Genomic DNA, 40,795 nt, shown 5'->3' on the forward strand with positions numbered 1-40,795 from the left:
AACTCCCGCCGCTCCGGCGTCGTCAGCTCGATCGCCACCGCCGCCTTGCCCATCGCCAGCCCCCACGACCCTGCATCAGAATCGTAGGAACTTCGAGATCAGGACACTAGCGCAGATCCCGATCTGGTGGACTCACCTGGTCGGGCAAGGATGCTCGCAAAAACAAGCGGCCGGAGCGGTTGCCTTGAGCCAAGGCGCACGGAGACCGCTCTGGGGCCGGCCAGGAAGGGAAAGGCACCCCCTCCCCAAGCCCCACACTTCCGCTTTGCGGGTCAGGTGCCGTCGCGCAGCGGAACCGACGTCCAGGACGGGGGCAGTGAGGATGCGTCCTCCCTGGCCTCAAGGTTTTGCAGGCGCGATGTCAGCCGCGTCGCAGGCCGCCGGGATCACCGCCTCGGCGGTCGCGCCGCCGGCCTGGTAGCGTTCCAGCAGGGCGCGGAAATCCCGGTAGCCGTCGCTCGACTGCTGCGCGTGGCAGGTCGTGGACATCCCCACCAGCTCGCGCGGCATGCCGCTGTTGTCCTCGATCAGCCGCTGCATCCGCTCCCGCACCCGCTGGAATTCGGCGCGGGTCTGCTGCTGGTAGTGGCTGCGCGCTTCCTTCGAGAAGGGACACTGCGCGAAGCGTTCCGCCAGCGCCCGGCGGAACATCCGTCCGGCCAGCGCATCGCCGCAGGCATCGAACTGGTAGAGCGAGACGGCGAATCCGCGCTCGAAGGCCGTGGGATCGTCGAGCTGGGGTGCCTGCGCCGCCACGGGGCTAGCAAGCAGCAGCGCGCCGCCGAGACATGCCGCACGGATCATTCGGGCCGCTCCAGATAGACCGCGAGCGCGGTGATGTCGTCGTCGGTGAGGCCGCCCGCCGCCTCGTTCATCGCGGCGACGCCGACGCTCGGGCGGGCATTGGCGCGGTAGTCGCGCAGCGCCTTTGCCGTATAGGCGCGGGTCTGGTGGGCGATGGCCGGCGCCGCTTGGCTGCCGCCGTAATTGTCCTGGTGGCAGGAGGCGCAGCGATGCCGCGCCGCGGCCTGCTTCCCCGCCTCGTGCAGCGCCGGGTCCGGCGCGCCGGACGGTGGGTTGGCGCGGGGGAGGGAGGCGAAATAGGCGCCGAGGTTGCGCAGTTCCTCGTCCGTCAGGTCGGCCGCCAGCGGACCCATGATCGGGTTGGCGCGGCGGCCGCTGCGGAAGAAGACCAGCTGCCATTGCAGGTAGCGTTCCCGCTGCCCCGCGAGCGACGGGATCGACGGATCGGCGGTGATGCCGTCCGCGCCGTGGCAGGTAACGCAGGTCTCGGCGCGCTGCCGGCCGGCTTCGATATCCGCGGCGGCAAGCGGGGTGGCGGAAAGGCACAGGGCCGCGAGGGCGGCCAGCACAGGGCGCATGCAGGTGTCCATGAGAAGCGGAACGCGGCCGCCCACCCGGCCGTTGCGGGCGGGCGGCCTTGTCCGGGTCAGCGGGAGTAGCTGATCCGGTAGATGGCGCCGGCCCAGTCATCCGCCACCAGGATCGAGCCGTCCTTCGCCACCAGGATGTCGTTCGGCCGGCCCGAATATTCCTGGTTACCGGTGATCCAGCCCTCGGCGAAGACCTCCTGCTTGGCGTTCTTGCCGTCCGGATCGACCGTCACCCGCATGATCCGGCCGCCCTGGTACTTGTGGCGGTTCCAGGAGCCATGCTCGGCGATCAGGATGTTGTTCTGGTACTCGGCCGGGAATTGGTTGCCGGTGTAGAACTTCATCCCGAGCGGGGCGACATGCGGGCCGAGGTTCAGCGCCGGCGGGGTGAACTCGTCGCACTTGTGGCCCATGGCGAATTTCGGATCCGGCATGTCGCCCTGGTGGCAATAGGGATAGCCGAAATGCTGGCCGAGCCGCGTCACGTGGTTCAGCTTGTCGCTCGGCAGGTCGTCGCTGATCCAGTCGCGCGCGTTCTCGGTAAACCAGTACTGGCCGGTGCGCGGGTCGATGTCGCCGCCGACGCTGTTGCGCACGCCGAGCGCGATGATCTCCGCCTGGCCGTTCGGGTGCACCCGGCGGATCTGCGAGACGCTGGTCGGCGGGATGCCGATGTTGAAGGGCGGGCCGAAGGGCAGGTACATCGCGCCCTCCTTGTCCGTGACGATGTACTTCCAGCCATGCGCGACATAGGGCGGCATATCGTCATAGACGACGACCGGCTTCGGCATCTCGTCCAGCTTCGACTCCGCGCCGTCGTAGCGCAGCAGCTTGTCGATCGCGATGACATAGAGCGCGCCGTCCCGGAAGGCCACGCCGGTCGGCATGTTGAGGCCCTTCAGGATGGTCTTGACCTCGCGCTTGCCGCCCTTGTCGGTCACCGCATAAACGTTGGTCGCGCCGAAGGAGCCGACGAAGAGCGTGCCGTTGTCGCCCCAGGCCATCTGCCGCGCCTCGGGGATGCCGGAGGCATAGACCTCGATCTTGAAGCCGGGCGGCAGCTTGATCTTCTTGAGGTTGTCGTTCAGCTCGGCCAGCGGGGTCGGGGTGGCCGGGCCGACCGGCGGGGCAAGGCCCTTCTGCGCCTCCGTCTCATCGCCCAGGAACCAGTCGGGCGGCGGGTTCTGCCAGAAACTGGGTTTGCTGCTGTCGTAGCTTTTCAACTGAGCATTGGCGGCGCCGCCACCCAGCATGAGTCCCGCTGCAAGGATTGCCGGCCCGACGACGCGCTTGCGGCGGGCGGAGGATGTTCTGGTCATGGACGACCCCCAAGGTCTTCTTCTCACGGCGCCGTTCGGATGCCGCTGCCGCCAGCGAACCACGCGCCGCGCGGCGATTGCAAGCATCTCTAAGGGGGAACGCTACGCCACCTCGCGCTTCGCCGCGCGGAGGTCGGTGACGAAGCGCTCGTACTCGCGCGCCTTGCTCTCGGGGTCGGGCAACCGCAGCAGGTAGGAGGGATGCACGGTTGGGAAGACGCGCAGGCCGTCCGGTGTCTCGATCAGCTCGCCGCGTACCTTGGTGATCGCCAGTGGCTTGCCGGTCAGCGCCCGCAGCGCCGTGGCGCCGAGCGAAACGACCAGCTGCGGCCCGACAAGCTCGATCTCCCGCTTCAGGAAGGGCCGGTAGTAGGTGATGTCGCCGGCATCGGGCGACTGGTGCAGGCGGCGGCGGCCGGTCGGCTTGAACTTGAAATGCTTCACCGCATTGGTGACGTAGGCGGCGGGGCGGTCGATGCCGGCTTCCTCCGCGGCGCGGTTGAACAGCCGCCCGGCCGGCCCGACGAAGGGGCGGCCAGCCAGGTCCTCCTCGTCGCCCGGCTGCTCGCCGACGAAGAGCAGCGGCGCGCCGGGCGGGCCCTCGCCGAAAACCAGCTGCGTCGCCGCGGCGGTCCAGGGCGGCAGGTCGTTGCGCCGTTCCAGCTCGGCGCGCAGGGCGGCCAGGGCGGCGGCGGGATCCTCGGTGCGGGAGAAGAGGTCAGCGGGCATGGGCAGGGCAACCTCCGGCGCGGCTTGTGGTTGCAGGCTGCGCTGGCGACGGGACGCGGCGGGGGTCGCGCCGCGCGCCACCATCTCGGCGACGCGCTGCGGCGCTTCCGCCATCAGGCCGCGGATGTCGCGGGCTTCCGGCAGGTTCTTCCAGTATTTCACCGGCATCTCGGCCCGCATCGCGTCCGGCTTCATCCGGGCGGGGTTGAAGATGCTGCGGTAATAGGCGCGCCAGAGTTCCTCGTGCGCATCCTCGGGCGGCGCCTCGGCCCGGGTGCCGCCGGCGCCCATGCGCAGCGTCTCGCCGTCCCAATGCGCGCTCGCCTCCGGCGTCAGGATGGACCAGCGCAGCGCGGCGAAGCGGCGGACGAAGAAGCCCGCCTCGGCTTCCAGGATGTGGTGGTCGGGCTCGAACCAGGCGACGTAGCGCTCGCCCTGCTCGGTTTCGATCCCGCGGAAGCGGAGAAAGGCGTGCAGCTTGTGGGCGTCCCGCCGCACCGCCTTGGCCATGGCCTGCACCCGGATGAAGTCGGCGTCGGTCGCCACCTGCATCAGCCCGTGCTCGCCCCGCACGATCCGCCACAGGATGCGGTAGAGCAGCGCGAAGCGTTCCGGGTCGCGGTGGCGGATCGCAACCTCCACCTGCTCGAGGAAGGCGCGCGGCACGCTGGCAGTGACCGGGGCGGCTTCGGCCGGCATGGGCGCACCGCCGAAGAGGCCGGGCGGGTCGCCGAGGACGCGCCATTCCACCCGCTCCGGCGGAACGCCGGCCGCCAGCAGCCGGCGCGCCTGCTGCCGCCATGCCGCGAAATCGGCCTGGCCCGGCAGCAGGATGCCGACGCCGTCGCTCATAGCAGCGCCAGTTGCACCGGCCGGGCCTGCGCGGCGAAGCCGGTGCGCGGGGCGACGATGCGGCGCAGGTCGGCGCGGTCGAGCAGGCCGCCACGCGGCCGGTGGTCGGCGGTGACCAGGAAGGGCAGCAGCTTCGCCAGCGGCAGCCGCAGCCGGCCCAGGTCGTCGCTGCGGATGCTGCGGTGCCGCCGAGCCGAAAGCAGCCGGTCCACCGTCTTCGCCCCAAGCCCCGGCACCCGCAGCAGCATCTCCCGCGGCGCGCGGTTGACGTCGACCGGGAAACGCTCGCGGTGCTTCAACGCCCAGGCCAGCTTCGGATCGATGCCGAGGTCGAGATGGCCACCCTCGCCGCCCGCCATGATCTCGTCGAGCTCAAAGCCGTAGAAGCGCAGCAGCCAATCGGCCTGGTACAGCCGGTGTTCCCGCACCAGCGGCGGCGCCGCCGGCGGCAGCAGCGCGCTGGCATCGGGGATCGGCGAGTAGGCGGAGTAGTAGACCCGCCTGAGCCCGTAGCTGGCATAAAGGTTGGCCGTCGTCCCCAGCACCGTGCGATCATCGGCCGCATCGGCGCCGACGATCATCTGCGTGCTCTGCCCGGCCGGGGCGAAGCGCGGCGCGGCGGCGCGGCCTTCGGTGCGCTTCGCCTCCTTCGCCTCGTCGATCCGCAGCCGCATCCGGCCCATGGCGCGACGGATGCCGGGGGCGTCCTTCTCCGGCGCCAGGGCGCGCAGGCTCTCGGCCATCGGCAGCTCGATGTTGATCGAGAGCCGGTCGGCATAGAGCCCGGCCTTCGCCAGCAGGTCCGGCGCAGCATCGGGGATGGTTTTCAGGTGGATGTAGCCGCGGAAGCCGTGCACCTCCCGCAGCTGCCGGGCGACCTCGGTGATCTGCTCCATGGTGTAGTCGGGGGAGCGGATGATGCCGGAGGAGAGGAACAGCCCCTCGATGTAGTTGCGCCGGTAGAAGTGCAGCGTCAGGTCCACCAGCTCCCGCACCGTGAAGCGGGCGCGCTGCACGTTGGAACCGGCACGGTTGATGCAGTAGGCGCAGTCGAAGACGCAGGCATTGGTCAGCAGCACCTTCAGCAGCGAGACGCAGCGGCCGTCCGGCGTATAGGCGTGGCATATGCCCATGCCTTCCGTGCTGCCGAGGCCGCCCTTCCGGCTGTCCCGCTTGTCGGTGCCGGACGATGCGCAGGAGGCATCGTATTTCGCGGCATCCGCCAGGATCTCGAGCTTGCGGCGCAGTTCCATGGGGGACCTTCCAACGAGTTCACTATATGTTCTGTAACGATCGCGGCGCAACCCCCTTGCCATCGCCGCGCCCCGGCGCAGACTGACCGCAACGCAATTCGGGGGAAATTCCATGGGAAACCGCATCGCCATCATCGGCGCCGGCGCGGTCGGCGGCTATGCCGGCGCGCATATGGCCCGGGCGGGGGAGGACGTGACCTTCGTCGACATGTGGCCGGAGCATGTCGAGGCGATGCGCGCCAAGGGCCTGCGGATCTCCCACATCAAGGACGTGCCGGAATTCACCGTGCCGGTGAAGGCGATCCACCTGACCGAGCTGCAGCACGTGTCGAAGGAGAAGCCCTTCGACATCGCCTTCATCTGCACCAAGTCCTACGACACCGCCTGGGCCACCATGATGGTGCGGCAATACCTGGCGCCGGGCGGCTATTGCGTCTCCCTGCAGAACTGCATGAACGAGGAGACGATCGCCGAGGTGGTCGGCTGGGGCCGGACGCTCGGCGCCATCGCCTCATCCATCACCGTCGAGCTCTGCGAGCCCGGCCATGTCCGCCGCGCCTCCGGCAAGGGCGGCGCGGCGCATACCGTCTTCCGGGTGGGGGAGGTGCATGGCCGCATCACCGAGCGCGCCAACGAGATCGGCCGGCTCTGCGCGCTGTCGGACAGCTGCACCGTCACCTCCAACCTCTGGGGCGAGCGCTGGTCGAAGCTGGTGACCAACGTGATGGGCAACGGCATGTCGGCCTCCACCGGGCTGATCAGCCGCGACATCCTGCTGGACGACACGCTGCGGGCCTTCACCGCGCGGCTGGGGTCGGAGGCGATCCGGGTCGGCCAGGCGCTCGGCTACACGCTCGAGGAGATCCACCACATCGACCCGGAAGTGATCGCCCGTGCCGGGGAGGGCGACGCCGCCGCCCGGCAGGAATACGACGAGCACCGCCTGGCCGAGGCGCGCAAGCCCGGCGGCGGCGCGCACCGCCCCTCGATGGGCCAGGACATGGTGAAGGGGCGGCGGACCGAGATCGAGTTCCTCAACGGCTTCGTCTGCGACAAGGCCAAGGATGTCGGCATCGCCACGCCGGCGAATGCGGCGCTGACCGATATCGTCAAGCGGGTGGAGCGGGGCGAGATCCCGGCCGACCCGAAGCATATCCGTGACCTGCGGCTGAACTGAGGGAAAGGCCGGGGAGACTGTATTCTCCCCGGACCCCTCATCTATTTTTGTGAGTCCGGCATTCGCCGCGTGACGGGTGCCAAGCCCAGAAAAAGGAATGGAGGGGTTTGGGGAGGAAATGCTTTTTCCTCGCCAACCTTGCTTCCACCTCCGGGAGGACAACGACGATGCGCCCAACGCGCCGCCACCTGCTCGCCGCCCCGCTGCTGCTCGCCGCGCCTGCGCTGCGGGCCCAGGAAGCCTTCCCCAGCCGCCCGATCACCCTGATCGCCGCCGGGGCCGCGGGCGGCCCGACCGATACCATCACCCGCATCGTCGCCGAGAGCATGGGCCGGCAGCTCGACCAGCCCGTGGTGGTCGAGAGCATCGGCGGATCCGTCGTCGGGCCGCAGCGCATGGTGCAGGCCAAGCCCGACGGCTACACGCTGCTGATCAACAACATCGGCATGGCGGCCAGCGCCACGCTGTTCCGCAAGCTGCCCTACGACGTCCCCGGCAGCTTCGCCCCGCTCGGCCTGGTCTCCGACGCCGCCATGACCATCGTGACCCGCCCTGGCTTCCCCGCGGAGAACCTGGCCGGCGTCATGGCCGACCTGAAGACCCGCGGCGACGCGCTGAACATGGCGACCGCGGGGCTGGGCTCGGCGGCCAATCTCTGCGCCCTGCTGGTGCAGCAGGCCGCCGGCAACCGCGCCACCATCGTGGTGTTCCGCGGCACCGCGCCGGCGATCGCCGAGCTGATGGCCGGGCGCATCGACCTGCTCTGCGACCAAGCGACCAACACCATCCCCTATATCCGCGACAACCGGGTGCAGGCCTGGGGCGTCAGCAGCCCGCAGCGGCTGGCCGGGTTGCCCAAGGTTCCCACCACCGCGGAGGCTGGCTTCGGCGGCGTGGCGATGAGCACCTGGCACGGCCTCTACGCCCCCGCCGGCACGCCGGAGCCGATCCAGGAGAAGCTCTCGGCCGCCCTGCAGGCGGCGCTGCGGGACGAGAAGCTGCGCCAGCGCTATGCCGAGCTGCTGACCGACGTGCCGTCCCCGGAACGCCAGACCATCGCCTTCCACCGCCGCTTCCTGGCCGAGGAGGTGGCGCGCTGGCGGCCGATCATCCAGGCGGCCGGTGCCTATGCCGACTGAACCATCGGGGACGGATCCGGTTACTCCGGCATTATCAGTACGGGGGTCCCTTCGGGGGCGAGCCCTGCCGGAGCCCTTGCCATGCCGATGCGCCGCCGCCTTGCCGCCGTGTTTCTCGCCCTTGTCCTGGCCGGCCCCGCCATGGCCCAGCAGGCCCAGCAGGAACGGGCCGACCCCGCCTGGCTGACCGCCGACCAGGTCCGCACCGTGCTGCGCGCCCGTGGCTATACCGAGATCGGCGGCCTGGCGCGGGAAGGCGACAGCTACAAGGTCACCGACGCCACCCGGTACGGCGAGAAGGTGCCCGAGATCCGGATCGACGCGCTGACCGGCCAGCCGCGCGAGATGCCCCCGCTGACCGAGCGCCAGGCCCGCAGCCTGCTGCAGGAACGCGGCTACAACAGTGTCGAGGAGATGGGCCGGGACGGCGAGTTGATCCGCCTGCGGGCCCGGCAGGGCGACACGCCGGTGGAACTGCGGGTCAATGCCCGCACCGGCGCCCTGGTCCGCTGAACCAGCCATGCCAAACCCCATGTAACGTGCTGCCTGGACGGGTATTCAACCGCGGCTGCGCCCAGCCCGCGCACGGGCCATAGCGGCACGGTCGCGTCTCGCCGCTTCCCGTCCCCGGCACGGTTGCTGCAAGCTGGCGCGCGAGAGAGCTCGGGCGCGGGAGGGCTCGCGATTGCGCGAATTTGTTTTGGCCAGGCCTGTTCCATGTCATCCGGCGTCGCCGTGAGCCTGCCGCGCGGGGTCCTGCCCCCGCGCCTGTCGCTCTTTGGCATCTCGAAGCGCTACGGCGCCATGCTGGCCAACGACGCGGTGGCGCTGAACGTCGCGCCGGGCGAGATCCACGCCCTGCTCGGCGAGAACGGTGCCGGCAAGTCCACTCTGATGAAGATCGTCTACGGCGTCATCGCGCCCGATGCCGGCGAGATCGCCTGGGAGGGCGAGACGGTGCAGGTCGCCGACCCAAATGCCGCCCGGGCGCTTGGCATCGGCATGGTATTCCAGCATTTCTCGCTGTTCGAGACGCTGACGGTCGCCGAGAACATCGCCCTCGGGCTCGGCAGCAGGCAAGGCCTCGCCGCGCTGACCGCCGAAATCCGCCGGACCGCCGCGCAATACGGCCTGGCGGTGGAGCCCGGCCGCCATGTCCACCACCTCAGCGTTGGCGAGCGGCAGCGGGTCGAGATCCTGCGCTGCCTGCTGCAACGGCCGAAGCTGCTGATCATGGACGAGCCGACCAGCGTGCTGATGCCGCAGGAGGCGGACGGGCTCTTTGTCATGCTGCGGCGGCTGGCCGCCGAGGGCTGCTCGGTCCTCTACATCAGCCACAAGCTCGAGGAGATCCGCGCGCTCTGCACCGCGGCGACGGTGCTGCGCGCCGGCCGGGTGGTGGCGCGCTGCGACCCGCGGGTCGAGACCGCCGAGTCGCTGGCCGAGATGATGATGGGCGGCGCCCTGGCCCGCACCCACCGCCCGCCCGCCCATGCCGCCGGCGCGCCCTGCCTGGTGGTGAACCGCCTGACCCTGCCCGCCGGCGAGCCCTTCGGCACCACGCTGCGCGGCATCGCGCTGGAACTCCGCGCCGGCGAGATCCTCGGCATCGCCGGGGTCGCCGGCAACGGGCAGAAGGAGCTGCTGGCGGCGCTCGCCGGTGAACGCCGCTCGGCCCCCGGCGCGGTGCTGCTGGAAGGCCGGCCGGTCGGCGCGCTGGGCCCGGCGGCGCGGCGCGCGCGGGGACTCGCCTTCATTCCGGAGGAGCGGCTCGGCCGCGGCGCAGTCGCGGAATACAGCCTGGCGGAGAATGCGCTGCTGACCCGGGTGGATGGCGTGACGGCGCCGCGCGGCCTGCTCGACATGCGGGCGGTGAATGCGCTCGCCGCCCGCCTGATCGCCCGCTTCGGCGTGCGGTGTTCGGGCATCGCCGCGCAGGGGCGCAGCCTCTCCGGCGGCAACATGCAGAAGTTCATCGTCGGGCGGGAGATCGATGCCGGCCCGCGCGTGCTGCTGGCGGCGCACCCGACCTGGGGCGTCGATATCGGCGCCGCGCTGGCGATCCGCCAGGACCTGATGGACCTGGCCGCCGCCGGCGCCGGGGTGCTGGTGGTGAGCGAGGACCTCGACGAGCTGCTGGAGATCGCCGACCGCATCGCGGTGCTGAGCGGCGGCCGGCTCTCGCCGCCCATGCCGGTGGCGGAGGCGACGGTCGAGCGGATCGGCCTGCTGATGGGCGGTGCGGAACGGATGGTCCATGCGCCTGCGGCTTGAGGCGCGGCCGGCGCCATCCCGCGCCATGCTCTGGCTCTCGCCGCTGCTGGCAGCGCTGCTGGCGGCGGTCGGCGGCGGCGTGGTCTTCGCCCTGCTGGGCCATGACCCGCTGGTGGCGCTCGGCACGCTGTTCCTCGCGCCGCTCTCGACGCTCGACGGGCTGACCGAGCTGGGGCTGAAGGCGACGCCGCTGCTGCTCTGCGCCATCGGCATCGCGGTCGGCGTCAGGGCCAATGTCTGGAACATCGGCGCCGAGGGGCAGCTGACCATGGGCGCCATCGCCGGCGGCGGCATCGCGCTGGCCTTCGGCGGGGAGGGGCGTTGGTGGGTGCTGCCGCTGATGCTGCTGGCGGGCGCGGCCGGTGGCGCCGCCTGGGCCGCCATGCCCGCGCTGCTGAAGACCCGCTTCAACGCGCACGAGATCCTGACCACGCTGATGCTGAGCTACGTCGCCATCCAGCTCCTCGGCTGGCTGGTGCACGGCCCCTGGATCGACCCGGAGGGCTTCAACTTCCCGCAGACGAGGATGTTCGACGACGACGCGCTGCTGCCGGTGCTGGTGGAGGGCTCAAGGCTCAATGCCGGCTTCCTGCTGGCGTTGCTGGCGGTGCCACTGGCCTGGCTGCTGCTGAGCCGCACCGTCACCGGATTCCGCCTGCGCACGGTGGGGCAGGCGCCGGAGGCGGCGCGCTACGCCGGCTTCTCCGCCACCGGCGCGGTCTGGTTCAGCCTGGTGCTGTCCGGCGCGCTGGCCGGGCTGGCCGGGGTGCTGGAAGCCGCCGGGCCGGTCGGCCAGCTGCAGCCGGTGATGTCGCCGGGCTATGGCTTCGCCGCCATCATCGTCGCCTTCATGGGCAGGCTGCATCCCTTCGGCATCCTCGGCGCATCCTTCCTGATGGCGCTGCTCTACCTCGGCGGGGAGCAGTTGCAGGTCTCCCTGCAACTGCCGATCGCCGTGATCGGGACCATCCAGGGCATGCTGCTGTTCTTCCTGCTGGGCGCCGACGTCTTCATCGACCAACGGCTGGTGGTGGTGCGGGATGCCCGGCATGCCTGATGCCTTCGCCCTGGTCGCTCTTTTGGTAGCGACGCTGCGCGCCGCGACGCCGCTGCTGCTGGCTGGGTTCGGGGAGCTGGTGGCGGAGCGGGCCGGTGTGCTCAACCTTGGCGTCGAGGGGATGATGCTGGTCGGCGCCGCGGCCGGCTTCATCGCCACTGCCTCCACCGGCAACCCGCTGCTGGGCCTGGCTGTCGCGGCGCTGGCGGGGGCGCTGATGGCGCTGCTCTTCGGTGTCCTGACATTGACGCTGCGGGCCAACCAGGTCGCCTGCGGCCTGGCGCTCACCATCTTCGGCGTCGGCCTCTCCGCGCTGATCGGCCTGCCCTGGCAGGGCACGCCGATCACCGGCCTGGCGACGGTGATCTGGCCGAATCTCGATGCCGCCGGCCCGCTGGCGCAGCAATTCATGCTGCTGGACCCCGTGGTCTGGCTGGCGCTGGCGACGCCCGCGTTGGTTGGCGCCTTCCTCTACAGGACGCGGCGCGGGCTAGTGGTGCGGGCGGTGGGCGAGAGCCACGACGTCGCACATGCGCTCGGCTATTCGGTGTTGCGGGTGCGCTATGCCGCGGTGGTCTTCGGCGGGGCGATGGCGGGCCTGGCCGGCGCCTACCTCAGCCTCGTCTATACGCCGATGTGGACCGAGAACATGGTGGCCGGGCGCGGCTGGATCGCCCTGGCGCTGGTGGTCTTCTCCGCCTGGAAGCCGGCCTGGCTGGCGCTCGGCGCCGTGCTCTTCGGCCTCGTCACCATCGCGCAATTCCACGCCGGTGCCTTCGGACTCGACGTCTCGCCCCACCTGTTGTCGATGCTGCCCTACCTCGCCACCGTCGTGGTGCTGGTGCTGATCTCCCGCGACGCGACGCGGCTTAAGCTCAATGCCCCCGCGGCGCTGGGCAAGCCCTTCGGCGCCGCCGGCTGACCCTTGAAACCTGCAACAGGACCGTTTGGATGAGCATACTTCGCCGTTCGCTGCTTGCCGCGCCGCTGGCGCTGCCGGCCTTCGCCATAGGCCGCCGCGCCGCCGCGGCCGACCCCTTCAAGGTCGGCTTCGTCTATGTCTCGCCCATCGGCGATGCCGGCTGGACCTTCCAGCACGAAATGGGCCGCCGCGCCGTCGACGCCGCGCTCGGCGCCGCGGTAAAGACCAGCTACGTCGAGAACGTGCCCGAGGGCGCCGATTCCGAGCGCGTCATCCGCCGCCTGGCGCAGGACGGCAACCAGCTGATCTTCACGACTTCCTTCGGCTACATGAACCCGACGGAGAAGGTTGCAAAAGCCTTCCCCAAGCTGAAATTCGAGCACGCGACCGGCTACAAGCGCGGCCCCAACCTGGCGACCTATTCCGGCCGCTACTACGAGCCGCGCTACCTCACCGGCATCATCGCCGGGCGCCTCTCGAAGTCCGGCATTATCGGCTATGTCGCCGCCTTCCCGATCCCCGAGGTGATTCAGGGCATCAATGCGGTGCTGCTTGGCGCCCGCAGCGTGAACCCGAAGGCGACGATCAAGGTGATCTTCACCAGCAGCTGGTTCGACCCGGGCAAGGAACGCGCGGCGGCCGACACGCTGGTGGCGCAGGGCGCCGACTATCTGACCCAGCACACCGACAGCACCGCGGTGGTGCAGGCCGCCGAGGAAAAGGGCGTGTGGTGCAGCGGATATGACAGCGACATGCTGAAATATGGCCCGAAGACCCACACCACCGCTGTCGAGATGCATTGGGACAACTACTACGTCGACCGGGTGAAGCAGGCGATCGCCGGCACCTGGGCCAGCGGCGATGTCTGGGGCGGCATGGCGAGCGGGATGGTGAAGCTGTCCCGCTTCAACCCGTCCCTGCCGGCGCCGTTGCTGGCCGAGGTCGCGGCGAAGACCGAGGAGATCAGGTCCGGCAAGCTGGTGGTGTTCAGCGGCCCGCTGAAGGATCAGGCCGGCGTGGTGAAGGTTCCGGCGGGCAAGGCCATGATGGATGCCGAGATCCTGTCCATGAACTGGTTCGTCGAGGGCGTGCAGGGGAAGGTCTGACCCGCGCGGCCCGCACGGGATGAAGCAAGGCCGGGGAGAAGGTATTCTCCCCGGACGCCTCATCTATTTTTCTGGGCTTGGCATTCGCCGCGCGACGAGTTCCAGACCCACAAAAAGCAAAGGTGGGGTTTGGGGAGGAAATGCCTTTTCCTCCCCAACCTTCCTTGCTATCCCCGTAGCACCTCCAGCGCCTGCGACGTATAGAAGCCGCGCGCCACGCGTTGCGTGCGCGCGGTACGCCAGCCCTGGAAGGCCGGGTCGGCCTCGATCCGCCGGCGCAGCCTGTGCTCGGCGACCGGAACGATGGCGGGCGACCGGTCGCCGCGCGGCACCAGACGGCCGACTGCGAGGAAGGCCTGCAGGAAGGCGCTGCTCGGGGCGAAGGTGAAGAGCATGGAATCCCCGGTGCGCGCGGCCATGCCCGCCAGCGCCCGCACCACATCGGCCAGCTTGTAGTGGATCAGGCTGTCCATCCCGACCACGTGGTCGAAATGGCCCCAGGCGGAATCGAACATGTCGCCGACGCGGAAGTCGATCCGCCCCTCGCCGTGGTCATGGCCAATGCGGTCCTGCGCCAGCGCCACCAGCTGCGGCGAGAGGTCGACGGCGACCACATGCGCGCCGCGCCGCGCCGCCTCGATCGCCAGCGCCCCGGTGCCGCAGCCGGCATCGAGGATCCGCCGCCCGGCCAGGTCGGCCGGCAGCCAGTCCAGCAGGATCGCGCGCATGGTGTCGCGCCCGGCCCGCACGGTGGCGCGGATGCCGCTGACCGGCGCGTCGGAGGTCAGCCGCTTCCAGGCCTCAACCGCGGTGCGGTCGAAATAGGTTTCCAGCTGCTGGCGGCGATCCGCATAGGTGGCGGTGGGCATCCTGCTTCTCCCGATCAGGCCGCGGCGACGCCTTCCAGCCTGTCTTCCAGTTCCTCCCCCGCGCGCCGCAGCCGGTCGAGCACCGAGGCATCGGGCGACCAGTAGTTGCGCTCCTGCGCCTCGAGCAGCCGGTTGGCGATCTTGGCGGAGGCGGTGGGGTTCAGCTTCGCCATCCGATCCCGCATCTCCGGGTCCAGCACGAAGGTCTCTGCCAGCTTCTCGTAGACCCAGGGGGCGACGTCGCCGGTGGTGGCCGACCAGCCCATGGTGTTGGTGACGTGGGCCTCGATCTCGCGCACGCCCTCGAAGCCATGCTTCAGCAGCGCCTCATACCATTTGGGGTTCAGCGCCCGCGTTCGCGTCTCGAGCGCCACCTGCTCGGAGATGGTGCGCACCACGCCGTCGCCGCGGGTCTGGTCGCCGATATAGACCGCGCTCGCGGTGCCGCCGCGGGCCCGCCGCACCGCGCGGCTGATGCCGCCCAGCGTGTCGAAGTAGTGGTCGACCGTCGTCACGCCGACCTCGATGCTGTCGAGGTTCTGGTAGGTCACCTCAACCGTCGCCAGGACCGCGTTCAGCACCGCGTCGGACCGCGCCGGCTTGCCGTCCACGCCATAGGCGAAGCCCTTGCGCTTGACGAAGGCCTCGGCGAGCTCGTCCTCGTCGTTCCAGGCGCCCTCGCCGACCAGCGCGTTGACGTTGGAGCCATAGGTGCCGTCGGCATTGCAGAAGACCCGCAGCGCCGCCTGCTCGAGGCTGCCGCCGTGCTGCGCGACATGCGCCAGGGCATGCGCGCGGATGAAGTTCTGCTCGACCGGCTCCTCGGCGGAGGCGGCAAGCAGGGCAGCTTCGGCAAGCAGCTTCATCTGCAAGGGCAGCAGGTCGCGGAAGATGCCGGACAGCGTCACCACCACGTCGATCCGCGGCCTTCCGAGCTCGGCCAGCGGCAGCAGCGCCGCCCCCGCCAGGCGGCCATAGCTGTCGTAGCGCGGCACCGCGCCCATCAGCGCCAGCACCTGGGCGATCGGCCCGCCCTCGGTCTTCAGGTTGTCGGTGCCCCAGAGCACCATCGCCACCGTCTCCGGCAGCCCGTTCCCATCCGCGGCGTGGCGTTCCAGCAGCCGCTGCGCCTGGCGGGCGCCGTCCTGCACGGCGAAGGCGCTGGGCAGCTTGAAGGGGTCGAAGCCGTGCAGGTTCCGCCCCGTCGGCAGCACGTCCATGCTGCGCAGCAGGTCGCCGCCCGGCGCCGGCCGGATGTAGCGGCCATCGAGCGCGCGGAGGATCCCCGGCAGCTCGTGGTCGGTGCCGAGCAGCGCATCGAACTTCGCGCGGTCGACGGGATCCGCGACACCCGCCGCGTCCAGCATCTCCGCCCGCTGCGCGGCATCCGGCGGCTCGCCGACCACGTGCAGCCCGTGCGGGATCAGCGTGTATTCGAGCTCGAGCAGCGCGCGGCCGAGCTTGTCGATCTCGGCCGTGGCAGTGTCGCCCCAGACCGGCTCGGCACTCGCCAGGTTGACCTCGGTCGCCTGCGCCTGGATCAGCCCGGACAGCGCGGCGCGCTGGCCGATATCGGCTTCCGGCTCCAGCCCGCGCCAGCGGTCGATGCTGGCCTTCAGGTCGAGCAGACCGCGATAGAGCCCGGCCGAGGCGACCGGCGGCGTCAGGTAGCTGACCAGCGTCGCCCCAGCGCGGCGCTTGGCGATCATTCCCTCGGACGGGTTGTTCGAGGCATAGAGGTAGAAGTTCGGCAGGTCGCCGATCAGCCGGTCCGGCCAGCACTGGCCGGACATGCCGGCTTGCTTGCCCGGCATGAATTCCAGCGCGCCATGGGTGCCGAAATGCAGCACGGCATGCGCCCCGAAATCTTCCCTGATCCAGCGATAGAAGGCGGTGAAGGCATGGGTCGGGGCGAAGCCGTGCTCGAACAGCAGGCGCATCGGGTCGCCCTCGTAGCCCATGCCAGGCTGCACGCCGACGAAGACGTTGCCGAGCTGCACGCCGAGCACGAAGATGTCCCGCCCGTCGGTGAGCTGCCGGCCCGGCGCCGGGCCCCAGGCGGATTCGATCTCGGCCAGCCAGGGCGTGCGGCGCAACTGGTCGTCGGCGCCGATGCGTGCCGCGACATTGGCCGTGGTGCCGTGCCGGTCGCGGTTGCCGTCGATGACCATCCCGCGCAACGCGTCGACGCTCTCGGGCACCTCGACCGTATAGCCGGCCTCCCGCATCGCCCGCAGCGTGTTGAGCAGGGAGGCGAAGACGCCGAGATAGGCGGCCGTGCCGGTGGTGCCGGCATTGGGCGGGAAGTTGAACAGCACGGTCGCCACCTTGCGGCTGGCCCGTTCGGACCGCCGCAGCGCCACCAGCTTGGCGACCCGCGCCGCCAGCATCGCCGCGCGCTCGGGGTGCGGCACCATGTCGCGTGCGCAGTTGACGCCGTCGCAGCCGGCGCAGCGCTCGGCCGGATGGTCGGAGGCGCCGCAGCGCCCGCCGAAGGTCATCGGCCAGACCCCGCCGTCGAGCTCGGGGATGGCGACCATCATGGTCGCCTCCACCGGCAGCAGGCCGCGCCGGTCGGCGCTCCATTGCCGCATGGTCTGGAATTCGAGCGGATGCGCCGTGACATAGGGCACGTCGAGCACCGCCAAGGCTTCCTCGGCGGCATGTGCATCGTTGTAGGCCGGGCCGCCGACGAGGGAGAACCCGGTCAGCGAGACCACCGCATCCACCTGCGGCACGCCGTCCCGCATGAAGAAGCGCTCCATGGCGGGGCGGGCATCGAGGCCGGAAGCGAAGGCGGGGATGACGTTCAGCCCCTGCGCCTCCAGCGCCGCGATCATGCCGTCGTAGTGCTTCGCGTTGTTCGCCAGTACATAGGCGCGCAGCAGTAGCAGCCCGACCGTGCCGCGGCTGCCGGCCCGCGGCAGCGTCGCCAAGTCCTCGGTCACCCTGTCCCTGGCGCGCGGGTGATAGAGGCCGCACTCCGGGTACTCGATCGGCGGCGCCACCTTCAGCGTGCCGGCCAGCGCGCGCCGCGGCCCGGCGGCATAGCGGTTGACCAGCAGCGCGACCATGTTGGCCAGGTTGTCGGCCGACCCCGCCAGCCAGTAGGAGAGCGTCAGGAAATAGGCCCGCAGGTCCTGCGCGGTGCCGGGGATGAAGCGCAGCAGCTTCGGCAGTTCCCGCAGCATCTTCATCTGGCCCTTGCCGCTCGCGGCTGCTCCCTTGGGCTTGCCGCGCAGCCGCTTGAGCAGGCCGACGATCCCCTTGGCTTCCCCCGCCATGCTGAACTTGCCGAGGCGGGTGAGCCGCATGACCTCGGGCGCGGAGAGGCAGCAGACCAGCGCGTCGCAGCTGTCCCGCCGTGCCGCCAGCGCCGGCTCGACCAGGCGGATATGATCCTCGAGGAAGAGCATCCCGGCGATGATAATGTCGGCCCGGCCGATATCATCGAGGCAGGCCTGCAGCGCGACCGGGTCAGCGGCGAATTCGTCGGCGGCGTGCAGCACCAGTTCCAGCCCGGGCAGGCTGCGACGCAGTTGGCTACGGGCAGCGGTGACCGCCCCGCCGAAATGGCTGTCCATGGTGACAATGACGACCCGGATCGGGGTCGTCATGGCCGGGAGCCCTCATTCCCACCTGCGCGGCCTCTGCCGGTCGCCTTCACGGATTTCCCCTCTGGAACAGGCCTTGGTCAGGCATTTTGGACCGGGTGCGCCAAGTGTCAATCAAAACTGACGTCCAGTTATGTTGACGATTGGCGGTGCTCCGCCGCCCAGTCCGGCGCCAGGAACACCGTCGCGGCATTATTGGCCCTGGCCCGATGCAATGGTGATCCGCCAGGGCCACCTTTTCACGGCTCCAGACCAGCATCAGTAAAGCCGCAAGTTCCCGCGGTCGCCCCGAACTTAAGGACTCCGCCGTGAACAGCCGGATACGCCGCGAGGACTTGGTCTTCAGCCGTCCCTTCCGCCTGCGCGGCTGGAAGGACCCCCATCCCGCCGGCACCTATGCGTTGGAGACGGAGGAGGAGTTGGTCGACGGACTCTCCTTCACCGCCTATCGCCGGGTCGCCACCACCCTGACGCGGGAGCCGACCTCGGGCGGCCAGTGTCGCCAGGTGATCCCGGTGGATCTGGCCGACCTCGAAGCGGCGGTCGCGGCCGAGCAGGCCCTGGCCGGCTCGCCGCCCATCCTTCCGCAGACCTGACAGACCCAGGAGATCGGCATGGCCAAGGGCCAGAAACGCAGCACCCGCGAGATCAAGAAGCCGAAGGCCAGCGCCAGGAAGCCGGCGGCGGCCGGCAGCGTCTCCCCCTTTTCCCAGCCGCCGAGCCCGCCGCGCAAGCCGGCGCGGGAGGCCTGAGTTGGGCCGTTTCCTGCGGCTGCTGTTCGGCCGGCGGCGCTACCAGCGGCGCTGGGGGCGGATCGCCGCCGCCGCGGTGCTTGCCGCCGACCGCGCGACGGCCGAGCTCGCCCGGACTAATCCTGGTCGGGCCGCCCGCGCATCCGCTTGACGTCGCCGCGCTTCGCCTTCCCCTCCAGCCGGCGGGTCTTTGACCCGAGCGTCGGCTTGGTCGGTCGGCGGGGCGGGGGCGGCGGCGCCGCGGCCTCCCGGATCAGCTCCAGCAGGCGTTCCAGCGCGTCCTCGCGGTTGCGGGCCTGGGTGCGGTGGCGCTGAGCGGTGATCACCAGCACGCCCTCCCCGGTGATTCGCCGCCCGCCGAGCCGCAGCAGCCGCTGCCGCACTGGCTCCGGCAGGTTGGGACTATGGGCGACGTCGAAGCGGAGCTGGACGGCGGTTTCGACTTTCTGGATGTTCTGCCCACCGGCGCCGGACGCACGCAGGAAGTCCTCCTGCAACTCCGAGTCCTCGATGCTGATGCGCGGCGTCACCCGGATCATCATGGCGGCAGCATGACCCCGGCGGGCTGCTCGTCCTTCAGCGCCACGCCGGTCTCGCCCAACCGCCGCGCCGCGCCGGCCAGCCAGGCCAGCTTCTCCGCCGCCTGGGCCGGCGAAAGCCCGCCCGGCCGGATGTTGGAGATGCAGTTGCGCTCCGCATCGGTCCGCCCCGGCCGCGGATCCCAGGTGAGATAGGCGCCGAGGCTGTCGAGCGCGGTCAGGCCCGGCCTCTCGCCGATCAGCATGGCCACCATGGCCGCGCCCATGGCACCGCCGATCTCGTCGCCCAGCGCGACGCGGGCCTGGTCGGCGACCACGACCGGGGCGATCTCCAGCCCAGTCCGGCGCAGCAGAGGGATGGCCGCGGCGATCAGCGCCGGGGCCTGGGCCTGCACGCCGGTGGCGCAGAGCCCATCGGCCACCACGAACAGGAGGGCGCCGGGCGCGGCCGGCAGCCGGTCGCGGTCCGCCACGCGCAACCTTCGGCCGAGATCGGGGCGCAGCAGGTAGGCGCGGCGGTCCAGCGCCTGGCTGGCGACGCGCACCACCGGCAGGCCGAGCGTCGCCAGCGCCGCCTCCAGCGCCCCGGCATCAAGGCTGGAATGCACCGCGTCCCGCGCCTGCGCATGGGCTTCCTGGAAATCCAGGTGCGCCGCGGTCGGCAGGCCATTCCCGGCGCGGCCGAGGGCGACGCGCGCCGCGGTGAAGCGGCGCAGCTCGGTCCAGCGGGTCGGCGCGCTCATGCCAGCCCGACCAGCGCCGGCGCCAGGCGGCCGGGCAGCTCGCCGGCGCCGCTCGCCGCCTCGATTCCCATCGTCTCCATCCAGGCCTCGAATTCCGGCGCCGGGCGGCGGCCGAGCGCGGCGCGCAGGTAGAGCCCGTCATGGAAGGAAGTGGACTGGTAGGCCAGCATCACGTCGTCTGCGCCCGGCACGCCCATGACGTAGGTGACGCCGGCGACGCCGAGCAACGTCAGCAGCCCGTCCATGTCGTCCTGGTCGGCCTCGGCATGGTTTGTGTAGCAGACATCGACCCCCATCGGCAGGCCGAGCAGCTTGCCGCAGAAATGGTCCTCAAGGCCGGCACGGGTGATCTGCTTGCCGTCGAAGAGATATTCGGGGCCGATGAAGCCGACCACGGAATTCACCAGCAGGGGCGAGAATTCCCGCGCCACGGCATAGGCGCGGGCTTCGATCGTCTGCTGGTCGCAGCCCTGATGGGCATCGGCGCTGAGCGCGCTGCCCTGGCCGGTCTCGAAGTACATGACGTTGTCGCCGATGGTGCCGCGCCGCAGGGCCAGCGCCGCTTCCCGCGCCTCCCGCAGCAGGGTGAGCGAGACGCCGAAGCTGCGGTTCACTCCCTCGGTCCCGCCGATCGACTGGAAGACGAGGTCGACCGGCGCGCCGCGCTCGATCGCCAGCAGGCTGGTGGTGACATGCGCCAGCACGCAGGACTGCGTCGGGATGGCGTAGCGCTCGCGCACCGCGTCCAGCAGGTCCAGCACGCGCATGGTCGTGTCGATGTTGTCGCTGGCGGGGTTGACGCCGATGACGGCATCGCCGGCGCCGAGCAGCAGCCCGTCGAGGATCGCCGCCGCCACGCCGCGCGGGTCGTCCACCGGGTCGTTCGGCTGCAGCCGGATCGAGAGCCGCCCGGGCAGGCCGAGCGTGTTGCGGAAACGGGTCGTGACGCGGCATTTCGCGGCGATCGCCACCAGGTCCTGCAGCCGGCAGATCTTGCTGACGGCGGCCACCATCTCCGGCGTCAGGCCGGGGGCGAGGGGCGCGAGATCGCCCGGCACGGCCAGCAGCCAGTCGCGGAAGCCGCCGACCGTCAGGTGCCGCACCGGGGCGAAGGCCGCGGCGTCGTGCCGGTCGAGGATCAGCCGGGTGACCTCGTCGGCCTCGTAGGGGATTACCGCCTCATCCAGGAAATGCGCCAGCGGCAGGTCGGCGAGCGCCCGCTGCGCCGCGACGCGCTGCTGCGCGCTGTCCGCCGCGACGCCGGCCAGCACGTCGCCCGAGCGCAGCGGCGTCGCCCGCGCCAGCAGGGTCCGCAGGTCCGGGAAGACATGGCGCGTGCCGCCCACCACCTGCGCGAAGCCCATCCATCCGCTCCATCCGGGGTAGCGGGTTCAGTAGCACGGGATGCGGCCGTTCCGGCAGTCTCCGCCGCTTGACGCTGCCGGCCGAGGCGGACCAGCCTGGGCGCAAGGCCCGGGCAGGGGCCGCCCTTTCGGAGGAATCCCGCATGCTGTTCCGCCCCCCGGCCGCAGGACCCGCCGCATGACCGCGATGCCGACCGCCCGGCCTGAGGAGGTGGGGCTCTCCACCGCGCGGCTGCGGGCCATGGGCGCGGTGCTCGACGAGCGCATCGCCGCCGGTCACCTGCCGGGCGCCGTGGTGCTGGTGGCGCGGCGGGGCCAGGTTGCCTGGCAGGAAGCCCATGGCCGGCGCGACCCCGCCGGCGGCGCGCCGATGCGGACCGATACGATCTTCCGCATCTATTCCATGACCAAGCCGCTGGTCTCGGTCGGGGTCATGATGCTGCTGGAGGAAGGCCGGCTGCTGCTGGGCGAGCCGATCGGCAAGTATTTGCCGGACCTCCGCGAGATGCAGGTGGCGGCGGGCAGCGGGACGGTGCCGGCGGCCATGCCCATCACCATCCAGGACCTGCTGCGGCATACCTCCGGCCTCACCTATGAGTTCCGAGGCAATGGCCCGGTGCACCAGGCCTATGCCGCGGCCGGGATCGCCCGGCGCGACCAGACCAATGCCGACCAGGTGGCGGCGCTTGGCCGCCTGCCGTTGCTGCACCAGCCCGGCACGCGCTGGGACTACAGCCGCTCGACCGACGTGCTGGGTCGTCTGATCGAGGTGGTGTCCGGGCAATCGCTGGGCGAGTTCCTGCAGGCACGGATCTGCGGCCCGCTCGGCATGGTGGATACCGGCTTCCATGTCCCGCCGGCGCAGCAGGGGCGACTGGCCGAGGGCCTCGCCACGGATCCGGATACCGGCCAGGCCGCGATGACTCTGCTGGAGGTACGCGAGCCGCCGCGCTTCGAATCCGGCGGCGGCGGCATGGTCGGCACCGCCGCGGACTACCTGCGCTTCGCGCAGATGCTGGCGGATGGCGGGCAGTACCAGGGCACGCGGCTGCTCTCGCGCAAGACGGTGGAACTGATGACCAGCGACCACCTGGGCGGCATCCCGGGGGCCGGCGACATCCTGCCGCTCGGCCATGGCTTCGGCCTGGGCTTCGCCGTGCGGAAGGACCGCGGCGTCGCCACCGCGCCCGGCTCGGTCGGCAGCTTCTTCTGGAGCGGCATGGCCGGCACCTTCTTCTGGATCGACCCGGCGGAGCGGCTGACCGCGGTCTTCATGATGCAGGGCGTCGGGCAGCGCGAACACTACCGCAATCTGATCCGCAACCTTGTCTATGCGGCGATCGCGGACTGATGCCGATGCGGTGGACCATGGGCAAAGTCACCGTCACCAAGGTGGTGGAATTGGAGATGGCCGGCGGCAGCCGCTTCCTGCTGCCGCAGGCGACGCCGGAGGCCGTGCGGGAGATCGATTGGCTGGTGCCGCATTTCGCCGACGAATCCGGCAAGCTTCGGATGAGCATCCACGCGCTGATCATCGAGACGCCGGATCGGCGCATCCTGGTCGACACCTGCCTCGGCAACGACAAGCAGGGCCGCCGCATCCCGCATTGGAATGCGCGGCAGGGCACCTTCCTTGAGGACCTGGCCGCGGCGGGCTACCCGGTCGAGAGCATCGACACCGTGCTCTGCACCCACCTGCACGTGGATCATGTCGGCTGGAACACGCGGCTGCAGGACGGACGCTGGGTGCCGACCTTCCCGAAGGCGCGCTACGTCTTCGGAGCGCGGGAATTTGCCTTCTGGTCGAACCCGGAATCGGGTGAGGAACCGCAACGTGCGGTCTTCGCCGACAGCGTGCAGCCGATCGTCGAAGCCGGGCTCGCCGAGCTGGTCGAGGCTGACCACCAGCTCTGCCCCGAAGTGCGGCTGGTGCCGAGCTTCGGCCATACGCCGGGACATGTCAGCGTGCTGATTTCCTCCGAGGGGGAGGAGGCGCTGATCACCGGCGACATCGCCCACCACCCCTGCCAGCTGGCGCGGCCGCAATGGAGCTCGACCGCCGACAGCGACCCGGAGCAGGCCGTGGCGACGCGGCATGCGGTTTTCGGCGGGCTGGCCGGGAAGCCCGTGCTGGTCATCGGCACGCATTTCGCCGGGCCAAGCGCCGGCCGCGTCACCCGCGACGGGGAGGGCTACCGGCTATTGGTCTGCTGGTAGGCGGGGCGGATCGAGGAATGTAAGGCCAGGGAGGAAGTACCTTCCCTGGACCCTTCTCTGTTTCCGTGGGTGTGGCACTCGCCACGCGGTGGCTGCCAAACTCACAAAAAGGAAGGGCGGGTCTTGGGGAGGGAATACGTTTCCCTCCCCAATCTTCCTCAGGCGTGGACGTGCATCGGCGACTCGCCGCCGAAATATGTCCGCTCGAGCCGGTGCGGCAGGTGCGGCTCGTCCGCCTGCGCCTCCAGCGCGATGTTCCCCTGGACCATGGCATAGACCCGGTCGGAGACGGCCAGCGCTTTCTCGATCAGCTGCTCGACCAGCAGCACGGACGTGCCCTTGGCTCGCAGGGCGCTGACCACGCCCAGCACGCGGTCCACCAGCACCGGCGAGAGCCCGGCCGAGGGCTCGTCCAGCATGATCAGCCGCGGCCGCCGCACCAGCCCCTGCGCCACCACCAGCATCTGCTGCTGCCCGCCGCTGAGCGCGCCGCCGCGATCCTGCCGCTTCGCCGCGATCTCGGGGAAGTATTCCAGCGCCTCCTCGATCCGCTGCGCCCGTTCGCTCCGCGGCAGGTCGTAGCCGGCCAGCAGCAGGTTGTCGGCGACCGAGATCTGGGTGAAGACCCGGTGCCCCTCGATGACGTGCACCAGGCCGGCGCGCGCGGCTTCCCGCGGCCCGGCGCCGCGCATGTCCTGCCCGGCGAAGCGCAGCGTGCCGGCGGCCAGCGGCAGCAGGCCCGACATGGCGCGCAGCAGCGTGGTCTTGCCGGCGCCGTTCGGGCCGAGCAGCGCGACGACCTCGCCCGCCGCGATGCGCAGCGACACGCCATGCAGGACGGCAATCTTGCCGTAGCCGGCCTGCAGGCCGTCGACGCTCAGGAGTGGTTCACCCGCCGAGATAGGCACTGACGACCTCCTTGTGGGTGCGGATCTCGTCCGGCGTGCCGGCGGCCAGCACCTTGCCGAGGTTGAGAACGGTGATGCGGTCGCAGATCTCGAAGATCAGGTCGGCATGGTGCTCGACCAGCAGCACGCCGGTGCCCTGCCGGCCGACCGCGCGGATCAGCTGGTCCAGCCGCTTGATCTCGTCGGTCGAAAGGCCGGCGGCGGGCTCGTCGAGCATCAGGAAGGCCGGGCGCAGCATCAGCGCCCGGGCGATCTCCATGAAGCGCAGTTCGCTGTGCTGCAGCCGGTCGGCCCGCACGTCGGCCAGCGCGCCGAGCCCGACGGCGGCCAGCGCCTGGTGGGCGCGGGCGGTGGTCTCCCGCTCCTCCCGCCGCTGCCGCGGCAGTGACAGCAGCGCCTCAAGGAAGCCGGCGCGGCCCTCGATCATGGCGCCGACCATGACGTTCTCGAGCACCGAGGCCTCGCCCACCACGCGCGGGGTCTGGAAGGTGCGGGCGATGCCGCGCGCCGCCCGCCCCACCGCGTCGCCGGCTGGCAGCGGCGCGGCGTCGCAGGTCATCTCCCCGGTTTCCGGCCGGTAATAGCCGGAGATGACGTTCAGCGTCGTCGTCTTGCCGCTGCCGTTTGGGCCGATCAGCCCATGCACCTCGCCCGGCCGCAGGTCGAGGTCGAGCCCGTCGATCGCTCGCACCCCACCGAAGGCCAGCACGATGTTCCGCAGCGCCAGGCCGGCATGCGGCGGCTGCTGGCCGAGCAGCGCCGGCAGCAGCTCCGGCCGCGGGATCACCGCGCGGTTGTCCGGCAAGGCGCGGCGGTTGCGTGGGTCGATCAGTGCGGCGATGCCGCCTGGGATCGCCAGCACGATGACCAGCAGCAGCGCGGCATAGAGGAAGGTGGACCATGCCGCGAGCGGCGCCGCGACCTCCGGCAGCAGGGTCAGCAGCAGGGTGCCGAGCAGCGGCCCGAGGATCGAGCCCCGCCCGCCGATCAGCACCGCGATGAAGAACAGCAGGGACAGGTCGAAGGTGAAGGCGTCGGGCGTGATGTAGGTCTGCAGCGTGGCGAAGAGTCCGCCGGCGAAGGCGGCCAGCGCCCCGGCCAGGATGAATACCCAGATCAGCAGCCGCGGCTTGGCGATGCCGCTGGCCTCGGCTGCCACTTCGGCATCCCGCACCGTGACCAGGGCTCGGCCGAAGCGGCTGCGGGCGATGTTGCCGGTGATCCAGGTGCACACGGCGGCGACCGCCAAACAGGCATAGTAGAAGCCCCAGGCGGTATCGAGCGGTGCCGGCATGGTTGGCCCGACGATGCCGATGCCGCCCCCCGTCACGTCCTGCCAGGCCAACGCCACTTGCGTGACGATCGTGGCAAAGCCGAGCGTCGTCATGGCGAAGTAGAAGGTCCGCAGCCTGAGCGCCGGAAGGCCGACGACCACGCCGAACACCGCGCCCGTCAGGGCAGCGATGGTGAGCGCGAGGAAGGGATGCAGTGGCTCGAACAGGTTGCCCGCTGCCAGTACGGCGGTGGTGTAGGCGCCGATGGTCAGCAGCGCGACATAGCCGATGGCAAGCTGACCGGCATAGCCGACGATGAGGTTGAGGCCGGAGACCAGCACCCAGTAGATGCAGGCGCGCGTCGCGATCAGCGCCCAGTACTCGTTGCCCGTCAGCGGCAGCAGCACGGCGAGGCCGAGCAGCGCGGCGAAGGGCCAGAGCGCGGCGAAGGGACTCGCCGTGGGCAATGCGATGGGCGGCGCTGCCGCCATGTCCTTGACGATTGCCATCAGACCCTCCGCGCCGCAGGCGCGCCGAACATGCCCTGCGGCGCGGCGAGCAGCACGATGATGAACAGCGCGAAGACGGCGACTGAGGAGAAGATGCCGCCCACCATGAAGTTCGCCGCCTGCTGGAACAGCCCGAGCAGGATGCCGCCGATCACCGCGCCGCGGTTGTTGCCGAGGCCGCCGAGCGCCACCGGGACGAAGCCGTAGAAGTTCAGCAGCGCGCCGTTGGCGAAGAAGGCCAGCAGGAGCTGCCCGCCGGCGAAGCCCGCCAGCGCGCCGATGGCGCCCGCCAGCGCATAGCTGGCGATGCGCAGGTTGCGCTCCGGCAGGCCGAGCGCGCGGGCGGCGAAGTTGTCCTCCGCCACCGCCAGGAAGGCGCGGCCGACCAGCGTCCGGCGATAGAGGAATTCGAGGCTGAGGATGGTCGCGGCGCAGGCGGCGACCGGCAGCCAGTACTTCTCGTCCCAGACGCCCTCGCCGAGCCCGACCAGGCGCGGGAAGGGCTGCGGTTCGGTGCTCCAGAGGATCGCCGCGGTCTGCTGCACCATCAGCGCGAGCGCCAGGGTGGATAGCACGTACAGATGCTGGTCGAGGCTTTTCAGCACCGGCCGCACCGCGACGTATTCGGTGATCACGCCCAGCAAGGCGCAGGCCGCGAGCGTCAGAACCAGGGCCGGCAGCAGCGGCAGGCCGAGCCGCAGCATGAAGAGGGAGCCGAAGACGCCGCCGAGCATGCCGAGCTGCCCGGCGGTGAAGCTCATGACGCGGGAGGTCGCGAACATCGTGTTATAGGTGATGCCGATCAGCGCATAGATCGCGCCGACGGCCAGGCCCGAGGCCAGGATGGAAGCCAGCATCGGCGAACCTCCGCGTCCCCTGGCTCAGCCGTAGCCCGGGGCGAGGGCGAAGGTGCCGTTCCTGCCCGAGCTGGCGTCGGACATGATGACATCGCCGACCGGGTAGCCGTTGTGCTCATCCGGCGTGAAGCTGAAATTGCCGTAGTAGCCGGGCCGCGCCTTCAGCGTGTTCCAGTAGCCGATGATCGCCTCGTTCGAGGTGCTGCCGGTGGCGGCGACGGCTTCCGCGATCATCTCCACCGCATCGACGCCGCAGGCGACCCACCACATCAGCGTGTCGTTCAGCGCCACCTTGCCGGACATCTTCTGCACCAGGGATTCGGTGCGGTCCGGCAGCTTGCCGTCGGCGCCGTAGCTGCAGCTGCGGTAGCCGATGCAATAAACCTTCTTCCAGTTGTCCGGCTTGTCGAGCAGCGAGGCAATCTCGCCCGAGGACAGCGCGGGGTGGCCGATGAAGGGCACGTCCCAGCCCATCTTGGCGCGGGTGTTCAGCAGGCGGGCAATCATGCCGGTGGAGACCGACCAGATCACGATCGCTTCCGCCCCCGCGTTGCGGGCGCGCAGCATGTCGGGCGTCATGTCCGGCTGGGTCGCGTCGATATTGGCCTTGTAGACCACCTCGGCACCGGCCTTCTGGATATTGGCGGCGGAGGCGTTGGCGGCGGTGACGCCATAGCCGGTGGTATCGCCCACCACGGCCACCTTCTTCACCTTGGCGATGTTCAGGGTGTAGCCCCGCACCGCATCGTCCCACTGGGTGTTGCTGGGGGCGATGCGGAAGGCGTTCGGGTACTTCTTGGTGTCGATCAGGCTGTCCACCACGCAGGGGTGGATGTTCGGCATCTTGCCGCGGGCCATGATGGCGGTGGTCGCCAGGCTCTCGCCTGAATTGGTCGGGCCCCAGATGGCATGCACCTTCAGCTGGCTGATCATCTCCTGCGTCGCGTTCACCGCCTTGGTGGGGTCGCCCTGGGTGTCACGGGTGATGATCTCCACCTTGCGGCCCTTCACGCCGCCGGACGCGTTGATCGCCTCCGCGGCGAAGAGCACGCCCCGGTTGAAGCCGATCGCTGGCGCGCTGCTCGGCCCGGTCATGGCGGCGAGCCAGCCGATGCGGATCGGGTCGGTCTGGGCGAGGGCAGGGCTGGCGAGGCCGAAGCTGCTCGCGGCAACAAGCCCCGTGCCGCCAAGGGCCAGGCCCCGGCGTGTGATCATCATGGACATTCCTGTTCCTCCAGGGGCCGGCCCGGTTGGCCGGGTGCGGCAGGGTCTTGGGCGATCAGTCGCGCGGTCAGGCCGCGGCGGCGTGCTGCGCCCATCCTGCGGGGACGGCAGGCGATGTCAACGTGGCGCGGCATGGATCACGCCGCCGCTGCCGCAGCAGGATTGCCGTGCTGCGGATGCGGCGGCAGAGTGCCGCGACCGGGGCGCCCGCCGCCCCCAAGGAACCGTCCAGGGACCATCGCCGCCATGTCCACCACGACCGGACCCGACTACGAGCGCCTGTTCCGCCGCGGGGTGCCCGCCGCGGCGCCGCGTTTCACCGGCTTCCCGAAATACAACTTCATCGGCGGCCACAACGACCCGACCATGCTGCCGGTCGAGGCGCTGGCGGATTGCGCCGCGGCGGCGCTCCGGCGGGAGGGCGCGAGCCTCTCGCTCTACAACCTCGGCCACGGCCCGCTCGGCCATCGCGGCATGCGCGACCTGGTGGTGGACAAGGTGCGCCGCCATCGCGGCATCGAGGTGACGCGGGATGAGGTGCTGCTGACCTCGGGCTCGCTGCAGGGCCTGGACTTGGTGAACAGCCTGCTGCTGGAAGCCGGCGACACCGTCCTGTTCGAGGAGCTGTCCTATGGCGGTGCCATCTCCCGCGTCCGCACCCTCGGCGTCGAGCCCGTGCCGATGCCGCTGGACGCCGAGGGCATCCGGATCGACACGCTGTCGAACGCGCTGGATGCGCTGAAGGCGAAGGGCGTCACGCCGAAATACATCTACACCATCCCGACCATCCAGAACCCGACCGGCTCCATCCTGTCGCTGGAGCGCCGGGAACAGCTCCTCAAGCTGGTCCGCGCGCATGGCGTGCCGGTTTTCGAGGACGAGTGCTATGCCGACCTGATCTGGACCGGCCAGGGGATCGGGCATGACGTGCCGCCCGCGCTCTACGCCATGGACCCGGGCCAGGTGATCCATATCGGCAGCTTCTCGAAAACCCTCGCTCCGGCCCTGCGCTCGGCCTATGCGGTCGCGCCCTGGCCGGTGCTGTCGCGGCTGGTCGCGCTGAAGACCGATGCCGGCAGCGCCTCGGTCGAGCAGATGCTGGTGGCCGAATACTTCTCCCGCAACTTCGACAACCATGTCGCGGCGCTGTCCGGCGTGTTGAAGGAGAAGCTCGACGTGATGGTCGAGGCGGTGGAGCGCGAATTCGGCAGCGCCGCCGAATGCTTCGTCCCGAAGGGCGGCATCTTTCTCTGGATCAAACTCCCGCCCGAGGTCGACGTCCGCAAGCTGGTCAAGCCGGCGGCCGAGCGCGGCATCGCCTTCAACCCAGGGCCGGAATGGGCGGTGGTGCCGGACTCGGCCAGTTCGCAGCTGCGGCTCTGCTTCGCGCTGCCTAGCAAGGAGGAGATCCGCGAGGGCGTCGCCGCCTTTGCCCGGGTCTGCTTCGAGCAGACCGGCATCCCGGCGCGCAGCGGCAATATCCGCAACGCCGGCTGACTCAGGCGGGCTCGGCCACCGGCACCCGCCGCACCGGGAGATTCAGCGGGATCAGCCCCATCTCCAGGCTGCGAGCGATCCGCCGGGCGCGTTCCAGCATGTGCTCGGCGCCCTCCGGCGTCAGCCAGGCACGCACCGTGTCCTCGAACAGCTCAAGCCAGCGGGCGAAATGCGCCGGGGTCAGCGCCAGCGGCCGGTGCGCCTGCATCGGCTGGCCGCGATAGTCGCCGGTCATCAGCGCGACCGAGCTCCAGAAGCGGGCGAGGTTGGCGATATGCGCCTCCCAGTCCTCGACGCCGGCGAAGGCCGGGCCCAGCAACGGGTCCTGCCGCGCCGCGCCGTAGAAGGCGCGCAGGACAGCCTCGACCGTGGCGGCATCCAGGCCGGTGCGGGCGGTGATCTCGGCGCCGAGCGCGGCGCGGCGGTCGGCGGTTTCCGGGATGGGATGCAAGGCAAATTCTCCGTATCCGGGAAGCATGCCTGATATAAGTGGTATATGCAATGCGATTATGAATTCTCGATCGCCGCCGCTTGCGCTCCGCGCTGGCCGGCCGATGCTGGCAGCCCTGCCTGAGTGCCGGAGACCTGACCATGCCGGACCATGTCGATGGCCTCTCGGCGCACGAGGCCCGGGTCGCCCATGACCTCGAGCTGCTGCTGCGGTCGCCGGCCAACTGGACCGCCCCGCCGACCGGCCCGGACGGCGAGCCGGTGCTGGACGTGCTGGTGGTGGGCGCCGGCATGTACGGCATCGCCGCCACCGCCGCCCTGACCTTCAAGGGCCTGCGCAACGTCCTGATGCTGGACCGCGCCCCGGCGGGCCGCGAAGGCCCCTGGGTTACGACGGCGCGGATGGAGACGCTGCGCTCGCCGAAGCACCTGCCCGGAGTCGCGCTCGGCATCCCCTCGCTCACCTTCCGCGCCTGGTTCGAGGCGCGATCCGGCGCCGCGGCCTGGGAGCGGCTTTACAAGATCCCGAATGCCGACTGGCAGGACTACCTCGGCTGGATCCGCCGCGTGCTGCGCCTGCCCGCGGCGAACGGGGTGGAGCTGCTGCGGGTGGAGCCGCGCGGCGGCGTGCTGGCGGCGGTGCTGCGGCAGGATGGCGCCGAGCGCGTGCAGCTGACCCGCCGCCTGGTGCTGGCGACCGGCCGCGGCGGCACCGGCGGCTTTACCGCGCCGCCGGGGATCGATCCCGGCCTGCTGCCGGACCTCGCGGCGCATGGCGGCGGGCCGGTCGACTTCACCGCGCTGCGCGGATGCCGCGTCGCGGTGATCGGCGGCGGCCCGACCGCCTGGGACAATGCCGCGACCGCGCTGGAACGCGGCGCGGCGCGGGTCGACATGTATGTCCGCCGTGCCGCGCTGCCGCAGGTGAACAAGGGCCGCGGCTCCGCCCATCCCGGCTTCTTCGAGGGCTGGGCGACGCTGCCGCCAGCGGAGAAGTGGCGGATTCTCTGCTACATGCACGACCTGCAATCGCCGCCGCCGCACGAATCCATCCATCGCGCGCTTCGGCTCCCAGGCTTCCACATTCATCTCGGCACGCCGGTGCTGGGCGCTGCGCGGGACGCGGGGCAGGTGCGGCTGGAGCTTGGTGGCGGCGCTGCCACGGCCGATTTCCTCATCCTCGGCACTGGCTATGGCATGGATGTAGCGGGCATCGCCGAGTTGGCGCCGCTCGCGCCGCGCATCGCCACCTGGGCCGATCGCTTCACCCCGCCGCCGGACCAGGAAAGGCCGGAGCTCGGCCGCTTCCCCTGGCTGGGGGAAGGGTTCGAGCTGGAGGGGCGCGATTCGGCCAGGGATGCGGTGCTGTCCCGCATCCACTTGTTCAGCCATGCCGCCTTCGCCAGCCTGGGCGCCATCGCCTCGGACGTGCCGGGCGTCTCGGCGGGGGCGGAACGGCTGGCGCACCGCATCGCCGCGCGCTTCTTCGCCGAGGACATCGACGCCATCCGCGGCCGGCTCGAGGCCTTCGCCGAGCCGGAGCTGCAGGACACGCCTTTCTTCGTCCGGCCCCGCTGATCAGCGATCAGGGGCCGAGCCCGGCTCCGCCATCTTGCGGTGCTGCTCCGCCAGCATGCCCGCAGGGGTGATCGAGGCGATCGCGGTCTGCAACTTGTTGTGCCAGCCGGTCACCACGTCGCCATCGCCGCGCATCATCGCCTTGTACCCGGTCTCGGCCACCATCGCCGGGTCGTCCTTCTTCGACTGGCCGATCTTGGTGTCCAGCATCTCGGCGCGCTCGAAGAACTCGGTCTCGGTCGCGCCCGGCATCAGGCAGGTGACGGTGACGCCACGGTCCTTCACCTCATGCCGCAAGGCAAAGGAAAAGCTGTCGAGGAAGGCCTTCGAGGCGTTGTAGACCGCCTGGTAGGTGCCCGGGCTGAAGCCGGCGATCGAGCCGGTGATCAGGATGCGTCCCTCGCCACGGTCGCGCATGCCGCGGCCGACCTGCTGGAGCAGTCGCAGCGTGCCGGTGATATTGGTGTCGATCACGTGCCGGACCGCGGCGAAATCCTGGTCGAGGAAGCCGTGCCCGAGCCCGCGCCCGGCATTGGCCAGCAGCGCCGCCACCGGCCGGCCGCGCAGCGCGGCGACCAGGCGATCGACGCCCTCCATCGTCGCCAGGTCGGCCTGCACCGCCTCTACCCCGGCACCGAGGCTGCGCAACTCGGACGCTGCCTGCTCGATCGCGGGCTCATCGGCGGCGATGACCAGGTCGAAGCCGTCACGGGCGCAGCATTTCGCCAGTTCACGGCCGATGCCGCTGGAGGCGCCGGTGACGACGGCGAGCGGCCGAGCTTCGGTATTCGTCGCCTGCGGTTCGGGCATGCGGGGATCCTCCGAAAATGGCCGTCCAAACACGCTGCGCGGTGCGGCGTTCCCGGCCGTTCCGGCACCACGCGATCCCGGTCGCTGGCGCTGAACGGATCGCGGAAACGCGCGCAGGCCTCGATCTCCGGGCTCGGCACGACGGCCGCTCGCATCGGACAGGCCGGCGCCGGCCATGTTGGCGAACAGGACCATGGCCCGGAGCCGGACGGTGCCGCGCAGGCTTGGCCGTCAGGGCGCAAATCGCCTTGGCTTCGTCCGCTCGTGAGGCAGCCTTAACCGGGGTACCGCCGGTCGGTTGTGCCGGCAGCGGCGCGGCGACTCCCTCAGACGAAACCTAGCGACCGATTCGGTGCTGCCGAGGCGGCCTCAGACGATCACGAGGTGTCGGCCTGCGGCACCGCAAGGCGGGCGCGGGCAATGCCGATTCACGCCCTCCCGCAATCTGCCCTGGGCAGCCGGTGCGTCCGGCCCGCGGGTCATCGGCTCCGGCCCAGGCCCATCCGCGTCAGACGGCGCGCGGCGCTTGCTCCCTCGGCGACCAAGTCGCGGCGAGCACCGCGCCCGTCTCGGATTCCGTGACGAACACCGTCCTGCCATCCGGCCCAAAGGCGAGGTTGGTCGTGGTCGCGCCGCGGCAGGAGCGGATCCGAGCGATCGGCTCGCCCTGCGGCGAGAGCACGAACACGCTGCCCAGGGAGGCATGCGCCACCAGCAAGTTGCCCGCCGCGTCCATCGCCATCCCATCCGGCCCGCTGGTGCCGTGGAACGACGCGAAGCGCCCAACCTTGGCGGTGCTCCCGTCCGGCAGCAGTGGCAGGCGCCAGACCGCGTTGTCGCGCGTCATTGCGACGAACAGCACCTCCTCCTCCGGCGAGAGGGCCAGCCCGTTCGGGCTCGGGCCATTGGCGAGCAGGCAGTCGAGCTGGCCACCCGGGCGCAGCCGGTACACCCGCCCGGTCGGGTCGTGCAGCCCGGTCTGCCCCTGGTCGGTGAAATAGAGGTCGCCGTTGCGCGCGAATACGAGGTCGTTCGGGCCCTTGAAGCGCTCGCTGTTGCGCCGGGCAAGTACCGGCGCAACCTGCCCCGTGGCGATGTCGAGCGCCAGGATGCCCTGCTTGTAGTCGGCGACGTACAGGCGGGCGCCGTCCGGATGCAGGGCCAGTCCGTTCGGCTCCCCATCGTATTCGGCGAGCTGTGTCCAGCGCCCCTCGGGCGAGATGCGCAGGATCCGGCCATGCGGGATGTCGGTGACGTGGAGATTGCCCGCCGCGTCGAAGCAGGGCCCTTCCAGGAAGCAGTCCACCGGCAAGCCGCGTTTGTTGGCGCGCGACCACTCGGTGGCCACCGGGCGGCGCAGCTCCGCCGGCATCTCGGTATGCAGGCGCGTGTCGATCGGGCGGGGCGGGGATCCGGTTTCCAATGCCTTGTCTCCGGTTGGGTGTCTGGTTTCAGCCGCCGAGGCCGCGTGACAGCTGCGCGGCCTTTTCGGTGACCAGGGCGGCGGGCCTGTCGTGGCTCCGCGGCCCGCCGACGCCGAGCGCGCCGAGAAAGTGCCGGCCCCGGCGGACGACCGGCGCCGATCGGTCGCGTGGTCTGCGACACCCTGCCGCAGCGCGTGGCGGTCGAGAACCGCACCGGGGCTGCCCGAAGGTGGCCTACGATCCGCTGCGCGACTTCGGATTCGTGTCGACGGCCGCGTCCCGGCTTGCCGTGCTGCTGGCGGCCAAGGGCGCATCCTGCCGGACGGTCGCGGACATCGTCGCCGCAGTCAAGGCGATGCGCGGCGGGCTCGCCGCCGGAGGAGTTCCGCTCCTTCCTCACCGCCGAGCACGCGCAGTGGGGCAAGGTCATGCGCGATGCTCGCGTCCAGTCGGGCCGAACGGGCTTCGAGCACGGCGGCCGAGGTCGAGCGGCGCCGGTGCCGAGGCCAATGCCGGTTTGTCCTGCCCTATGGCGGGTGCGTGCCGAAACATCGGCAGCGCCCGCCCTGACCGCGTGGCGCATGACACGTCGCGAAAGGGCAGGTCCCCCGCCCGATCGAAGGCCGGGCCCGGATGGCGGTATCACCACCGGGCCGCGCGTCACCGGCAAGCGCCGGAACCGGCCCGCCGCCCTGCTACGCCTGTCCGACCGAAGCGAGGCAGGGCAGAGGAGCGCTGCGGCACGGCGCCGGCATGCGGTCAGGGCACCGTCATCCCGCCGTCGACCGTGAGAGCCTGGCCGACGACGTAGCTCGCCCCCGGGCTGCAGGGCCACAGCACCGTCGCGGCGATCTCGTCGGGCCGGCCCACGCGGCCGATGGGCACGTTCTTCGCTACCGCGGCATAGGCCTGCTCGTTGCCGGCGACCACATCGCGGGCGACCTGGGTTTCGATCGGGCCGGGGTTCACCGCATTCACACGGATGCCCTGCCTGACGTTTTCCAGCGCGGCCGTCCGCGTCAGACCGACCACGCCGTGCCTGGAGGCGATGTAGGCGCCGATGCCAGGATTGCCGGTCAGCGCGCCGGCATAGGCGTGTTGACGATCGCGCCGCTGCCCTGGCGCGCCATCTGCTGCAACTCGTGCTTCATGCAACTCCAGACGCCGCGCAGGTTGACCCCGATAAGGCGGTCCCATTCCTCGCGGCTGCTCTCGGCGGTCGGAGCGATGCGGGCCATGACGCCTGCGTTGTTGAAGGCGGCGTCGAGCCGGCCGAACTCGGCGACGGTGCGTCCACCATCGCTGCCACCTGCGCGTCGCCACTGACGTCGCAGGTGACGGCGATCGCCTTCCGACCGGCGGCGACCAGTCTCTGCACGGTCGCCTTCGCGTCCTGCTTGAAGTCTGCGAGTACGACGGCCGCGCCCGCTTTGGCGAAGGCCTCGGCAACCGCCAGTCCCATGCCGGAACAGGCACCGGTGACGAGGGCGACCCGGCCCTTGAAGTCGTGAATTGGGTTCATGGTGTCCTCGCTCAATCAAGCCACCGGCCCGACCTCACCGACCATGCGATGTCTGTTGGAAGGCAGCCGCGTCCGGGCTGAGCCAACACGGATTCCGGCGATCTCGGCGGGCGACCGCGCAGTTGGCCACGACCACCCCGGTCTCCTCCTTGCTAATGTTTCGGCGCGCCGAGGAAGCAAGTCGGTCGATGTCGCCGACGCGTTTGCGCAGAGGAGCGGCCCGTCCCTGATGCCTGCCGATTGCGTTCTCGATCGCTGACACCGCGGCCGCCTGCGCGCGCAGTGGTTGAAGCCGGCACGCGCGCGGAGTGCGGACGATGACATCGACGCGGTATTCAAGCGCATATGCCCACACCCAGGCTGGCCGCTGGCCTCCGCACCGTGGCACTGGTCCGGCTGTGCGGGCGATGCCACCAGTCCGGCGGACGATGCCGACCAAGGCGGCGAATGGGATGAGGAAGCCTCTGTGTGCCATCTCCGAGAAGTTCCCCAGGCGGCCGCGCCGGACCGCTCAGAACGGAAGTCCGAAGCCGGACCCGCCCTGCCCCCGCTGTCGTGCTCCTGTCGGCTCTTCTCTCCCGTCCTGAGCGAGACGGCGAAGCCTGCCCGCGGCAGCGGCGGCAGGGCAGAGAGCCGCCCGAGCATTGTTTTGTCGCCGGCGGGAAAGAGCGGAGGCGCGAGTGGGCGCCGCGCCACCTCGGCGTTGCCCACGCGCAGTGCCCGGAACGCGGCATAAAACGCGTTCACCACTGCCTGCGGCAGTGAACCGAGATGATCTAGACGACGCCGCGATCCTCCGGCAGGGCGCGCCGCAGTTCCAGCCGCACGAACGTCGAGATCCCGACCGAACGCAGTCCGGTCGGGATCTCGACAGTGAGGTACTCGCGGTTGGCTGCTGTTCGCGCCGCCTCGTCCGGTCGCCAGCCTTGCGGCGTTATAAAAGGTGTAGCCCGCGTTGAGAATGGCCGCGCGCGTCAGGTCGTCAATGCCCCGGACCGCGTTGGCCGGCAGACTGACGAAGGGGGAAGCACTGCGACGCGCGCTCACCCGATGAGCAAAGTCGAGGTCGCCGAGTGCTTCAGCACGGTCCTTTGCCTGTCACCCGCGTCACCGCCAGTAGACGCCGAAGCGGCATTTCGAAGCATCGACCGCCCTTGGGAACGCATCTGGAGACATTTGCGCCCATCGCCCGGCAGCAGCCGCCAAGGCGCCCCGGCCCGCACAACCCAAGGCAGCGCATCGCCGACCGCGCGGAGGTCGTGCCGACGCTGCCCAGCCTCCTCCGGCAGCAGCGTCAGGAGGGGTGCCGCGATCGTCCGTTCGTTCTCACCCATGGCTGTGACGCGATCACGCGCGACTTCGCCTCATGACAGATGCTGCCGCTTCGGCGTATCAGCCCGCGCGGAACCCTGCCGCTGGATGCGGCGCCTGCAGCCGGTCCCGGCCGTACAGCTTCGCGCGCATCGTGCCAGATGTGTAGGCGTCCTTGTAGCGCCCGCGCCGTTGCAACTCCGGCACCAAGTGGTCGGCGATCGCCTCGAACGTCTCGGGCAGCACGGCATAGGCCAGGTTCAGTCCGTCGACACCGGTCCGCTCCATCCAGTCCTCCACCGCATCGGCTGCGCCCTTGGCGTCACCCACCACCACCGGGCCGATGGCGCCCACGGCGCAATGCTCCGCGACGTCGCGTACGGTCCAGGCCCGGTCCGGGTCGGCGCGCGTGATGTTCTCCAGCATCGTGCGGTAGCCTTCCTTCTCAATGTAGCGGATCTCCTGATCCAGCGCGTAACCGGAAAGGTCGAGGCCGGTCCATCCCGCCATGAGCGTCAGCGAACCTTCTGGGCTCGCGTAGCGCAGCGCCTCCGCGTGGCGGTCCTCGGCCTCGGTATGCGTGCCGGCCACCACCACGGTCAGCAGGCTGAACACCTTGAGGTCGGCGGGGTCGCGCCCGGCCTCGGCCACGGCCGCGCGCAGCTCCTGCGTGCGGCGTTGGATGACCTCGGCGTTCGGGCCGGAGACGAAGACGCACTCCGCATGCCTTGCCGCGAAGCCTCGCCCCGCGGCGCTGGTGCCGGCCTGGTACAACAGTGGCGTGCGCTGCGGCGAGGGTTCGCAGGAATGGATCGCATCCAGCCGGTAATGCTTGCCCTCATGCTTGATCGTGTGCACGCGCGCTGGGTCGGCGAAGACGCCGGTGGCTGGGTCGCGCACCGCGGCGCCATCCTCCCAGCTGCCCTCCCACAGCTTGTAGCAGACCTCCATGTACTCCTCGGCCATGGCGTAGCGGTCGTCATGCGCGATCAGGCCATTGAGGCCGTGCGCACGGGCGCCGCTGTCCAGGTAACCGGTGACAATGTTCCAGCCGATGCGGCCTTCGGTCAGGTGATCCAGCGTGGAGAAGGCGCGTGCGAGGAGGAACGGCGAGGTCCAGGTCAGGTTCGCCGTCACGCCGAAGCCCAGGTGCTGCGTGACATGGGCCATAGCGCTGACTAGCATCATCGGGTCGTTGATAGGCAACTGCGCTGCGTTGCGCAACGCGCCGGCGGGACCGCTGCCGTAGACGTCGTAGACGCCGATCACATCGGCAATGAACAAGCCGTCGAACAGTCCGCGTTCCAGCGTGACGGCCAAGTCAGTCCAGGTGCGCAGCCGGTTGTAGGCGCCGCTGCGGTCGCGCGGGTTGCGCCACTGCCCGGGCGAGAGGTGTCCGGCCGTATTCATTGCGAAAGCGTTGAACAGGATCTCGCGCGGCATGGTGATGGTTCCCTCTCCCTGCGGTCCAGCCTAGGTCGTGGCCGCAAACGGAGCTACAGCCAGAAGGGAAAAACATGACGATGGTGGCCACGGGCCGGATCGGCACTTACCTGCCGTGGATGGAGGCCAGCAAGCGCTCAAACACCCGCTGAACGTTTACCAGCAGGTGTGAGCGGCTAACCCGCAAAATTCATGAGACTGCGAAGCGACCAAAGTAGCCAGTACGCAGCGGTGTGCAGCATCAGGCGAAACTGGTTGGCGGTGGCGCGGCAACATGAGGTCCGATCGGCAGCGAAATGCCGCTTCCAGGCCTTCAGATGATTTTCGCCTGTCCCCTCGCGCAGTACAGGTCCTCTTAGATCCGCCGTGGTGTGCCGCCGGCGAGGTTGGTGACCACGAAGCGCGTGTCGGTGCACTGCAGCCCAGCCTCAACACGGACGATGATGCGCTCGACCCGACTCCAGCTTCCGGCACCGGCAAAAAGCTCCTTGTAGCGGCGTGACTTGTTGCTGCCTGGTACGGCGGCGTGCCGGGCGGCGGTGCTCTGCTAAAGCGCCGCGACGTGCCTGTGGAGCGTGGTAGTCGACGCCTCACCGAGCACGAAGTCGAGCTGCTCGGCGCGGCAGAAGTGCAGCACCTCGGGAGCACAATAGGGTCATGTCCCGGGCGGTGGTGTAGGAGCGCTGGCTCCTGGCGGGTTGGGCCGCCGCGTCAGGCTGGCACGGCCGAGAGCCTGACGTGGCCAGTATCGCTGACTACGGCGACGGTCTCCAGCGTCATGTAGCGGGAGCGCTGGGTGGCCCACTCGTCGGACTGCTCGAGGAGGATGGCACCGACAAGCCTGACGACGGCCGCCTCGTTCGGGAATATGCCGACGACATCCGTCCTGCGCTTGATCTCGCCATTCAGTCGCTCGATGGAAGTCGTCGAGTGCAGTTTCGACCGGTGCGCGGTGGGAAAGCTCATGTAGGCGAGCACGTCCTCCCCGGCGCTGTCCATCAGCGTGGCCAGCTTTGGCAACTTGGGGCGGAGTTGGTCGACCACCGTACGCCACCGCCGCTTGGCACCTTCAGCATCGGCTTCTGCATAGGCCGTTCCGATCCAGGCCGAGACGATGCAGCGCTGGACCTTGCCCGCATGGGCCAGGGCATTGCGGGCGAAATGCACGCGGCACCTTTGCCAGGTGGCCCGCAGCACCTTCGTCACCGCTGCCTTCAGGCCCTCGTGTGCGTCGGAGACGACCAGCTTCACGCCGCGCAGACCACGGCGGGTCAGGGCACGCAGGAAATCGAGCCAGAAGGGCTCCGCCTCGGAACTGCCGACCGCCATGCCGAGGACCTCGCGCGGCCCGTCGGCGTTCACACCCACCGCGATGGTCACGGCGACGGGGACGACGCGGCCTGCTTCACGGACCTTGACGTAGGTGGCGTCGAGCCAGAGGTGGGGCCAGTCGCCCTCGATGGGCCGGGCGAGGAAGTCGCGGACGCGTTCGTCGATCTCGGCGCAGAGGCGCGACACCTGGCTCTTGGAGACGCCCTCCAGGCCCATGGCGCGGACCAGTTCGTCCACCGACCGCGTCGAAATGCCCTGGACGTAGGCCTCCTGGATCACGGCTGTGAGCGCCTTCTCGGCCGTTCGCCGGGGCTCGAGGAAGGCCGGGAAGTAGGAACCTCGCCGGAGCTTCAGGGTTGGACGCACTGCGTCCAACCAGTTCGACGGTTCCCGCCCGGGTCTGCCAGTCGCGCTCGCGGTAGCCGTTGCGCTGCACCAGGCGGTCGGGGCTGCGCCCGCCATGCGCGGCGCCGGTCAACTCGCCCACCTCCAGTTCCATCAGCCGCCCGGCGGCGAAGCCGATCATCTCGCGCAGGAAGGACGCGTCGGCGGACTTCTCCAGAAGGCCCCGAAGGGCCATCGTCTCGTCGGTCATCGTGGCTGGTCCATGGTCCAGGGGGTGTCGGTCTCAGCAACCCAACCCTAGCCAGGACCATCACGATGGCCGCCGCCGTTACGGTGGCGGCCTCCTACACCACGCCCAGGGGCACGACCCACAATAGCGGCTGTCGGCGCGGATCAGGATCTCGACCCGAGGCCAGTAGCCACGGATCTCGCGCACCAGCCGGCGCAGAAAAGTGCGGACCTCGGCACCTTTCGGGCGCCGGGCGGGGCGAAGCATGGCGGCCACGGGCCGACCCTCACCGTCGAACACCACGATGGGCTAGCATTACAGCTGCATTTTGCGTTTCAGGTGTGAGCGTTGTGCGGCGGCTTGGTGCGCGCGTCGCCAAAGTGACCAGGCGATGATGTGGGCTGGCTGGATCTGCCGCTGCGCAGGGCGGATTGCGATGCGGCGGATTTCTTGGACCGACCAGCGGATGAGGTCCGGCGCGTCCGCGTCAGGTTGATCAGAGTATTTGGGGTGGCGCATTGGCTTTGTGCTGGATGGACGCCAGCATGGCGAAAGCCAGCATGACCAGCGAGACATGGCGATGCCAGCCGTGCCAGCTCCTGGTCTCGTTGTGGTCGAGGCCGAGCTCGTTCTTCGCCGTCTCGAAAGCGCCCTCGCTGGCCCAGCGCTGCCCTTCGACGGTGGCCAACGTCTCGATCGTGGCCCCGGCCGGGCACCAGGTGGTGAAGCAGGCACATTCGCCGTCGGCGAGGCTGCGCCGGA

Annotated in this window: 32 protein-coding genes and 5 pseudogenes; 14 read left to right on the forward strand and 23 right to left on the reverse strand. The window is 70.2% G+C overall.

Annotation, left to right across the window (positions count from 1 at the left end):
• Window positions 1–339: 339 nt before the first annotated feature.
• From E2C06_RS25040 to E2C06_RS25060, 5 genes are all read right to left on the reverse strand, one after another.
• Window positions 340–804 carry a hypothetical protein gene (locus tag E2C06_RS25040; RefSeq protein WP_133291324.1) on the reverse strand — a complete coding sequence of 155 codons (465 nt, stop codon included), beginning with the start codon at window positions 802–804 and terminating at the stop codon, window positions 340–342.
• Window positions 801–1,382 (reverse strand): c-type cytochrome, encoded by a 582-nt coding sequence (locus E2C06_RS25045; protein WP_133291325.1) that lies wholly within the window; start codon window positions 1,380–1,382, stop codon window positions 801–803. The genes E2C06_RS25040 and E2C06_RS25045 overlap by 4 nt, the downstream gene beginning before the upstream one ends.
• A gap of 68 nt (window positions 1,383–1,450) precedes the next feature.
• The gene (locus E2C06_RS25050; RefSeq protein ID WP_133291326.1) at window positions 1,451–2,713 is read right to left on the reverse strand and encodes a PQQ-dependent sugar dehydrogenase; all 1,263 of its coding nucleotides are present in this window, start codon (window positions 2,711–2,713) and stop codon (window positions 1,451–1,453) included.
• A gap of 102 nt (window positions 2,714–2,815) precedes the next feature.
• A complete protein-coding gene (locus E2C06_RS25055) occupies window positions 2,816–4,294 on the reverse strand; it encodes a UdgX family uracil-DNA binding protein (RefSeq protein WP_133291327.1) in 1,479 nt (492 codons plus the stop codon).
• Window positions 4,291–5,547 carry a putative DNA modification/repair radical SAM protein gene (locus E2C06_RS25060; protein ID WP_133291328.1) on the reverse strand — a complete coding sequence of 419 codons (1,257 nt, stop codon included), beginning with the start codon at window positions 5,545–5,547 and terminating at the stop codon, window positions 4,291–4,293. Before E2C06_RS25060 ends, E2C06_RS25055 begins: the two co-directional genes overlap by 4 nt.
• A gap of 112 nt (window positions 5,548–5,659) precedes the next feature.
• Between E2C06_RS25060 and E2C06_RS25065 the strand changes: the two genes are divergently transcribed.
• The 7 genes from E2C06_RS25065 (at window position 5,660) to E2C06_RS25095 (ending at window position 13,222) form a co-directional block, all read left to right on the forward strand.
• Window positions 5,660–6,724: a ketopantoate reductase family protein gene (locus tag E2C06_RS25065; RefSeq protein ID WP_133291329.1), complete on the forward strand. Its 1,065-nt coding sequence runs from the start codon at window positions 5,660–5,662 to the stop codon at window positions 6,722–6,724.
• A gap of 167 nt (window positions 6,725–6,891) precedes the next feature.
• Window positions 6,892–7,863, forward strand: a complete 972-nt coding sequence (locus E2C06_RS25070) for a tripartite tricarboxylate transporter substrate-binding protein (RefSeq protein ID WP_133291330.1) — start codon at window positions 6,892–6,894, stop codon at window positions 7,861–7,863.
• Between the two features lie 81 nt (window positions 7,864–7,944).
• Window positions 7,945–8,376, forward strand: a complete 432-nt coding sequence (locus E2C06_RS25075) for a PepSY domain-containing protein (RefSeq protein ID WP_133291331.1) — start codon at window positions 7,945–7,947, stop codon at window positions 8,374–8,376.
• A gap of 204 nt (window positions 8,377–8,580) precedes the next feature.
• Window positions 8,581–10,137 (forward strand): ABC transporter ATP-binding protein, encoded by a 1,557-nt coding sequence (locus E2C06_RS25080; protein ID WP_133291332.1) that lies wholly within the window; start codon window positions 8,581–8,583, stop codon window positions 10,135–10,137.
• Window positions 10,121–11,194: an ABC transporter permease gene (locus E2C06_RS25085; protein ID WP_133291333.1), complete on the forward strand. Its 1,074-nt coding sequence runs from the start codon at window positions 10,121–10,123 to the stop codon at window positions 11,192–11,194. The genes E2C06_RS25080 and E2C06_RS25085 overlap by 17 nt, the downstream gene beginning before the upstream one ends.
• On the forward strand, window positions 11,187–12,116 hold the full coding sequence (locus tag E2C06_RS25090; protein WP_133291334.1) for an ABC transporter permease: 930 nt from the start codon (window positions 11,187–11,189) through the stop codon (window positions 12,114–12,116). Before E2C06_RS25085 ends, E2C06_RS25090 begins: the two co-directional genes overlap by 8 nt.
• A 29-nt stretch (window positions 12,117–12,145) precedes the next feature.
• Window positions 12,146–13,222 (forward strand): BMP family ABC transporter substrate-binding protein, encoded by a 1,077-nt coding sequence (locus tag E2C06_RS25095; RefSeq protein WP_133291335.1) that lies wholly within the window; start codon window positions 12,146–12,148, stop codon window positions 13,220–13,222.
• 167 nt (window positions 13,223–13,389) lie between these two features.
• On the opposite strand, the gene bchM is transcribed toward E2C06_RS25095, so the two are convergent.
• Window positions 13,390–14,091 carry a magnesium protoporphyrin IX methyltransferase gene (gene bchM, locus E2C06_RS25100; RefSeq protein WP_133291336.1) on the reverse strand — a complete coding sequence of 234 codons (702 nt, stop codon included), beginning with the start codon at window positions 14,089–14,091 and terminating at the stop codon, window positions 13,390–13,392.
• 14 nt (window positions 14,092–14,105) lie between these two features.
• Entirely contained in the window at window positions 14,106–17,708 is a 3,603-nt protein-coding gene (locus tag E2C06_RS25105) for a magnesium chelatase subunit H (RefSeq protein WP_133291337.1), read from the reverse strand.
• A 305-nt stretch (window positions 17,709–18,013) separates the two neighbouring features.
• Here E2C06_RS25105 and E2C06_RS25110 point away from each other — a divergent pair, with 305 nt between their 5' ends.
• The 3 genes from E2C06_RS25110 to E2C06_RS37895 are packed head-to-tail and all read left to right on the forward strand — an operon-like array spanning window position 18,014 to window position 18,608.
• The gene (locus tag E2C06_RS25110) at window positions 18,014–18,301 is read left to right on the forward strand and encodes a hypothetical protein (RefSeq protein ID WP_133291338.1); all 288 of its coding nucleotides are present in this window, start codon (window positions 18,014–18,016) and stop codon (window positions 18,299–18,301) included.
• Window positions 18,302–18,319: 18 nt separating this feature from the next.
• Window positions 18,320–18,457, forward strand: coding sequence for a hypothetical protein (locus tag E2C06_RS37890; RefSeq protein ID WP_165982643.1), 138 nt, complete (start codon window positions 18,320–18,322; stop codon window positions 18,455–18,457).
• 1 nt (window position 18,458) lies between these two features.
• A complete protein-coding gene (locus E2C06_RS37895; RefSeq protein WP_165982644.1) occupies window positions 18,459–18,608 on the forward strand; it encodes a hypothetical protein in 150 nt (49 codons plus the stop codon).
• Here E2C06_RS37895 and arfB read toward each other — a convergent pair.
• Genes arfB through E2C06_RS25125 form a run of 3 tightly spaced genes read right to left on the reverse strand, consistent with a single transcriptional unit; the run spans window position 18,574 to window position 21,103 of the window.
• Window positions 18,574–18,999, reverse strand: a complete 426-nt coding sequence (gene arfB / locus E2C06_RS25115) for an alternative ribosome rescue aminoacyl-tRNA hydrolase ArfB (RefSeq protein WP_456305190.1) — start codon at window positions 18,997–18,999, stop codon at window positions 18,574–18,576. The genes E2C06_RS37895 and arfB overlap by 35 nt on opposite strands.
• Complete coding sequence (eutC, locus tag E2C06_RS25120) at window positions 18,996–19,739, reverse strand: ethanolamine ammonia-lyase subunit EutC (RefSeq protein ID WP_133291339.1); 744 nt, start codon at window positions 19,737–19,739, stop codon at window positions 18,996–18,998. The genes arfB and eutC overlap by 4 nt, the downstream gene beginning before the upstream one ends.
• Complete coding sequence (locus tag E2C06_RS25125; RefSeq protein ID WP_133291340.1) at window positions 19,736–21,103, reverse strand: ethanolamine ammonia-lyase subunit EutB; 1,368 nt, start codon at window positions 21,101–21,103, stop codon at window positions 19,736–19,738. Before E2C06_RS25125 ends, eutC begins: the two co-directional genes overlap by 4 nt.
• A gap of 178 nt (window positions 21,104–21,281) precedes the next feature.
• Here E2C06_RS25125 and E2C06_RS25130 point away from each other — a divergent pair, with 178 nt between their 5' ends.
• Together E2C06_RS25130 and E2C06_RS25135 are read left to right on the forward strand one after the other, a co-directional pair.
• Window positions 21,282–22,454, forward strand: coding sequence for a serine hydrolase domain-containing protein (locus tag E2C06_RS25130; RefSeq protein ID WP_133291341.1), 1,173 nt, complete (start codon window positions 21,282–21,284; stop codon window positions 22,452–22,454).
• Between the two features lie 17 nt (window positions 22,455–22,471).
• Complete coding sequence (locus tag E2C06_RS25135; RefSeq protein WP_206664683.1) at window positions 22,472–23,320, forward strand: MBL fold metallo-hydrolase; 849 nt, start codon at window positions 22,472–22,474, stop codon at window positions 23,318–23,320.
• Between the two features lie 158 nt (window positions 23,321–23,478).
• On the opposite strand, the gene E2C06_RS25140 is transcribed toward E2C06_RS25135, so the two are convergent.
• From E2C06_RS25140 to E2C06_RS25155, 4 genes are read right to left on the reverse strand one after another with little or no spacing between them, the layout of a single operon-like run.
• Window positions 23,479–24,228: an ABC transporter ATP-binding protein gene (locus tag E2C06_RS25140; protein WP_133291342.1), complete on the reverse strand. Its 750-nt coding sequence runs from the start codon at window positions 24,226–24,228 to the stop codon at window positions 23,479–23,481.
• Window positions 24,209–26,011: a branched-chain amino acid ABC transporter ATP-binding protein/permease gene (locus tag E2C06_RS25145; protein ID WP_206664684.1), complete on the reverse strand. Its 1,803-nt coding sequence runs from the start codon at window positions 26,009–26,011 to the stop codon at window positions 24,209–24,211. Before E2C06_RS25145 ends, E2C06_RS25140 begins: the two co-directional genes overlap by 20 nt.
• Window positions 26,011–26,868, reverse strand: a complete 858-nt coding sequence (locus E2C06_RS25150) for a branched-chain amino acid ABC transporter permease (protein WP_133291343.1) — start codon at window positions 26,866–26,868, stop codon at window positions 26,011–26,013. Before E2C06_RS25150 ends, E2C06_RS25145 begins: the two co-directional genes overlap by 1 nt.
• Window positions 26,869–26,892: 24 nt before the next feature.
• On the reverse strand, window positions 26,893–28,086 hold the full coding sequence (locus E2C06_RS25155) for an ABC transporter substrate-binding protein (RefSeq protein WP_206664685.1): 1,194 nt from the start codon (window positions 28,084–28,086) through the stop codon (window positions 26,893–26,895).
• Between the two features lie 252 nt (window positions 28,087–28,338).
• On the opposite strand from E2C06_RS25155, the gene E2C06_RS25160 reads away from it, so the two are divergent.
• On the forward strand, window positions 28,339–29,589 hold the full coding sequence (locus E2C06_RS25160; RefSeq protein WP_133291344.1) for an aminotransferase-like domain-containing protein: 1,251 nt from the start codon (window positions 28,339–28,341) through the stop codon (window positions 29,587–29,589).
• A 1-nt stretch (window position 29,590) separates the two neighbouring features.
• On the opposite strand, the gene E2C06_RS25165 is transcribed toward E2C06_RS25160, so the two are convergent.
• Window positions 29,591–30,040 (reverse strand): group III truncated hemoglobin, encoded by a 450-nt coding sequence (locus E2C06_RS25165; protein ID WP_241671460.1) that lies wholly within the window; start codon window positions 30,038–30,040, stop codon window positions 29,591–29,593.
• 140 nt (window positions 30,041–30,180) lie between these two features.
• Here E2C06_RS25165 and E2C06_RS25170 point away from each other — a divergent pair, with 140 nt between their 5' ends.
• The gene (locus E2C06_RS25170; protein ID WP_133291346.1) at window positions 30,181–31,617 is read left to right on the forward strand and encodes an FAD/NAD(P)-binding protein; all 1,437 of its coding nucleotides are present in this window, start codon (window positions 30,181–30,183) and stop codon (window positions 31,615–31,617) included.
• Here the strand turns inward: E2C06_RS25170 and E2C06_RS25175 are convergent, their stop codons facing one another.
• The 8 genes and pseudogenes from E2C06_RS25175 to E2C06_RS41095 all read right to left on the reverse strand — a co-directional run.
• Window positions 31,618–32,427, reverse strand: coding sequence for an SDR family NAD(P)-dependent oxidoreductase (locus E2C06_RS25175; RefSeq protein WP_133291347.1), 810 nt, complete (start codon window positions 32,425–32,427; stop codon window positions 31,618–31,620).
• Between the two features lie 508 nt (window positions 32,428–32,935).
• Window positions 32,936–33,850 carry an SMP-30/gluconolactonase/LRE family protein gene (locus E2C06_RS25180; protein ID WP_206664686.1) on the reverse strand — a complete coding sequence of 305 codons (915 nt, stop codon included), beginning with the start codon at window positions 33,848–33,850 and terminating at the stop codon, window positions 32,936–32,938.
• A 760-nt stretch (window positions 33,851–34,610) separates the two neighbouring features.
• Window positions 34,611–35,373 (reverse strand): annotated as a pseudogene (locus E2C06_RS40890) (SDR family oxidoreductase).
• Between the two features lie 1,392 nt (window positions 35,374–36,765).
• Entirely contained in the window at window positions 36,766–38,127 is a 1,362-nt protein-coding gene (locus E2C06_RS25195) for an LLM class flavin-dependent oxidoreductase (protein ID WP_133291348.1), read from the reverse strand.
• A gap of 191 nt (window positions 38,128–38,318) precedes the next feature.
• Window positions 38,319–38,779: pseudogene (locus E2C06_RS40420) on the reverse strand (transposase); the annotation flags it as partial.
• Window positions 38,780–38,838: 59 nt separating this feature from the next.
• Window positions 38,839–40,054, reverse strand: a pseudogene (locus E2C06_RS25210) (IS256 family transposase).
• Between the two features lie 96 nt (window positions 40,055–40,150).
• Window positions 40,151–40,342 (reverse strand): annotated as a pseudogene (locus tag E2C06_RS25215) (transposase); the annotation flags it as partial.
• Between the two features lie 202 nt (window positions 40,343–40,544).
• Window positions 40,545–40,795, reverse strand: a pseudogene (locus tag E2C06_RS41095) (IS701 family transposase); the annotation flags it as partial.

The sequence above is a fragment of the Dankookia rubra genome (genome assembly GCF_004355005.1).
GTDB classification, from domain to species: Bacteria; Pseudomonadota; Alphaproteobacteria; order Acetobacterales; family Acetobacteraceae; genus Paracraurococcus; species Paracraurococcus ruber_A.

Excerpts from the sequence above, each read along its gene's own strand:
- E2C06_RS25085 (WP_133291333.1), top strand. The coding sequence starts at position 10,121 with ATGCGCCTGCGGCTTGAGGCGCGGCCGGCGCCATCCCGCGCCATGCTC.
- E2C06_RS25150 (WP_133291343.1), bottom strand. The coding sequence starts at position 26,868 with ATGCTGGCTTCCATCCTGGCCTCGGGCCTGGCCGTCGGCGCGATCTAT.
- E2C06_RS25045 (WP_133291325.1), bottom strand. The coding sequence starts at position 1,382 with ATGCGCCCTGTGCTGGCCGCCCTCGCGGCCCTGTGCCTTTCCGCCACC.
- arfB (WP_456305190.1), bottom strand. The coding sequence starts at position 18,999 with ATGATGATCCGGGTGACGCCGCGCATCAGCATCGAGGACTCGGAGTTG.
- E2C06_RS25080 (WP_133291332.1), top strand. The coding sequence starts at position 8,581 with ATGTCATCCGGCGTCGCCGTGAGCCTGCCGCGCGGGGTCCTGCCCCCG.
- E2C06_RS25040 (WP_133291324.1), bottom strand. The coding sequence starts at position 804 with ATGATCCGTGCGGCATGTCTCGGCGGCGCGCTGCTGCTTGCTAGCCCC.
- E2C06_RS25070 (WP_133291330.1), top strand. The coding sequence starts at position 6,892 with ATGCGCCCAACGCGCCGCCACCTGCTCGCCGCCCCGCTGCTGCTCGCC.
- E2C06_RS25075 (WP_133291331.1), top strand. The coding sequence starts at position 7,945 with ATGCCGATGCGCCGCCGCCTTGCCGCCGTGTTTCTCGCCCTTGTCCTG.
- E2C06_RS25050 (WP_133291326.1), bottom strand. The coding sequence starts at position 2,713 with ATGACCAGAACATCCTCCGCCCGCCGCAAGCGCGTCGTCGGGCCGGCA.
- E2C06_RS25095 (WP_133291335.1), top strand. The coding sequence starts at position 12,146 with ATGAGCATACTTCGCCGTTCGCTGCTTGCCGCGCCGCTGGCGCTGCCG.
- E2C06_RS25175 (WP_133291347.1), bottom strand. The coding sequence starts at position 32,427 with ATGCCCGAACCGCAGGCGACGAATACCGAAGCTCGGCCGCTCGCCGTC.
- E2C06_RS25105 (WP_133291337.1), bottom strand. The coding sequence starts at position 17,708 with ATGACGACCCCGATCCGGGTCGTCATTGTCACCATGGACAGCCATTTC.
- E2C06_RS25090 (WP_133291334.1), top strand. The coding sequence starts at position 11,187 with ATGCCTGATGCCTTCGCCCTGGTCGCTCTTTTGGTAGCGACGCTGCGC.
- E2C06_RS25060 (WP_133291328.1), bottom strand. The coding sequence starts at position 5,547 with ATGGAACTGCGCCGCAAGCTCGAGATCCTGGCGGATGCCGCGAAATAC.
- E2C06_RS25055 (WP_133291327.1), bottom strand. The coding sequence starts at position 4,294 with ATGAGCGACGGCGTCGGCATCCTGCTGCCGGGCCAGGCCGATTTCGCG.
- E2C06_RS25135 (WP_206664683.1), top strand. The coding sequence starts at position 22,472 with ATGGGCAAAGTCACCGTCACCAAGGTGGTGGAATTGGAGATGGCCGGC.
- bchM (WP_133291336.1), bottom strand. The coding sequence starts at position 14,091 with ATGCCCACCGCCACCTATGCGGATCGCCGCCAGCAGCTGGAAACCTAT.
- E2C06_RS25195 (WP_133291348.1), bottom strand. The coding sequence starts at position 38,127 with ATGCCGCGCGAGATCCTGTTCAACGCTTTCGCAATGAATACGGCCGGA.
- E2C06_RS25170 (WP_133291346.1), top strand. The coding sequence starts at position 30,181 with ATGCCGGACCATGTCGATGGCCTCTCGGCGCACGAGGCCCGGGTCGCC.
- E2C06_RS25145 (WP_206664684.1), bottom strand. The coding sequence starts at position 26,011 with ATGGCAATCGTCAAGGACATGGCGGCAGCGCCGCCCATCGCATTGCCC.
- E2C06_RS25160 (WP_133291344.1), top strand. The coding sequence starts at position 28,339 with ATGTCCACCACGACCGGACCCGACTACGAGCGCCTGTTCCGCCGCGGG.
- E2C06_RS25155 (WP_206664685.1), bottom strand. The coding sequence starts at position 28,086 with ATGATGATCACACGCCGGGGCCTGGCCCTTGGCGGCACGGGGCTTGTT.
- E2C06_RS25125 (WP_133291340.1), bottom strand. The coding sequence starts at position 21,103 with ATGGGCTTCGCGCAGGTGGTGGGCGGCACGCGCCATGTCTTCCCGGAC.
- E2C06_RS37890 (WP_165982643.1), top strand. The coding sequence starts at position 18,320 with ATGGCCAAGGGCCAGAAACGCAGCACCCGCGAGATCAAGAAGCCGAAG.
- E2C06_RS25130 (WP_133291341.1), top strand. The coding sequence starts at position 21,282 with ATGACCGCGATGCCGACCGCCCGGCCTGAGGAGGTGGGGCTCTCCACC.
- eutC (WP_133291339.1), bottom strand. The coding sequence starts at position 19,739 with ATGAGCGCGCCGACCCGCTGGACCGAGCTGCGCCGCTTCACCGCGGCG.
- E2C06_RS25065 (WP_133291329.1), top strand. The coding sequence starts at position 5,660 with ATGGGAAACCGCATCGCCATCATCGGCGCCGGCGCGGTCGGCGGCTAT.